The following is a 54,884-nucleotide window of genomic DNA, read 5'->3' on the forward strand; positions in this document are numbered from 1 at the left end:
CCGAGGATCACCGTGGTCGGCGGGATCGAGACGACCGGCCCGTCGGTCGACAGCGCGCTCGCGTCCTGCAGGCCGGTGCCCTGGAAGCCGGTCTCCGAGGAGCCGATCGAGTCGGTGAAGACGGCGTTCGGGAAGTGCTTCATCCACCGCTCCTTGACCGACTTGGAGAAGATCGCGGCGCTGGAGGCGATGGCGAAGAGCGTCTGGCCGTCGAAGCCGCCGGCCTCGTAGGCATCGATGAGCGGGACCGCCATGGCGTCGCCGGTCATGAAGAGCATCTGCACGCCGTACTTGTCGACGAGCTCCCAGGTGCGGACCGGGTCGAACTTCGGCTCGAGGATGGTCACCTGGCCGGCGAAGAGGTGCATCAGCAGCGACGCCTGGGCGCCACCGTGCATGAGCGGGCTCAGCGGGAGGGTGACGAGGCTCTCCTCCTTGGCCTTCTTCGACTGGTCGTACTCCTCCAGCGGCTCGCCGGTCATGAAGTCGATGCCGCCGCCGAGCACGCGCCAGAAGTCCTCGTGGCGCCACATGACGCCCTTCGGGAACCCGGTGGTGCCGCCGGTGTAGATGATGTGGATGTCGTCGGGGCTGCGCTCGCCGAAGTCGCGGGCGTCGGACTGGCCGGCCACGGCCTCCTCGAGCGTGACGCCGTTGAACGCCGACAGGTCGCTCCGGTCGTCCGGCTCGAGCGGGTTGGGCACCGCGACGACCGCCTTCATCGCACCGACCTTCGGCAGCACCTCGGCGACCAGCGGCGCGTAGACGCGGTCGTGCACGAGGCCGACCAGGTCGGCGTTGTCGAAGAGGTACTCGAGCTCGCCGGCGACGTACCGGTAGTTCACGTTGATGGCGACCGCGCGCACCTTGAGGATCGCGATCAGCGCGATGACGTGCTCGATGCTGTTCTTGGCGTAGAGACCGACGTGGTCGCCGACACCGATGCCCTGCGCCTGCAGGTGGTGGGCGAGCTTGTTGGACTCCGCCTCGAGCTCGGCGAAGGAGATGACGCGCTCCCCCACCTGGACGGCGGGTTTCTCCGGGACGGCGTCGACGGCGTGTTCGAAGAGATCGGCGATGTTGAGGGCCACGAGCCAGAGACTAGAACACGTTTCACTTTTTCGCTAGCGTGGTTCGCATGTCTGCGACCGACGCCCCCGTGCGCACCACCCCCGACTGCCTCGTCGAGCAGGACGGCCACAAGCTGGTCGTCACCATGAACCGCCCCGAGCGCCGCAACGCGCTGTCCAGCGAGATGCTGCGGATCATGGAGGACGCCTGGGACCGGGTGAACGAGGACCCGGAGATCCGGGTCTGCATCCTCACCGGTGCCGGCGGCTACTTCTGTGCCGGCATGGACCTCAAGAAGGCCGACGAAAAGCCGCCGTCGGAGAGCTTCGAGGACGGCAGCTACGACCCCACCGTGATCAAGGGCCTGCTCAAGGGCTTCCGCCTCACCAAGCCACTCATCGCCGCGGTCGAGGGCCCGGCGATCGCCGGCGGCACGGAGATCCTGCAGGGCACCGACATCCGGGTCGCCGGCGAGTCGGCGAAGTTCGGTGTCGCCGAGGCCCGCTGGTCCCTCTACCCGATGGGCGGCTCCGCCGTGCGGCTCCCCCGCCAGATCCCCTACACCGTCGCCGCCGAGCTGCTGCTCACCGGTCGCACGCTCCTCGCCCCGGAGGCGAAGGAGCTCGGCCTGATCGGCCACGTCGTGCCCGACGGGCAGGCGCTGGCCAAGGCGCACGAGATCGCCGACATGATCGCCGCCAACGGCCCGCTCGCCGTCCAGGCCATCCTCAAGACGATGCGCGACTCGGAGGGCAAGCACGAGGACGAGTGCTGGGCCGACGACGCCCACATCGGCGCCGCCGTGTTCTCCTCCGAGGACGCCAAGGAGGGCCCCCGTGCGTTCCTGGAGAAGCGGAAGCCGGAGTTCAAGGGTCGCTGAGGTCCCCCGGCGGCAGCGCCGCCGACCAAGCGACGACCAAGCGACGACCAAGCGACGAAGGGCCGCCCCGCTCATCGAGCGGGGCGGCCCTCGTGCGTCCCTCCCTGGTCGGCCGGCGCCGGGGTCAGCCGACCGAGCGCTCCCCGGTCCAGAAGCGGGCCCGCAGCGCCTTCTTGTCCGGCTTGCCGAGCGCGGTCAGCGGCAGCGCGTCGACCGCGATGACCTCCTTGGGGGCCTGGACCGATCCCTTGCGCTCCTTGACCGCAGCCTGGATCTCGGCGACGACCTCCTCGGTGAGCTCGTGACCCTCCCGGAGCACGACGACGGCGGTGACCGCCTCGCCGAACTTCTCGTGCGGGGTGCCGATCACGCCCACCTGGGCGATCGCCGGGTGCTCGGCGATGACGTCCTCGACCTCGCGCGGGAACACGTTGAAGCCGCCGGTGACGATCATGTCCTTGGTGCGGTCGACGATGTACCAGAACCCGTCCTCGTCCTCGCGCGCCACGTCGCCGGTGTGCATCCAGCCGTCGCGGAAGGTCTCGGCCGTGGCCTCCGGCAGCTGCCAGTAGCCCGCCGACAGCAGCGGTCCCGCCACGCAGATCTCGCCCGGCTCGCCCTGCGGCACCGGGTTGCCGTCCTCGCCGAGCAGCGCGGTGCGCAGGTACGCCGACGGTCGGCCGCAGGACGTGAGCCGCTCCTCGATCGGGCGACCCTCGGCGTCGACGTGCTCGCCCTTCGGGAAGTAGCTGATCACCATCGGGGCCTCGGACTGGCCGTAGTACTGCGCGAAGATCGGCCCGAACCGCTCGATCGCCTCCTTGAGGCGGACCGGGTTGATCGCGGACGCGCCGTAGTAGACGGTCTCGAGCGACGACAAGTCGCGCGTGTGCGAGTCGGGGTGGTCCATCAGGGCGTAGAGCATCGTCGGCACGAGCATGAGCGAGTTGATCCGCTTCTCCTCGATGGTGCGCAGCACCTCGGCCGGGTCGAAGCGTGCCGAGACGAAGAGGGTGCCGCCCTGGAGCACGACGGGAACGAAGAACGCCGCACCGGCGTGCGAGAGCGGCGTGCACATGAGGAAGCGCGGCTCGGTCGGCCACTCCCACTCGGCCATCTGGATCTGCGCCATCGTCGAGAACGAGCGCACGTTGCCGATCACGCCCTTGGGCTTGCCGGTCGTGCCGCCGGTGTAGGTGATCGAGGTGATGTGGTCGGGCTCGAGCACGGCCGCCTCGAGCGGACGCGGCTCGAAGGACGCAGCGACCTCGGTCAGGTCGGTCGCGACGTCGGCCAGCTCCTCGGGGACGGGGCCGATGGTCAGGACCCGCTTGAGGCCCGGGCACTTTCCGAGCAGCTCGACGGCGCGACCCGCGAAGTAGGGGTCGATGACGAGCGTGGTGATCCCCGCGTCGTTGATGACGTAGGCGTGGTCGTCGGCAGAGCCCAGCGGGTGCAGCGAGGTCCGCTGGAAGCCCTGGGTCTGGCCGGCGCCGAGGATGAAGAGCACCTCCGGCCGGTTCAGCGCGAGCAGCGCCCCCGGCGTACCCCGGCCGGCGCCGAGGGACTCGAAGGCCTGGATGTACTGCGAGATCCGCTCCGCGGTCTCGCGCCCCGTGAGGGTGACGTCACCGAGGTGGACGATCGGGCGGTCGGCGTGGCGCTTGAGGGCCGCGACCATCAGGTGGCCGTTGTGGGCAGGGGTCCGGAGCGTGTCGGTCACGGGACCCACAGTAGAACGTGTTCTATTTCGCGGGCAAGGACCTGCTCAGCCCGCGGCACGTTCGACGGGTGCGGCCAGCGGGCGCACGCCGCCCAGGCGCCGGTGGAACCGGACCTGGTCGGCGTGCGCGTCGAGCGCGTCCCACAGGGCGCGGTGGGCGGCCCACGGCAGCGGGTCGTCGCCGGAGGACCAGCGCTCCCCGAAGCTGATCCACACCGGCACCCAGTGCGCGGCGCAGTCCCACGCCCCGCGCTGGGCCTCCACCAGCCGCCGCCGGACCTGGAAGGCGGTGCGCGGGCCGTCGACGCAGATGGGCGCCGTCCGCACCGGCCAGACCCACAGGTCGAGCTCCATGAGCTCGATCTCGAGGTCGCGCAGCAGGGCTGGGTCGACCAGCACGGTGGCGACGTTCTGGTGCGGTTCGCGCCTCATCCCCGGAACGCTAACCGCCACCGCCGACAGGGACCAGACCCTCGGCAGGCCAGACCTCAGCAGGCCCGGGCCAGCAGGCCCGGGTCAGCAGGCCGGGGTCAGAGCAGGACCTCCGCGACCTGGCGCACCTCGGCGGCACTGCGGCACGAGAGCAGCAGCGTGGTCACGCCCGTCTCCTCCCACTGCGCGACCCGCTCCTTGACCTCGGAGGCGGTGCCGATGATGTGCATGTCGTCGACCAGCTCGTCGGGGATCAGCGCGGTCGCCTTGTCCTTCTCACCCGACAGGTAGAGCTCCTGCACCTCGGAGGCCAGCTCCTCGTAGCCCATCCGGGCGAAGACCTGGGTGTGGAAGTTCTGCTCCTTGGCGCCCATGCCGCCCATGTAGAGCGAGACGAACGGCTTCATCGCGTCGATGACGGCCTGCTTCTGGGTCGCGTCCTCGACGATCTGCAGGTGACAGGTCGCGGCGATCTCGAAGTCCGCGCGGGTACGACGTGCGCCCGGTCGCGCGAAGCCCTCGTCGAGCCACGGCTGGTACATGCCGGCGCTCTTCGGGGTGTAGAAGATCGGGATCCAGCCGTCGGCGATCTCCGCGGTCTGCGCGACGTTCTTCGGCCCCTCCGCACCCAGCCAGATCGGCAGGTCCGCGCGCAATGGGTGGACGATCGGCTTGAGCGGCTTGCCGAGCCCGACCGCTCCGGGTCCGCGGTAGGGCAGCGGGTGGTGCGGGCCGTCGTTGGTCACCGGCGCCTCGCGGGCCAGCACCTTGCGGATGATCGAGACGACCTCGCGGGTGCGGGCCAGCGGCTTCTCGAACGGCTGGCCGTACCAGCCCTCGACGACCTGCGGGCCGCTGACGCCCATGCCCAGCACGACCCGTCCGCCGGTGAGGTGGTCGAGGGTCAGTGCGTGCATCGCGATGGAGGTCGGCGTGCGGCCCGACATCTGCACGATCGAGGTGCCCAGCCGGACCCGCGACGTCTCGCGCCCCCACCAGGCCAGCGGGGTGAACGCGTCACTCCCCCACGCCTCGGCGGTGAAGATCGCGTCGAACCCGGCGTCCTCGGCGGCCGCGACGAGCTCGCCCACGCCCTGGGGCGGCTGCGCGCCCCAGTAACCCAGCTGAAGTCCCAGTTTCATGAGACGAATCATGCCCCTCGTTGCGAACCATTTCTAGAACGTGTTTCACTTTCGCCATGAGTCGCACCCTCTCGGCACCGGTCACGGTCGCCTTCGACTACACCCGATCCGTCGGTCCGGTGCTGGGCCGCTTCCTCACCGGCCTCCGGGACGGCCGGCTCGTGGGCGCCCGCCTCGCCGACGGGCGCGTCGCCTGCCCTCCGCCGGAGTTCGACCCGGTCAGCCACCAGGCCCCGACGGAGTTCGTCGACCTGGCCGGCACCGGCACGGTCACCTCGTGGACCTGGGTGAGCGAGCCTGTAGCCGGGCAGCCCTTCGACCGCCCGTTCGCGTTCGCGCTGATCACCCTCGACGGCGCGGACACGCCGTTGCTGCACGCGGTGGACGTCAGCAGCGCCGACGAGATCAGCACCGGCATGCGGGTGCGGCCGCGCTGGGGCGCCGAGCGCGCCGGCGTCATCACCGACCTCGTCTTCGAGCCCGACTCCGGCACCGCCGCCCCGGCGAGCGCCCCGACCGGCACGGACGACGTCACCGGCATCATCACGCCGATCAGCCTCGACTACACCTACGCCGCCAGCCCCGAGGAGTCCGCGTTCTACCGCGGCCTCGCCGAGGGCCGGATCCTGGGCCAGCGCTGCCCGAAGTGCCAGAAGGTCTACGTCCCGCCGCGGCCGGCCTGCCCGACCGACGGGGTGCCGACCTCGGAGGAGGTCGAGCTGTCCGACACCGGCACGGTCACGACCTTCTGCATCGTCAACGTGCCCTTCCTGGGCCAGCGGATCGCGCCGCCGTACGTCTCGGCCTACATCCTGCTCGACGGTGCGGACATCGCGCTGCAGCACCTGATCCTCGACATCCCCGTCGAGGAGATCCGGATGGGCCTGCGGGTCAAGGCGGTCTGGAAGCCCCGCGAGGAGTGGGGCACCACGATCGAGAACATCAGCCACTTCGCGCCGACCGGTGAGCCGGACGCGGACTACGACACCTACAAGCACCACCTCTGAGCGGGCGGAAGGACAGACATGCGTGACGTTGCCGTCGTCGGGTTCGCCCAGCGACAGTTGCAGGACTACGACGGGTCGCCGACCTGTGCCGAGCTGCTCGTGCCGATCTTCGGCGAGTGCTACGAGCAGACCGGCTGGACGAAGAAGGACATCGGCTTCTGGTGCTCCGGCTCCTCGGACTACCTCGCGGGCCGCTCGTTCTCGTTCGTGAGCGCGATCGACGCCATCGGCGTCCTCCCGCCGGTGAACGAGTCGCACGTGGAGATGGACGCCGCCTGGGCGCTCTACGAGGCCTGGCTGAAGATCCAGACCGGCGAGGTCGACACCGCCCTGGTGTTCGGCTTCGGCAAGGCGTCGGCCGGCGTCCTGCGCCGCACCCTCGCCCTCCAGCTCGACCCCTACACGCTGACCCCGCTCTGGCCGGACACCGTGTCGATCGCGGCACTCCAGGCGCGGCTCGGCATCGACGCCGGCGAGTGGGACGAGGCCGCGATGGCCGACGTCGTCAACCGCTCGCTGACCGACGCCGAGAAGAACGAGTACGCCGTCCGGGCCGGTGGCTCCTCCGTCGAGGACCTGCTGGCGCGGCCGATGTTCGCCGACCCGCTGCGCAAGCACGACGCCGCACCGGTGACCGACGGCGCCGCGGCGATCGTGCTCGCCGCCGGGGACCGGGCCCGCGAGGTGCGCGAGCGCCCCGCCTGGATCACCGGCCTCGCGCACTACACCGACGCGCTGCACCTGGGCACCCGCGACCTCACCCGTTCGGAGTCCGCGGCCCGCGCCGCCGCCGCTGCGGGTGGCACGGACGGCGTCCAGGTCGCCGAGCTGCACGCGCCGTTCAGCCACCAGGAGCTGATCCTGCGCCGCGAGCTCGGCCTGGCCGACGACGTACGGGTCAACCCGTCGGGCGGTGCGCTCGCGGGCAACCCGATGTTCACCGGCGGCGCGATCCGCATCGGCGAGGCCGCCCGCCGGATCTGGGACGGCACCGCCGACAAGGTGCTCGGCCACGCGACCAGCGGACCCGCGCTGCAGCAGAACCTCGTCTGCGTCATGGAGGGACAGAACTGATGGCCAAGAAGCCTGCCGCCGTCATCGGCGTCGGCCAGACCCACCACCGGGCCAAGCGCGAGGACGTCTCGATGGCCGGCCTGTGCCGCGAGGCGATGGACCGCGCCCTCGCCGACGCCGGGATGACCCTCGACGAGATCGACGCCATCGTCGTCGGGAAGGCGCCGGACCTGTTCGAGGGCGTGATGATGCCGGAGCTCTACCTCGCCGAGGCCCTCGGTGCGGCCGGCAAGCCGCTGCTGCGCGTCCACACCGCCGGTTCCGTCGGTGGCTCGACCGCCATCGTCGCCTCGTCGCTGGTGCAGTCCGGCGTGCACAAGAAGGTGCTCACCGTCGCCTTCGAGAAGCAGTCGGAGTCCAACGCGATGTGGGCACTCTCAGTGCCGGTTCCGTTCGTGATGCCGGTGCACGCCGGCGCCGGTGGCTACTTCGCCCCGCACGTGCGCTCCTACATCCGCCGCTCGGGCGCGCCGACCCACATCGGCGCGATCGTGGCCGCCAAGGACCGCACCAACGCGCTGAAGAACCCCTACGCGCACCTGCGCGAGGAGCGGACGGTCGACATGGTCCTGGCCTCGCAGATGCTGTGGGACCCGATCCGCTACGAGGAGACCTGCCCGTCCTCCGACGGCGCCTGCGCGCTGGTCATCGTGGACGAGGACGTCGCGAAGTCGTCGCCGAACCCCGCGTGGATCCACGGCACCGTGATGCGCTCGGAGCCCACCACGGCCGCCGAGCGCGACCAGGTCAACCCGCAGGCCGGCCGCGACGCCGCGGCCGCGCTGTGGAAGCAGGCCGGCATCACCTCGCCGATCGACGAGATCGACGCAGCCGAGGTCTACGTGCCGTTCAGCTGGTTCGAGCCGATGTGGCTGGAGAACCTCGGCTTCGCCGCCGAGGGCGAGGGCTGGAAGCTCACCGAGGCCGGCGAGACCGCCATGACCGGTCGCATCCCGTTCAACGCCTCCGGCGGCGTGCTCTCGTCGAACCCGATCGGCGCCTCCGGGATGCTCCGCTTCGCCGAGGCCGCCCTACAGGTCCGCGGGGCCGCGGGCGAGCACCAGGTCGACGGCGCCCGCAAGGCCCTCGGGCACGCCTACGGCGGCGGATCGCAGTTCTTCGCGATGTGGGTCGTCGGTGCCGAGAAGCCGACCAACTGAAGCACCACTCCCCCACGCCTGCTGCGCCCGGTGCCGTTTCGGCACCGGGCGCAGTGGTCATGATCGGGGCGTGACGCAGCAGCACCCGCCGTACCCGCCGCCGTACCCGCCGCCGTACCCGCCGCCGGGCCGGCCCGGGCCGCCGACCAACGGGTTCGCCGTCGCGGCGCTCGTGCTCGGCATGGTCGGCCTCATCCTCACGCCGGTCCCGCTGCTGAACCTCCTCGGTGTCCTCGCCGGCGCGGTCGGCCTCGGCCTGGGCCTCGCCGCGCTGCGACGCGCTCGCCGCTCCGGCACCGGCACGGGCATGGCCCGCGTCGGGGTGGGGATGGCGGTGGTCGCGATCGTGCTGTCGCTCCTCTGGTCCTGGTACGTCTGGCTCTGGCTCGGCGACGCCCTCGACTGGGTGGACCCGCCCGAGGCGAGCGTGCTGGTGGGCGAGGAGTTCGAGACCGACGAGGGCCACCTGCGGATCCGGGTGACCCGGGCCGAGTGCACGAGCACCAACGGCAGGGACGTCGCCTGCACCTACCGCTTCGTCGCGCGGAACCTGACCGACAACCCCATCACCCTGGGCGACATCGAGGTGAAGTCGGTCATCAACCGCGAGTTCCACCACACCCGCCTCGACGGCGAGACCCGCATCGGCCCCGGTCAGCAGGAGGCGATCCGTGGATCGGTCAGCACCTACGGACCCGGCCCGCTCGAGGGCATCGCGTTCGACGGCACCGACGCGTCCAGCCGCAAGGCCGTCGTGGTCGACCTCAGCGCCGCGTGGGAGGAAGCCCGCTCGGGGAAGTAGGCTCGGACCGTGATCGAGCTCCGTACCCCGACCCAGATCGACCAGATGCGTCCCGCCGGGCGATTCGTCGCCTCGGTGATCTCGGCCCTCGCCGAGAAGGCGGACGTCGGGGTCAACCTGCTCGAGCTGGACGAGCTGGCACACCGGATGATCAAGGACGCCGGCGCCGAGTCCTGCTACATCGACTACCACCCGTCGTTCGGCGCGAGCCCGTTCGGCAAGGTGCTGTGCACCTCCGTCAACGACGCCGTGCTGCACGGCCTCCCGTTCGACTACGTGCTCCAGGACGGCGACCTGCTCTCGGTCGACTTCGCCGCGGCCGTCGACGGCTGGGTCTCCGACTCGGCCCTGTCGGTCATCGTCGGCACCCCGCGCGAGGAGGACCAGCAGCTCATCGCCACGACCGAGAAGGCCCTCGCGGCCGGCATCGCCGCTGCCCGCGCCGGCAACAGGCTCGGTGACATCTCCTTCGGCATCGGCAGCGTCGCCCACGAAGCCGGGCTGAAGGTCAACCTGCAGTTCGGCGGCCACGGCGTGGGCCGGACGATGCACGGTGAGCCGCACGTCCCCAACGACGGGCGTCCGGGCCGCGGCCTCAAGCTGCGCCCCGGCCTGGTCATCGCCATCGAGCCGTGGTTCCTGCACTCCACCGACGAGATCGTCTTCGACCCCGACGGCTGGACGATCCGCAGCGCCGACGGCTCCCGCGGTGCGCACGCCGAGCACACCGTCGCGATCACCGACGGCGACCCCATCGTGCTCACCGCACGCGACTGACCCGGCCGACCACCGCATGGGCCTGTTCGGTCGTCGGCGCCGGCGTGACGCCGACCGATCCCCGGTCGAGCCTGCCGACCCCGACGACGCCCTGCCGTTCCTCGGCTCCGAGGACGCGCAGCAGGTGCGGTCCCTCGTCCGTCGCGCCTTCGCCGAGCGCGGCATCGAGGTGACGGTGCACCCCGACCACGTCGTCGACGACACCGGTCGGCAGTTCGGGTTGTGGAACGTCGCCGCGTCCTGCCACCAGGACGACCGCGGGCGCGGCGCCTGGCCGGAGGTCGTCGACCGCCACGTCGGCACCGTGCTCGCCAGCATGGACGCCCCCGACCCGTTCGCGACCCTGGCCCCCGACGACGCCCGCTCCCGGACCTACACGCGCCTCTACCCGCAGGACGCGGTCCCCGACCTCGGCACGTTCCCCCACCGCGAGTTCGCGCCCGGCCTCGTCGAGCTGCTCGCACTCGACCTGCCGGAGTCCGTCGCCGTCTACGACGACGCCCGGGCCGCCGCACAGGGCGGTCCCGCGCAGCTGCGCGAGTGGGGGGTGGCGAACCTCCGCCGCGAACCGGTCGAGCACCACGAGCGCCTCGACCTCCGCGACGGCGGACACTTCCACGTCCTCTCCGGGGCGTCGGTCCACACCGGCAGCCGGGCCCTGCTCATGCCCTCGCTCGCCACCGAGCTCACCGGCGAGGAGCCCGGCCGCCACGGCTGGCTGCTCAGCGTGCCGCACCGCCAGCAGGTGGTCTGGCACCTCGTCCGGGACATGACCGTGCTGCCGAGCCTCCAGGCGATGGCAGGCTTCGCCGCCGCCGGCCACGGCGACTCCCCCGGACCACTCAGCCCGCACGTGTACTGGTGGGACGGCTCCGGCTACCAGCAGCTGACCAGCATCGACGACGAGGGCACGCTCACGGCCGTGCTCGGCGCCGACTTCCAGGCGGTGCTGGAGGACCTCGCCGGCGACGCCTGACCCGTCAGGGCCGTCTTCGCGCGGCTGCCCGGCGGTGCGGCGGGTAGCGCGGTGGCATGGAGCCGCGCACGCTGGGGTCGAGGAAGAGCTGCTGCTGGTCGACCCCGCGACGCGGGAGGCAGCGCCGCGGTCGCAGCAGGTGCTCAAGTACGCCGCCGAGCACGGGCTGCCGTCCGAGGACCTCGACCACGAGCTGTTCCGTCACCAGCTCGAGACCCGCACGCCACCGGTGACCTCGCTCGCCGAGCTGCGGGAGCACGTCGTACGCGCGCGGAGGGCGGCCGCCGAGGCTGCCGAGGGGGCCGGGTTGCGCACCGTGGCGGCCGGCGCGGCCCCGCTGGGCAGCGGCGAGCCGCGGGCCACGCGGGACGATCGCTACCAGGCGATGGTCGACACCTTCGGCGAGGTCGCCCGTCCGGCCGGGACCTGCGCGATGCACGTGCACGTGCAGGTCGCCTCGGACGAGGAGGGCGTGCGGGTGGTCGATGCGCTGCGCCCGTGGCTCCCTGCGCTGCTCGCGGTGAGCGCCAACTCCCCCTTCTACCGGGGCCGGGACACGCGGCACGCCTCCTGGCGCTCCCAGGCCTGGGCGGGCTGGCCCAGCGCCGGGCCGACCGAGCGCTTCGGCGACGTCGAGACCTACCGACGGGTGTGCCGCGAGCTGATCGCGTCCGGGGCGGCGCGGGACGAGGGGATACTCTACTTCGACGCCCGCCTCTCCCAGCGCTACCCGACCGTGGAGGTGCGGGTCACCGATGTGTGCACCGACCCGGACGACGCGGTGCTCGTGGCCGCCCTCGCCCGCGGCCTGGTCACGCAGGCGGCAGGCCCCGACGCCGCTGCCGCTCGGGGGCCTGCCGCCGGGCAGTGGCGGGCAGAGCTGCTCCGGGCCGCGCAGTGGCGCGCCGCCCGCTACGGCCTGGCGGGCCAGCTGCTCGACCCCGGCACCGGCGAGCCGGTGCCGGCGCGCGACGTGCTCGAGGCGCTGGTCGACACGGTCGCCGGGCACCTCGGCGACGACCTCGCCCTGGTGCGGGAAGGTGTCGACCGGGTGCTGGCCGAGGGTGGGTCCGTGCGGCAGCGGGCGGCGTACGAGCGCAGCGGCGGCAGCATCGAGGCCGTGGTCGACGACCTCGTGGAGCGGACGAACCGCGCTGCTACTGGCTGAGGCCCCAGAAGAACCCGAAGAGCCCGGCGCCCACGCCGAGGATGATGATCGTCCAGAGCGAGATCCACGCGAGGGTGTGCATCCCGTGCTGGTAGTGGTTGTCGGAGTAACCCCGGAAGTTCTCCAGGTCCACGTTGCTCATCGAACCCTCCTGTCAGCCGTCGTCGGAGGACAGCACGCTACTGCACGCCGGGGCTGCCGGGCGTGAGGCTCAGCGGTCCTGGTGCTTCGTGACGACGGAGAAGTCGGCGCCGAGGTCGACGTCCCACTCGACGCCCTTGCCGTCCCGCACCTCGACCTCGTAGGCGACGCCCCGGTCGTCGCTCGCCTCGACGTCGAGCACCGTGCCACCGCCGACGGCGGCGAGGGCGGCCTGCTCGGCGGAGGTGCGCTCGCTGGCGTCGAGGACCCGGTCGTCGGCGTCGCGGTCGTCGCGGTCGTCGTCGTACCGGTCGTCGTCGTACCGGTCGTCGTCGCGGTCGTCGTCGCGGTCGTCGTCGCGCTCGGTGGCGATCACGCCGAGGTCGTCGTCGAGGGTGACGTCGACCTCGGTGCCGTCAGCGAAGCGGACCTCGACCTCGTAGGCCTCGCCGCGGTCGTCGGAGCGCTCCACCTCGACGGCCTCGCCGCCACCGGCGGCGCCCGTGGCGGCAGCCGCGACCCGGTCCCGCTCGTCGCCCGAGACGTCGTCGGCGGAGGCCGCCCAGACCGTCCCGCCGACGGCCAGGACGGCGACGGTGGCCAGGGCGGGCAGGACGACGCGCTTGCGGCGCAGGACGCTGGTGTTCATGGGGGTCTCCCTCTCTCGGTGGGGCCGGCCCGGGGTCCCCGGGGCGGCTGGTGGGACCAGCCTGCCGGGAGGTCGCTGAACCCTCCCTGAACGCACCTGAACAGGTCTTCAGGAAGGCAGGTCGACGACGACCCGGGCGCCGCCGAACGGGCTCTCGCCGACCTCGACCGTGCCGCCGTGGCCGGTGACCACGGCACGGACGATCGCCAGGCCGAGGCCGCTGCCCCCGGCGTCGCGGGTGCGGGCCTCGTCGAGGCGGACGAAGCGTTCGAAGACCCGCTCCCGGTCGGCGGTCGGGATGCCCGGACCGTCGTCGTCGACCACGAGGTGCACCCGGCCGCCGTGCTCGGAGACCGCCACCGCCACCCGGCCGGCTGCGTGACGGACGGCGTTGTCGACGAGGTTGCGCACGACCTGGCAGAGCGCGACGGGGTCACCGTGGACCCGGCCCGGACCGACGCCGCTGGTGTCGACCACCAGGCCGGACCTGGCCGCTCGCCGGGCCTCCGCGAGGGCGAGGTCGTCGACGTCGACGTCCTCGCGCGGCGCCTGGGCACGTCCCTCACCGGCGCGGGTGAGGGCGAGCAGCTGCTCGACGAGGGCCTGCATCCGCACCGTCTCCTCGAGCACCGCCTCGGCGAGCTCGCCCTCGGGTACGGCGCCGGGGTGGGTGTGGGCGACCTCGGCGGTCTGGCGCAGGCTCGCCAGCGGCGAGCGCAGCTCGTGGGAGGCGTCGGAGACGAACTGCTCCTGCCGGTCGCGGGAGTCCTGGAGCCTGGCGAGCATCGCGTTCATCGTGCGGGCCAGCCGGCCGACCTCGTCGCGCGCGGCGGGCTCGGAGACGCGGCGGTCGAGCCGAGTGCCGGTGATCTCCTCGACCTCCTGGCGGATGCGCTCCACGGGGCGCAGGGTGCGCCCGACCACCAGCCAGGTCGTCCCCCCGACGACGAGGAGCAGCAGCGGGAGGCCCAGCAGCAGCGGGGCGGCGAGCGCCGCGGTCGTCTCGTCGACGTCCTCGAGCGACACCGCGACCGTCACCACGTGACCGTCGTCGGTGTCCTCGCTCACCACGACGTAGGGGTGGTCGCCCCCGGGCAGCTCGACGGCATCCCCGTCACGGTCCGGGAGGCGGCCAGCGAGCGGCTGGGACGCGGCGACGAGCCGGCCGGCTGCGTCGTGGACCTGCCAGACGAGGTCGTCGGCCTCCTCGTCGTCCTCGTCGGGGTCGTCGGGGTCGTCGGGGTCGTCCGGGTCGTCCGGGTCGTTGTCGGGGTCGGTGCCGGGCGAGGCGGGGAGGCTGCCGGCGTCGACCTGGGCGACCAGGGCCGAGGCCTGGTTCTCCGCCGTCGACTCCGCCCCGTCGCGCAGCGACCCGCGCACCGCGAGCACGAGCGCGACCGCGCCGACGACCAGGGCCACCGCGACCACGAGTACCGCGGCGAGCGTCGTACGCACCCGCATGCTCATCCCCCGTCGCTCGCGAGCCGGTAGCCCGCACCCCGGACGGTCTGGATCGCCTCGCGACCGAACGGCCGGTCCACCTTGTTGCGCAGGTGGCGGACGTAGACCTCCACGATGTTCGGGTCGCCCTCGAAGTCGCCGTCCCAGACCGAGTCCAGGACCTGCCGCTTCGACACCACGTCGCCCCTGTGCCGGGCGAGGAAGGCCAGGACCGCGAACTCCCGCGAGGTCAGGCTGATCTCGACCTCGCCGCGGCGGACCCGGCGCGCGGCGGTGTCGACGACGAGGTCGCCGAGCTCGATCGCCGTCGGCCGCTCCCGCGCCCCGCGCCGGGCGACTGCGCGCAGGCGGGCGACGAGCACGGGGAACGAGAACGGCTTGGTCAGGTAGTCGTCGGCGCCGGTGTCGAGGCCCTCGACCTGGTCCCACTCGCCGTCCTTGGCGGTCAGCATGAGGATGGGCGTCCAGTTCTCCTCGCGGCGCAGCGTCTCGCACACCTTGTAGCCGTTGATGCCGGGCAGCATGAGGTCGAGGACGATGGCGTCGTAGGTGTTCTCCCGCGCCATCCAGAGACCGTCGGAGCCGTCGTGCGCGACGTCCACGGCGAAGCCCTCGGCCTCCAGGCCGAGCTCGATGGCGCGCGCGAGCCGGCGCTCGTCGTCGACGACCAGGATCCGCACGGCGTCCTCCAGGAAAAGCGGTCAGGGCGGCTCCATTGTGGTGGAGCCGCCCTGAACCTGCGCTGAAGGAGGTCAGCTGTACTTGACCTGCATCTCCTTGATCGCGTTGAGCCAGCCGGAGCGCAGGCGGCGCGGCTCGCCGTCGAGCTGGATGTCGGGCGCGAGGTCGGCGAGGGCGTCGAAGATCAGCTTGATCTCCATGCGGGCCAGGTTGGCGCCGATGCAGTAGTGCGCGCCGTGGCCGCCGAAGGCGACGTGCGGGTTGTTCTCACGCTTGATGTTGAAGGTGAAGGGGTCGTCGAAGACCTCCTCGTCGAAGTTCGCCGAGGCGTAGAAGAGACCGACGCGGTCGCCCTTCTTGATGGCCTGGCCGGCGAGCTCGGTGTCCTGGAGCGCGGTGCGCTGGAAGACGGTGACGGGGGTGGCCCAGCGGATGACCTCGTCGACCATCGTGTCGGGGCGCTCGTCGATCCAGGTCTGCCACTGGTCGGGGTTCTGGAGGAACGCGTGCATGCCGTGGCTGATCGCGTTGCGGGTCGTCTCGTTGCCGGCGACGGCGAGCAGGATGACGAAGAAGCCGAACTCGTCGTTGGTCAGCGAGCCGTGGTCGTCGTCCTTGCCGACGCTGATCAGCTTGGTGACGATGTCGTCCTGCGGGTTCTCGCGACGGTCGTTGGCGAGCGCGTCGAAGTACGCGATGAGCTCCATCGAGGCGATGGCCGGGTCGATGTCGAACTCCGGGTCGTCGTACGCCATCATCTGGTTCGACCACTCGAAGATCTTCTTGCGGTCCTCCTGCGGCACGCCGAGGAAGTCGGCGATGGCCTGCAGCGGGAGCTCGGCGGCGAGGTCCTCGACGAAGTCGCCGCTGCCCTTGGCGACGCACTCCTCGACGATCTTGTACGCGCGCTCGCGCAGGCCGTCCTTGAGCGCCGCGATCGCACGCGGCGTGAAGCCGCGCGAGACGATGCCGCGCATCTTGGTGTGCTCCGGCGGGTCGTGGTGGATCAGCATCGCGCGCTGGACCTCGACCTGGTCGCGGGTCATGTCCTCGGCGAAGCGGATGATCACGCCGTTCTCGGCCGTCGACCAGTTCTCGTTGTCCTTGGAGACCTGGCGGACCTCGGCGTGGCGGGTGCAGGCCCAGTAGCCGGTGTCGAGGAAGCCCGCGCGGGCCTCCGGCGGCTGCTCGATCCACCGGATCGGCTCGGTCGCACGCAGCGCGCGGAACTGCTCGTGCGGCAGGGCGACTTCGTTGATGGAGGGATCGGTCGGGTCCCACCCGACGGGGATGAGCTGCTCGGTCACGACGAACCTTTCACTGGAAACACAGGGGGCGACGGCGTCGGCACCCCGGGGGCGACCCGGGTCACTGGAACGCGTTCTACGCACACACTACAAAGCATCGCACGCTTACGAAAGGGTTTCGTTGAGCGAGTTCGCAAAGTTGCTCGCGCAAACGGAAACGAGAACGTGTTCTAGTTCGGTGGTATGGTCCTCGCCATGGGCAACCCCGTCATCGTCGAAGCCGTCCGCACTCCCCTCGGCAAGCGCAAGGGCCAGCTCGCGGGCCTGCACCCGGCCAACCTGCTGGGCTTCGTCCAGGCCGAGGTCCTGCGCCGCGCCGGCGTGGAGTCCGACCTCGTCGAGCAGGTCGTCGGCGGCATCGTGACGCAGGCCGGTGAGCAGTCGAACGACACGGTGCGACGCGCGTGGATCCACGCCGGCCTCGCCCAGCACACGGGCGGCACCACCCTCGACGCGCAGTGCGGCTCGGGCCAGCAGGCCTCCCACCTGGTGAACGACATGGTCGCCGCCGGCACCATCGAGGTCGGCATCTCCTGCGGCGTCGAGTCGATGTCGCGCATCCCGCTCGGTGCGAACGTGCCGCCCGGCCTGGGCAGCCCCCGCCCCGACGACTGGACGATCGACATGCCCGACCAGTTCTCCGCCGCGGACCGGATCGCCCGCCACCGCGGCATCACCCGCGCCGACCTCGACGCCTTCGGCGCCACCTCGCAGGCCAAGGCGAAGGTCGCGGTCGAGGAGGGCCGCTTCAAGCGCGAGATCGCCCCGATCGAGGCACCCGTCCTCGACGACGAGGGCAAGCCCACCGGCGCCCTGCAGACGGTCGAGGCCGACGGCGGCCTCCGCGAGACCACCCTCGACGGCCTCGCCGGCCTCCGCACCGTCCTCGAGGACGGCCTGCACACCGCCGGCACCTCCTCGCAGATCTCCGACGGCGCCGCCGCCCTGCTGATCATGAGCGAGGACAAGGCCCGCGCCCTCGGCCTGACCCCCCGCGCCCGGATCCGCAGCCACTGCCTCGTCGGCTCCGACCCGTACTTCCACCTCGACGGCCCGATCGACGCCACCCAGCGCATCCTCGACCGCACCGGCATGGCCATCAGCGACTTCGACATCTTCGAGGTCAACGAGGCCTTCGCCTCCGTCGTACTCTCCTGGGCCGGCGTGCACGGCGTCGACATGGACAAGGTCAACGTCAACGGCGGCGCCATCGCGCTGGGCCACCCCGTCGGCGCCACCGGCGTCCGCCTGATCACCACCGCCCTCCACGAGCTCGAGCGCCGCGACGCCTCGACCGCGCTGATCTCCATGTGCGCCGGCGGCGCCATGGCAACCGGGACGGTGATCGAGCGGATCTGAGGCGGAAGGCTCCGGGAACAGTTTCGCCGGTCGACCGGCGAAACTGTCGCTTGACCGACGAAACTTCGTCGGTCAAGTGTGAGTTTCATCGGTCAAGTCTCCGACCAGGACCGCCTCCAGGCGGTTGTCCACAGGTGAGGGCACCCCCGATGGCGCATCACAGGCAGTTGTCGCACGCTGTGCTGGTGATCGAGCTGGTGGCAGACGAGCGGGGCATCCTCTTGCGGCGCGACGCCCTCGCGATGGGCATCGACGACAACGCGCTGCAGCGAGCCCTCCGCGGCGGCTTTATCGTCCGCATCCGGCAAGGCGCCTACGCCTTGCGTGACATCTGGGAGCACGCCATGCCCCAGGATCGACACTCGCTCCTGCTGTCGGCGGTCCGCAAGCAGTACGACGACACCGTGGCCGCTTCGCACGTCAGCGCGTGCATCGAGCAGGGCGGGCCGACATGGGGACTCGACCTTTCGTCGGTACACGTCACCAGCCTGGACGGCTCGAGCGAGCGGAATCAGGGGAAGGTCGTCCACCACCGAGGCGCGTGCCGGGCCGACGACCTCACCCGCGATGACTTCGGCTGGATCACGGCGCCCACCAGGACGGCGCTCGACACCGCCAGCATCGCGCCGCAGGAGCCTGCCGTCGCCGTACTCGATTGGTTCATCCAGTCAGGCCTCACGACCCGCACCCAGCTGGAGCAGGGTTTCGCCGGGATGAAGCACTGGCCCGACACGCTGGCCCTGCACCGCGTGCTGCAGCTGACAGACGGGTACGCCGAGTCGGTCGGCGAGACACGCACCCGGCTCCTGCTCCGGCGCCAGCGGATCCCGGCGCCGATCCCACAGCTGGAGATCCGGCACCCCAGCGGCAGGGTGGCCGGCCGCGTCGACTTCGCGTGGCCCGAGCGCAGGGTCATGCTGGAGTTCGACGGCATGCAGAAGTACCACCGCTTCCGCCGTCCCGGCGAGTCCATCGAGGAGATGGTGATCCGGGAGAAGCAGCGCGAGGACCTCCTCCGCGAGCTCACTGGATGGCTCATGATCCGGCTCGTCTGGGTCGACCTCGACTACCCGCAACGTACGGCAGACAGGATCCTCCGCGGCTTCGCCCGGGCAGCGTGAGCGCCGAACCCACGACTTGACCGACGAATCTCACGCTTGACCGACGAAACTTCATCGGTCAAGAGACAGTTTCGCCGGTCGACCGGCGAAACTGTCGCCGCCTCACGCCCCGTACACCGGCTCCGGCACCGGCGCCTCGGCCAGCATCTCCCTCAGCGCCGGCCCGACCTTCTCGGCGTCCCAGCGGGCGCCGGCGTCGCGGGAGGGGCCGTGGCGCCAGCCGTTCTCGACGGTGATGACGGAGCCGTCGATCTCGATGACGCGGCCGGTGACGTCGCCGGCCTCCTCGCTGGCGAGCCACGCGACGACCGGGGAGTTGTCCTCGGGCAGGGCCATGGCGGAGGTGTCGAAGGCGCCCTCAGTCATCCGGGTCCTGGCGACGGGGGCGATGGCGTTGACGGTGACGCCGTAGCGGCCCATCTCCTGGGCGGCGACGAGGGTGAGGCCGGCGATGCCGGCCTTGGCGGCGGAGTACGTCGCCTGGCCGACCGAGCCCTGGAGGCCGGCGCCCGAGGAGGTGTTGATGACGCGGGCGGCGCGCTGGCGGCCGGCCTTGGCCTCGGCGCGCCACCAGGCTCCGGCGTGGCGCAGCGGGGCGAAGTGGCCCTTGAGGTGGACGCGGATGACGGCGTCCCACTCCTCCTCGGAGGTGTTGACCAGCATCCGGTCGCGGACGAAGCCGGCGTTGTTGATCAGGATGTCGAGCCCGCCGAAGGTGTCGATGGCCTGCTGGACCATCGCCTCGGCGGCCGCGAAGTCGGCGACGTCGGCGCCGTTGACGACGGCCTCGCCGCCCATGGCCTCGATCTCGGCGACGACGGCGTGCGCGGGCGAGTCCTCCTTCTCCCCCGCCAGCGAGACGCCGTAGTCGTTGACGACCACCTTGGCGCCGTGGCGCGCGAGCTCCAGCGCGTGGGCACGGCCGATGCCGCGGCCGGCGCCGGTGACGATGGCGGTGCGGCCTTCGAGAAGCTTGGTCACTGGGACTCTCCTTGACTGTCCTGGCCCTGCTGGGCGATGTGGAGGAAGACGGGCTGCTCGCCGCCGCCGTGGCAGGCGACCCGCGCCCCCGAGACGTACGACGACAGGTCGCTCGCGAGGAACGCGACGACCTGTCCGATCTCGGCGACGTCGGCCATGCGGCCGGCCGGGATGGTGGACTCGATCGCGGCGACGGTCTCGTCGCCGCCGTAGTGGTCGGCGGTGTCGGCGGTCCGCACGAGGCCGACGTCGACGGCGTTGACCCGGACCCTCGGACCCCACTCCTGGGCGAGCGAGGTGGTCAGCGAGTCGACTCCCGCCTTGGCGGCGCCGTAGGCGGCGGTGCCCGGCGAGGGCCGGGTGGCCGAGATCGAGGAGATGTTGACGATCGAGCCGCCGCCGGGCTGGTCCTGCATGACCCGGTTGGCGGCCTGGCTGACGAGCAGCGAGGACATCAGGTTGAGGGACACGATCTTGTCGTGGAAGCGCGGTGACGCGGTCGCGGCGGGCGCGAAGGGCGCTCCCCCGGCGTTGTTGACCACGACGTCGAGGTGGCCGTGGTCGGCCACGATTCCCGCGACGAGGGCGTCGACCGACTCGGGGTCGCGCACGTCGCAGAGCCGGTGGGTGGCGCCGGCGGGCGGGTCCGCCTCGGAGCGGCCGCAGGTGACGACCTCGGCACCAGCGGCGAGCAGCACCTCGGTGATGCCACGGCCGATGCCGCGGGCGCCGCCGGTGACCAGCGCGACGCGCCCGGCCAGGTCCAGGGAGAGAGCCATGCCGAGCACCATACCAAGCAAATGCTTGGTAGGGTGCGCTCATGCCCATCACCAGCGAGCTCCGCGACGACGGCATCCGCGTCGTCACGATGAGCGCTCCCCCGGTCAACGCCCTCACCGTGCAGGGCTGGTTCGACGTGGCCGCCGCCCTCGACGAGGCCGGCGCCGACATGGCGACGAAGGTCGTCGTGCTGCGGGCCGAGGGCAAGGGCTTCAACGCCGGCGTCGACATCAAGGAGATGCAGAACACCACCGGCTTCGACGCCCTGATCGGCGCCAACAAGGGCTGCTTTGCGGCGTTCCGCGCGGTCTACGAGTGCGCCGTCCCGGTCATCGCGGCCGTCAACGGCTTCTGCGTCGGCGGCGGGGTGGGCCTGGTCGGCAACGCCGACTGCGTGGTCGCCAGCGACGACGCCTACTTCGGCGTCCCGGAGGTCAACCAGGGCGCGCTCGGCGCGGCCACCCACATGGCCCGGCTCGTGCCGCAGCACATGATGCGCACCCTCTACTTCACCGCCCGCACCATCCCGGCGTCCGCGCTGGTGCAGTTCGGGTCGGTCCTCGAAGTCGTCCCGCGCGAGGAGCTCGACGAGGCCGCGCTGCGCGTCGCCCGCGACATCGCCGCCAAGGACACCCGGGTCATCCGTGCCGCCAAGGAGGCGCTCAACGGCATCGACCCGATCGACGTCAACAAGTCCTACCGCTGGGAGCAGGGGTTCACCTTCGAGCTGAACCTCATGGGCGTCAGCGACGAGCTGCGCGACGAGTTCGCCGGCACCGACAAGGCCAGCACTACCAAGGGAGGCACGAGGTGAGTCGCAAGCCCCGCGACAAGCAGATGTCCGTCGACGAGGTCGTGGCCTCGCTCGAGGACGGGATGACCATCGGCATCGGCGGGTGGGGACCGCGGCGCAAGCCGATGGCCCTGGTCCGCGCGATCCTGCGCTCCGACCTCAAGGACCTGACCATCGTCAGCTGGGGCGGTGCCGACGTCGGCCTGCTCGCCCGGGCCGGCAAGATCCGCAAGCTGGTCTACGCCTTCGTCAGCCTGGACTCGATCCCGCTGGAGCCGAACTTCCAGCGCGCCCGTCAGGGCAAGGAGATCCCCGAGGTCGTCGAGCTCGACGAGGGCATGTTCCAGACCGGCCTCAAGGCCGCCGCCGAGCGTCTGCCGTTCCTCCCGATGCGCGCGGGCCTCGGCTCCGACGTGATGGTCAACAACCCGTGGATCAGGACCGTCACCAGCCCGTACGACGAGGGGCACGGTCACGAGGAGCTCGTCGCCGTGCCGGCGCTGAGGCTCGACGTGGCGCTCGTCCACCTCAACCGCGCCGACGTGCACGGCAACGCGACCTACCTCGGCCCGGACCCCTACTTCGACGACCTGTTCGCGATGGCGGCCGACCGCACCTACGTCTCGGTCGAGAAGGTCGTGGACACCGCCGGCCTCACCGTCGACACCCCGGTCCAGCGGCTGCTGCTCAACCGGATGATGGTCACCGGCGTCGTGGAGACCCCCAACGGTGCGCACTTCACGAGCTGCGTGCCCGACTACGAGCGCGACGAGCGCTTCCAGAAGGCCTATGCCGCCGCGGCCGGCGGGTCCGACGAGGACTGGGCGGCGTTCGAGGAGCGCTTCCTGTCCGGGGACGAGGAGGCCTACCAGGCCGCCGTCCGTGCGTTCGCCGAGGAGAGCAGGAGCAGCAAGTGAGCGACAACGACTTCACCCGCGCGGACGTCTGCGCCGCCGCGATCGCCGACGCGTTCAAGGACGACGGCGAGATCTTCGCCAGCCCGATGGGCCTGTTGCCGATGCTCGGCGTGCGCCTGGCGAAGCTGACCACCAACCCCGACCTCGTCATCTCCGACGGCGAGTCGCTCTTCCTGGCCGGCGTGCCGCCGCTGTTCGCCAAGGCCGACGTGGTCGAGGGCTGGATCCCGTTCCGCCGCGTCTTCGACGTCGTCGCCTACGGCAAGCGCCACGTGATGATGGGCGCCACCCAGGTGGACCGCCACGGCAACCAGAACATCTCGGCGATCGGCGACTTCGCCCAGCCGAAGCGACAGCTCCTCGGCTCGCGCGGCGCGCCCGGCAACACGGTCAACAACCGCACGTCGTACTGGGTGCCCAAGCACTCCGACCGCGTCTTCGTCGAGCAGGTCGACATCGTCTCCGGCGTCGGCCCGAGGCGCGCGAAGGAGGCCGGCGTCGCCGCGTCGCGGTTCAACGACATCCACCGCATCGTCACCAACCTCGCCGTCCTCGACGTCAACGGCCCCGACGACACCGTGCGCCTGCTCTCGGTGCACCCCGGGGTCACGGTCGAGGAGGTCGTCGAGGCCACTGGCTTCACCCTCGACGTGCCCGCGGACGTGCCGACGACCCGGGAGCCGACCTACGAGGAGCTCGTGATCATCCGCGAGATGCTCGACCCCAAGGGCATGCGGTTCCGGGAAGTGCCCCAGCCGGAGGCGGCGAGGTGATCGAGCAGCAGCTCCGTACGCCGTTCACCGACCTCGTCGGCGTGCCGCACCCGGTCGTGCAGACCGGGATGGGCTGGGTCTCCGGGCCGCGACTGGTCTCCGGCACCGCCAACGCCGGCGGGCTCGGGATCCTGGCGTCGGCCACGATGACCTTCGACGAGCTCGAGAAGGCGATCGTCGAGGTCAAGTCGCGCACCGACAAGCCGTTCGGCGTCAACCTGCGCGCCGACGCCGGCGACGCGGCCGACCGCTGCCAGCTGCTGATCGACCACGACGTCAAGGTCGCCTCCTTCGCGCTCGCCCCCAAACCGGAGCTGATCGCGAAGCTCAAGGAGCACGACATCGTCGTGATGCCGTCGATCGGCGCGGCCAAGCACGCGAAGAAGGTCGCCTCCTGGGGCGCCGACGCGGTGATGGTCCAGGGCGGCGAGGGCGGTGGCCACACCGGCGCGATCCCGACCACGCTGCTGCTGCCGACGGTGCTCGACGCAGTCGACATCCCGGTGATCGCCGCCGGTGGCTTCTTCGACGGTCGCGGCCTCGCCGCCGCCCTGTCGTACGGCGCCGCCGGCGTCGGCATGGGCACCCGCTTCCTGCTCACCCGCGACTCCGCGGTGCCGGACGCGGTCAAGCAGCTCTACCTGGAGCGAGGCCTCAACGACACCGTCGTCACCGCCAAGGTCGACGGCATGCCGCACCGGATGCTGCGCACCCCCCTGGTCGAGTCGCTGGAGGAGACCTCGGCCGTGCGCCGCCTGGGCCCGACGGCGCGCCGCACCCTGGAGTTCAAGAAGACCTCCGGGATGTCGTGGACGCAGCTGCTCAGGGACGGCCGGGCGATGAAGAAGACGCAGGGCCGCACGCTCGGGCAGATGGCGCTCGCCGCCAACACGCCGACCATGCTGCGGGCCGGCCTCGTCGAGGGCGACACGTCGGCGGGCGTGCTCGCCAGCGGCCAGGTCGTCGGCGTGATCGACGACCTGCCCAGTTGCGAGGAGCTCATCGACCGGATCGTCGAGCAGGCGGCGCAGGAGCTGCGCCGCGCGTCGTCGTACGTCGTCTGACCCCGGCCGCCCGGCCGCGCCTCAGTCGGCCGCGAGCGAGCGCTGGTAGGCCCACTCGCGGCCGAGCACGCGGTAGCCGAGCACCTCGTTGACGCCGATCATGTGGTCGTTGGACTCCGCGTTCCAGGTGTCGACCGTCTCGAGCCGCGGCTCCGCCTCGGCCAGCCAGCGGAGCATGTCGGTCTTCAGCAGCAGGCCGAGCCGGTGGCCGCGGTGCGCCCGCACGACCGAGGTGTCGTGCTGGTGCCCGCGGGTCGGGTGGTCGGCCTCGACCGCGACGACGGTCTGGCCGGCCAGCTCGCCGCTCGGCGCGTGCCGGGCGACCACGCGGTAGAGCCGCTCGTGCCGGCCCACGCGGTTCTCCTCGTAGGCGCGCATCCGGGCGCCGGTGAACACCTCGTCCTCGTAGTCGAGGTCGTCGAGCGGGGCGTCGTTGATGGCGGAGGCCATCCGGGCGAGGTCGGCGAGCCGCTCCGCGGGTGTCGGCACCGGCCAACGCTCCAGGACGTACCCGGCGGCGTGCGGCAGGGCCTCGTCGTACCTGCGGTCGAGCTCGGACCAGTCCACCTCGGCGAGGTGCTGGCGCCGGTTGATCGAGGCCAGCTTGCGCTCGAAACCGTGGTGGACCGCAAAGGCGTCCGCGGCGGGCGACTCCCAGGCGTCGGTGATCAGGTTGGTCCGGTTGCGCGCCCGGGCCTCGTCGACGAGGTGGGCGAGCATCGCGGAGCCGTGGCCCTGGCGACGATGGTCGGGGTGCACGTCGAACCGGAAGTAGGCCATGTCGAAGTTGTCGTAGTCGCTGGTGGCGATGGACCCCCACGCCACGGCCCGGCCGTCGACCATGCCGAGGAAGGGGACGGCGGGCTCGCCGTCCCAGCCCCAGGTGAACTGGCGTGCCCCGTCCTCGGCGGTGGTGGGGTGCTCCCAGGGTGCGTCGGCGTCAGCGACCGCGTTGACGAGCGCGGCCCACTCCTCGAGAAAGGCCGCGTCGTCGGGCTTGATCGGGTCGATGTCCATGGCGCCAGCATGCGCCGGTCGGAGCGTCCGGTGCCACTGGATATCCTAGGGTCGTGAACCAGCAGCAGTCCCTTCCGCGTCGGCGCCACCTCATGGACCCGAATGCGCCGCGGAAGGCCCCGGACCCGCAGGACCTCGAGCGCCTGCAGCGGGTGCAGCGCCGCGTCATGACCGTCCTGGTCCTGACGACGATCCTGCACCTCGCCGTCGGGTTCGTGATCGCTGCTGACCACGTCGCAGCCGACCGCACCGACGCCCGGATCGGGCTCAACGTGATCGCCACCGCGTTCATGGTCGGCGGCATCGCCGCGGCCCTGCTGATCAACCACCGCTCGTGGAAGTCGCCGTGGCTGCTGCTCGGGCTGCTGCCCGGCATCGTCGGCATCTGGTGGACCGTGCTCTGAGGCCCGCCCCCTGAGCTCGGGGACGGGGCCGGTCCCGGCCCGGTGCCGGCCCGCTCAGCCCAGGCGCTCGATGATGGTGACGTTGGCCTGGCCGCCGCCCTCGCACATGGTCTGGAGGCCGTAGCGGCCGCCGGTGCGCTCGAGCTCGTTGAGCATCGTGGTCATCAGGCGGGTGCCGGTGGCGCCGATCGGGTGGCCCAGGGCGATGCCGCCGCCGTTGACGTTGACCTTCTCGTGCGGGGCGCCGGTCTCCTTCATCCACGCCAGCGCCACCGAGGCGAAGGCCTCGTTGCACTCGAAGAGGTCGATGTCGTCGATGGCGATGCCGGACTTCTCCACGGCGTGCTTCGTCGCGCCGATCGGCCCGGTGAGCATCCAGACCGGGTCGTCGCCGCGCACGGAGAGGTGGACGATGCGGGCGCGCGGGGTGAGGCCGTGGTCCTTCACGGCCTGCTCGGAGGCGATCAGCATGGCCGAGGACGCGTCGCAGATCTGCGAGGCGACGGCCGCGGTGATCCGGCCGCCGGGCGCAAGCGGCTCGAGGCCGGCCATCTTCTCCAGCGAGGTCTCCCGCGGGCACTGGTCGGTGTCGACGACGGTGCCGTCCTCGAGGGTGAACGGGACGATCTCGTTGGCGAAGCGGCCCTCGGCGATCGCGGCGCGGGCGCGCTCGTGCGAGGCGAGGGCGAACTGCTCCATCTCCTCGCGGGTGATGTCCCACTTCTCCGCGATCATCTCGGCGGAGCGGAACTGGCTGACCTCCTGGTCGCCGTACCGCTTGAGCCACCCGGGCGACTCGGCGAACGGGGTCGTGAAGCCGTACTGCTGGCCGACCAGCATGGCCGCCGAGATCGGGATCGCGCTCATGTTCTGCACGCCACCGGCGACGACGAGGTCCTGGGTGCCCGACAGCACGCCCTGCGCGGCGAAGTGGACCGCCTGCTGCGACGAGCCGCACTGGCGGTCGATGGTCACGCCGGGCACGTGGTCCGGCAGGCCCGCGACCAGCCACGCGGTCCGCGCGACATCGCCGGCCTGCGAGCCGATGGTGTCGCAGCAGCCGAGGATGACGTCGTCGACGGCGCCGGCGTCGACGCCGGTGCGCTCGACGAGGGCCGACAGCGTGTGCGCGGCGAGGTCGGCGGAGTGGACGCCGGAGAGCGCGCCGCCCCGCTTGCCGACCGCGGTGCGGACGGCGTCGACGATGTAGGCCTCAGCCATGGGAGTTCCCTTCTTCGATGGCGATCCCGTCGAGCAGGATGCGCACGTACTGGTCGGCGACGTCGGTGTGGCTCAGCCCGCCGCCGGGTCGGTACCACCGCACGGCGACCCACACGGTGTCGCGGATGAAGCGGTAGGTCAGGGTGACGTCGAGGTCGGCACGCAGCGCGCCGGTCCGCACGCCCTCCTCGAGCAGGCTCAGCCACACCTGGCGCGACTGGGCGTTGCGGTCGGCGAGGTAGGAGAACCGCTCGAAGGCGAGCAGGTGGTCGGAGTCGTTCTGGAAGATCGCGACCTCGTGCGGGTGCTGGTCGATCGCCTCGAAGGAGACCCGCACCGCCCGCTCGAGCTTGGTGCGGGCGTCGTCGGAGCTGGCCAGGATCTCGTCGTACTTGCCGAAGAGCTCCTCCTGGAAGGGCACCAGCAGCTCGTCGACGATCGACTCCTTGGAGTCGAAGTGGTGGTAGAGGCTGCCGGAGAGGATGCCGGCGGCGTCGGCGATGTCGCGCACCGTCGTGTTGCGGAAGCCCTTCTCGGCGAAGAGCTCGGCCGCGATCGCGAGCAGCTGCTCGCGACGGCTCCGCTTGCCTCCGTTGCCGTCAGGCGTGCTGGCTGCTGACACTGATCACCTCACCGGTCAGGTACGACGAGTAGTCGCTCGCGAGGAACACCATCACGTTGGCAACCTCCCACGGCGCGGCGGCGCGCCCGAACGCCTCTCGCTGCTTGAGCTCGACGAGGAGCTCGGGCGAGGTGACCTTCTCGAGGAAGGGGTGCATCGCCAGGCTCGGCGAGACCGCGTTGACGCGGATGCCGTGCGGGGCGAGGTCGAGCGCCGAGCAGCGGGTCAGCGCCATCACCCCGGCCTTCGCCGCGGCGTAGTGGGCCTGGCCCTCCTGGGCGCGCCAGCCGATGACGGAGGCGTTGTTGACGATGACGCCCTTCTTTCCGGCAGCGACGAACCGCTGGCCCACCGCGCGGGTCGCGCGCATCGTGCCGGTGAGGGTGATGTCGATGACCCGGTTCCAGGTCTCGTCGGTGACCTCGAGGATCGAGTCGGTGCCACCAAGGCCGGCGTTGTTGATCATCACGTCGACGCCGCCGAGCTCGTCCGCGGCGTCGAGCAGGGCCTGGATGTCCTCCTCCACGGTGACGTTGCAGACGCGCTGGCGCACCCGCTCGGCGCCGAACTCGGCCGCCAGCGCCTCCTCGGCCTCCTTGAGCCGGCGCTCGTGGGTGTCGCTGAAGACCACCGCCTTCGCGCCCTCCTCGAGGGCCCGGCGCACGACGGCTGCCCCGATGCCGGCACCGGCCGCAGCCGTGACCACGACCACCTTGCCGGCGAGCAGGTCGTGCCCCGGGACATAGTCGGGCAGGGGCTGCTCGGGTCGCATGGCGGTCATCAGGATCCCTTCGGTTCACGCGGAAGGCCGAGCACGCGCTCGGCGAGGATGTTCTTCTGGACCTCGTCGCTGCCGCCGTAGATCGTGTCGGCGCGCGAGAAGAGGAAGAGGCGCTGGTGGTCGTCGAGGTCGTAGCCGCCGGTCGGGCGGGCGAGCAGGCCCTCGGCGCCCGCGACGTCCATCGCCACCTCGCCGAGGGTGCGGTGCCAGTTGGCCCACGCCAGCTTGAAGATCGAGCCCGCGCCGTTGCCGGCCGCGGAGTCCTGCCCGCCCTCGACCAGGGCGAGCGAGCGCAGGGCGAAGCTGCGGATCACCGACAGCTCGGTCTTCAGCCGGGCGAGCCGGTCGCGGATGACGGGCTCGTCGATCGAGCCGTTCTGCCTCGCGCGGGCGACGACGGTCTCGAGCTCGCGGGCGAAGCCCACGGTCTGGCCGAGCGTGGACACCCCGCGCTCGAAGCCGAGCAGGCCCATCGCGACGCCCCAGCCGTTGCCGGGCTCCCCCACGACCAGGTCGCCGGCCGTGCGGGCGCCGGTGAAGAAGACCTCGTTGAACTCCGAGCCGCTGGTGAGCTGCTCGATCGGGCGCACCTCGACGCCGTCCTGGCGCAGCGGAACGAGCAGGAAGGACAGGCCCTGGTGGCGGGTCGAGCCCGGCTCGGTGCGGGCGACCACGAAGCACCAGTCGGACAGGTGGGCCAGCGAGGTCCACACCTTCTGCCCGTCGACGACCCACTCGCCAGTGGCCTCGTCGAGGCGGGCCCGGGTCTGCACGTTGGCCAGGTCGGAGCCGGCGTTCGGCTCGGAGTAGCCCTGCGCCCACAGCTCACGGACGGCGACGATCTCGGGCAGGAAGCGCTGGCGCTGCTCCTCGGTGCCGAACGCGATCAGCGTCGGGCCGAGCAGCTGCTCGCCGAGGTGGTTGACGCCCGCCGGCGCGTCGGCGCGGGCGTACTCCTCGTGGAAGATGACCTGCTGCCACAGCGAGAGCCCGCGGCCGCCGTACTCCTCGGGCCAGCCGACAGCGGTCCAGCCGTGCTCGGCGAGGTGCCGGTTCCAGGCCAGGCGCTCCTCGTGGGCCTCGTGCTCGCGGCCGGGACCACCCAGGCCGCGCAGCTTGGCCCACTCGCCGGTGAGGTGCTCGGCCAGCCAGGTGCGCACCTCCTCGCGGAAGGCGCGGTCCTCGGCGCTCTCGGTCAGGTTCACGGGAGCACCATACCAAGCAAATGCTTGGTAGGGTGATCCTCATGCAGACGATTCCCGCCGTCCTGCGCGCCGCCGCGCAGGAGCACGGCGACCGGCCGGCCTACGTCGACGGCGACCGCGTGGTCTCGTTCGCCGCGCTCCTCGACCTCGTCCGCCGCACCGCTGCGGGCTACCGCGCACGGGGCTTCTCCCCCGGTGAGCGCGCCGCGGTCTGGGCGCCGAACAGCGTGGACTGGGTCGTCGCCGCGCTCGCCGTCTCCTACGCCGGCGGCACGCTGGTGCCCCTCAACTCGCGCTACACCGGCCACGAGGCCGCCGACATCGTCGACCGCTCCGGCGCCACGCTCGTCGTGGTGGCCGACGGCTTCCTCGGCCGGCACCAGGTCGAGGAGCTGCGCAGCGCGTCCGACCTGCCGAAGGTCCGTGAGGTCGTCGACATCGCCGCCCTCGCCGAGGTGATGACCGAGCCCGGCGACATCGACGCCGTGGCCGACGCGGTCGGTCCCGACGACGTCGCCGACATCCTGTTCACCTCCGGCACCACCGGCCGCCCCAAGGGCGCGATGAGCGCCCACCGGCAGACCGTCGGGGTCGCCCGCGCGTGGGGCGAGCTCGGCGGTGTGAGCGCCGAGGACCGCTACCTCGTGGTGAACCCGTTCTTCCACTCCTTCGGCTACAAGGTCGGCATCGTGACCGGGCTGACGACCGGCGCCACGCTCTACCCGCTGGCGACCTTCGACCTCGACCGCACGATGGAGCTGATCGAGACCGAGCGGATCAGCGTGCTGCCGGGCGCGCCCGCGATCTACCAGTCCCTGCTGACGGCTCCCGGCCGCGAGCAGCGCGACCTGTCGAGCCTCCGGCTCGCGGTGACCGGCGCCGCCGTCGTACCCGTCGTGCTCATCGAGCGGATGCGGCAGGCCGCCCCCGAGGGCCTGGGCATCGACCAGGTCGTCACCGCATTCGGCATGACCGAGGCCGTCGTGGTCACGATGGCGCGGGACGGCGACGACGCCGAGCTCGTGGCGACCACCTGCGGCCGTGCGATCCCGGGCATGGAGACCCGCATCGACGCCACGACGCCCGGCGAGCCCGGCGAGCTGCTGGTCCGGGGGGAGTTCGTGATGCTCGGCTACCTCGACGACCCCGCGGCCACGGCCGAGGCGATCGACGCCGACGGCTGGCTGCACACCGGCGACGTCGGTGTCATGGACGAGGCCGGCAACCTGCGGATCACCGACCGGCTCAAGGACATGTACATCTCGGGCGGCTTCAACGTCTACCCCGCCGAGGTCGAGCAGGCGCTGATGCGCCTCGACGGCGTCGACGACGTCGCCGTGGTCGGCGTCCCCGACGAGCGGATGGGCGAGGTCGGCAAGGCGTACGTCGTCGGCAGCGTCTCCGCCGAGGAGGTCGTCGCGTTCGCGCGCGAGCGCCTCGCCAACTTCAAGGTGCCCCGCTTCGTGGAGCACGTGGACGCACTCCCCCGGAACCTGTCCGGCAAGGTGCTCAAGACCGCCCTTCGAGGCTCGCAGGCTCGCACCTCAGGAACCGAGGAGAACTGATGGATCTGGAGCTGTCCGACTCCGAGCTGGCCTTCCAGGCCGAGGCCCGGGCCTGGCTGGCGGAGAACGTGCCGGCCGAGCCGCTGCCCTCCCTCGACACGCCCGAGGGCTTCGAGCTGCACCGCGAGTGGGAGGCGAGGCTGTCGGCCGCCCGCTGGTCGGTCGTGTCCTGGCCCGAGGAGTACCACGGCCGCGGCGCGTCGCTCGTCGAGTGGGTGGTCTTCGAGGAGGAGTACTACCGCGCCGGTGCCCCGCTGCGCGTGGGCCAGAACGGCATCTTCCTGCTGGCACCGATCATCTTCGAGCACGGCACGAAGGAGCAGCAGGACCGCTTCCTGCCGTCGATGGCGACCGGCGAGCGGGTCTGGGCCCAGTGCTGGAGCGAGCCCGAGGCCGGCTCCGACCTCGCGTCCCTGAAGTCCACGGCTCGACGCGACGAGGCGCGCGGCGGCTGGGTGCTCAACGGGCAGAAGATCTGGTGCTCCCGCGCCGCCCTGGCGCACTGGGGCTTCGGACTGTTCCGCAGCGACCCCGAGGCGCAGAAGCACGCCGGGCTCACCTACTTCCTGTTCCCGCTCGACGCGGAGGGAGTCACCGTGCGCCCGATCGCGCAGCTCGACGGCGAGGCCGGCTTCGCGGAGGTCTTCTTCGACGACGTCTTCGTCCCCGACGCCGACGTGCTGGGAGCGCCCGGCGACGGCTGGCGCGTCGCGATGAGCACCGCCGGCAACGAGCGCGGCCTCTCGCTGCGCTCCCCCGGTCGCTTCACCGCGGCTGCCGACCGCCTCCTCGCGCTGTACGACGAGCGCCCCGACCCGCGCCTCGCCGACCGGGTCGTTGACGCCTGGCTGCGCGCCGAGGCCTACCGCCTCTACACGTGGGGCACGGTCACGAAGCTCAAGGACGGCGGCGACGTCGGTGCCTCGGGCTCGGTCAACAAGGTCTGGTGGAGCGAGCTCGACGTCGCCCTGCACGAGACGGCGCTCGACCTGCTCGGTCCCGACGCCGAGCTGGAGTCGCGCTGGCTCGACGGCTACACCTTCTCGCTGTCCGGCCCGATCTACGCCGGCACGAACGAGATCCAGCGCAACATCGTCGCGGAGCGGATCCTCGGACTCCCGCGCGAGCCGAAGGGAACGCAGAAGTGATGTTCGAGCTCACCACCGACCAGCGGGACTTCGCCGCGTCCCTCGACGCGCTGCTCTCCGCTGCCGACACCGTTGCTGCCGCCCGCGCCTGGGCCGAGGGCGACCACGACCCCGGCCTGAAGCTGTGGCAGCGGCTGGCCGAGCAGGGCCTGACCATGCTGGCGACCGACGCCACCCCCGTCGAGCTGTGCGTCGCCTTCGAGGCGCTCGGGCGCCACGCGGTGCCCGGTCCGTGGGTGGAGGCCGCGGCCTACCTGCCCGTGGCGCTCGGCCGCGAGGTCGAGGGCGTCGCCACCGTCGCGGTCCCGCCGCGGGTGCCGCTCGCCCTGGACGCCGACGTCGCCGACGAGGTCTACGTCGCCGCCGACGGGGCGCTCCGCACCGCCACGGCCGGCGACCGGCAGGTCTCGGTCGACCGGACCCGCCGGCTGTTCACGGCCGCCCCCGGCGAGGCCGTCGAGCACGGCGACCTCGACGCGGCGTACGACCTCGCGGTGCTCGCCACCGCCGCGCAGCTGCTGGGCGCGGGCGAGCGCGTGCTCGCCGACTCGGTCGCCTACGCCAAGCAGCGCCGGCAGTTCGGCCGCGAGATCGGCTCCTACCAGGCGATCAAGCACAAGCTCGCCGACGTGCGGATCGCGCTGGACTTCGCGCGCCCACTGGTCCTCGGCGCGGCCCTCGAGCCGACCCCGCGCGCGGTGTCGGCGGCGAAGGTGGCGTGCAGCGACGCGGCCTACCTCGCCACGCGCACGGGCCTGCAGGTGCACGGCGCCATCGGCTACACGCAGGAGTTCGATTTGAGCGTGTGGATCACCAAGGTCCGCGCCCTGGTCTCCGCGTGGGGCACGACGGCCGACCACCGCGCCCGCATCCTCGAGTCGCTCACCGGGAGGCCGTGATGGAGTTCGCGCTCAGCGACGAGCAGTCCGAGCTCGCCGCCACCGTCCGCAGCCTGCTCGAGAAGCGGGCCGACTCCGCGGCCGTCCGGGCGGCGTCGACGTCGCCCAGCGGCCACGACGAGGCCCTGTGGGCCACGCTGTGCGAGCAGATCGGCGTCGCGGCCCTCGCCGTGCCCGAGGAGTACGACGGTGTGGGGGCGACCTTCTTCGAGACCGCGGTCGTGCTCGAGGAGCTCGGCCGCAGCCTTGCGCCGTCACCGCTGCTCGCGACCACCGTGGCGACCGAGGCGCTGCTGGCCGGCGGCACCGAGGACGCGAAGCAGCGCCTGCTCCCCCGCATCGCGGCCGGCGAGGTGGCCACGCTCGCGCTCGGCGCCGCGCCCGTTCTCGACGGGGACCGGGCCGACATCGTGCTGGCTGTCTTCGGCGACGAGCTCGTCGAGGTCGAGGGCGCCACGGCGACCTGGACCGAGACCATGGACCAGAGCCTGCGCCTGGCCCGCCTCGACATGACCGCGGCCAGCACCCAGCCGCTCGGCGACGGCACCTCCGCAGCGCGGCGCGCCGAGCTCGTCGGCGCGGCCTCTGTCGCGGCACTCGCCGTGGGCCTGACCGACCGGGCCCTGCGGATGACGGTCGACTACAGCAAGGAGCGCGTCCAGTTCGGCCGCCCGATCGGCTCGTTCCAGGCGCTCAAGCACCGGATGGCCGACGTGTTCGCCCGCACCGAGCTCGCCCGGTCGGCGAGCTGGGCGGCGTCGTACGCGCTCGCGGACGAGGCCGTCGACGCCGACGAGGCCGCCTTCCAGGTGCACGCCGCGGCGTCGTACGCGATCGAGACGGCACGGCTCGCGGCGAGCGAGTGCGTGCAGCTGCACGGCGGCATCGCGATCACCTGGGAGCACGACGCCCACCTGGTCTTCAAGCGCGCCCACGCCCTGGGGCACCTCTTCGGCTCCCCCGAGCGGCACCGGGCGGCCGTCACCCTCTGAGGTCGCCGACGTCAGGCCGACGGCTTCGTGCAGGAGGTGGCCCGCAGGACAGCACTGGCGCGCTGGTGCGGCAGCGGGCAGCTGGCGACCCGGACCCGCGCCGGCAGGCTCGCCCGCTGCCTGATCCGCACCCGGTACCACCGGTCGCCCGTGCGGACGGCGCGGCGGTCCCACCGCGCCACCCCCGAGGCGTCGGTGCGCAGCGTGGCGACCTTGACCCACCGCTTCTTCGGCGAGTGGCGCACCTCGAGGACCAGGGCGGTGCGCGCCTGGCCACGGGCACGCAGCCGGATCGGCTGACCACGGCCCACCAGGGTGCGCTGCTTGCGCAGCGCAGGGCGGCGCACGGCGCCCGCGCGCGGCGTCAGGACCGGCCCGGACATGCCGGCGTTCGCCCGCACGGCGACCGGCCGGGCGGCGCGCGCGGTGCTGAGGAGGTCGCGGACCGAGGCGTCCAGCGGCGTCGCGACGAGGTAGGCCGGCGTGCGGTTCACCGTCCGCCGCGAGGTCACCGCCCAGATGTAGCCGACGTTCTTGTTGACCATGCCGACGAACCACGGTCCCCCGCTCGCGCCCTCGTTCATCGGGCACTGGAGGAAGGCGTCGCCGGTGGGGTCGAGCGCGGTCGTGCGCCCCGCGCACCGGCGGGCCGTCTCGCCGTCGTACGGCGACCGCGCGGGCCACCCCCACACGACCAGGTCCCGCTGCTGGACCGGGAAGCCCATCGCCAGGCCGTTCCCGCCGACCACGTCGACGAGGCGGCGGCCGTTGCGCGGGGCGACGACGAGCAGTGCCTGGTCGTGGGCGTAGTCGTCGCAGCGGTTGACCCACTCGGGGTGGGTGACGACGTGGGTGCCGACCCACGACCCGAAGGGCGCCCGGCCGCGGTCGTAGCGCGGGACGAAGAGGAAGTTCGAGAAGTACCTGCCGGCCGTGCAGCCGCCGAGGAGGACGCGCTGGCCGCCGGTGTTGACGCAGTGGCCGGCGGTGATGACGACGTTCTTCTCGGGGGTGTTCACCGAGGCGGCCGAGCACACCGCGTCGCCGGAGGCGGTGGTGAAGAACAGCTTGCCGGCGGTGCGCGGGGTGGCCAGCGTGGTGGAGCGCGGTGCTGCCACGCGGCCGCCGGAGCGGTCGTCCGCCGGGATCGGGTCGCCGTCCTGGTCGAGGTCGAGCGGGACGGCAGCCTCCATGCGACGGGGTGTCCAGTAGGAGCGGACGGCACCGGCGTCAGCAGCGGTGGCGACCTCCGCGGTGCCGGGCCCCGGGGTGGGTTCGCCGGGATCGGTCGCGGCAGCGCGCGGCCCGACCAGCCCGACGGGGAGCACCAGCAGGGCCCCGGACAGTGCCGCCAGCCAGCGCGTGCGTGTCCTCGTCATGACGACCCCCCATGTAGCCCGACGGACAACCGACTGACGGCACGCTACCGCGGCCGGGCGGTCAGGAGTCAGTGGTCCGGTAACGGCCCTTGAAGTAGAGCAGCGGCTCGGTGACTGCGGCGTCCGGCTCGTGCTGCTCGAGGTGCTCCACCTTGCCGACCACGATGAAGTGGTCGCCGCCCTCGTAGACGGCGTGGACCGTGCAGTCGAGGTGGGCCAGCGTGCCGGCGATCACCGGCGAGCCCGTCACCGCGGCCGGGGTCCAGTCGATGCCGGCGAACTTGTCGGCACCCTTGGTCGCCATCTGCCCCGAGACGTGCTCCTGGTCCGCGGCGAGGATGTTGACGCAGAACCGTCCCGAGCGCTGGATCAGCGGCCAGGCCCGCGAGCTGCGGGCGGGGATGAACGTGATCAGCGGCGGGTCCAGCGAGACGCTGGAGAACGACTGGCAGGTCATCCCCACGGGCTCGTCGCCACTCATGGTGGTGACGACGGTGATCCCGCTGGCGAAGCAGCCGAGGACGTCGCGGAAGCGGCGGGCCGCAGCCTGCGCCTCCGGGTCGTCGTGGACGGCGACCTCCTCGCCGGGACGCAGCTCGAAGTCGATGTCCGCGTCGCCGAGCCAGGACTGGATCAGCTCGGGGTGGGGCCAGGTCTCGCGGGCGTCGGGGCTGATGCCCTCGGGGATCGCGTCCTGGTTCTCTGCCACGGTGCCCACGGTAGTCCTGACCTCACTGACCGCCGAAGACGTGGCCCCAGTACGAGACCGCGGTGGACTCGCGCGCCACCCACTTGCTGTCGTCGACCGTCATGCCGTCGGTGCCGAACTCCACGTCGAAGCCACCCGGGGACTTCACGTAGAACGAGATCATCTCGTCGTTCATGTGGCGGCCCAGGGTCGCCGACAGCGGCGCGCCGTGCTTGCGCACGCGCTCCAGCGCACGACCCACGTCGTCGAGCTTGTCGACCTCGAACATCACGTGCACGCACTTGCTGGGGTTCGGCATCGGCAGGAACGCCAGCGAGTGGTGGCGCGGGTTGACCCCGAGGAAGCGCAGCCAGACCTTCGACCCCGGCTCCTTGCCGACGAACTCCCCGGGCATGCTCATCGAGTCGCGCAGGCGGAAGCCGAGCACCTCGGTGTAGAACCGCAGCGCCTCGACGTCGTCGAGGACAGGGACCACGATGTGGCCGAGGCCCTGGTCGCCGGTGACGAACTTCGCGGCGTACGGCGTCACGACGGGTCGGGACTCGTAGGTGATGCCGTGGTAGAGCTCGAAGACGTTGTCCCACGGGTCGCAGAAGCGGACCAGTTCCTGGACCCGGCGCTCGGCGAGCTCCTCGGGGGTGCCCTCCTCGAACTCCACACCTGCCTTCTGCAGGTGCTCGCGCGCGGCCTGCAGCGCCTGGTGGTCGGCGACCTCCCAGCCGGTGCAGTCGAGCTGGTCGACGTCGGAGGGGAAGACCACCACGCGGGCGGAGACCTCGTCGACGCGCCAGTACTGGTGGTCGGGGTTGGGCCCGCGGCCCTCGGCGAGGCCGAGGACCTTGCCGGCGAACTTCTGCCAGGCGTCCAGGTCGGTGCTCGCCACCCGGATGTAGCCCATGGACTTGATGTCGATGGTCATCAGCGGCTCCTCTCCACGTGTCGGGCCAGGAAGGCCGTGCAGATCTCGGCGAACTCGTCCGCGGCCTCGATCTGGGCCCAGTGGCCGCAGTTCGGGAAGACGTGCAGCTGGGCCTTCGGGATCTGCTTGAGGGCGACGAGCGCGCCGTCGAGCGGGTTGACTCGGTCCTCGCGCCCCCAGGTGAGCAGGGTGTGCTTGCGCAGCCGGTGCGCCTCGCGCCAGAGCATGCCGTCCTCGGCCCACTCCGGGTTCCAGAACGACGCGCCCATGGACCGCATCGCCTCCAGCGAGCCCGGGGCGGTGGCGTCGGCGAAGCGCTCCTCTACGAGCTCGTCGGTGACGAGTGCCTGGTTGACGACCATCGTCGAGATGAACGCCCGCAGCGCCTCGCGGCTGGGGTTCATGCTGAAGTCCATCAGCCGCTGCACGCCCTCGGTCGGGTCGGCGTGGAACAGGTTGACCGACAGCCCGCCCGGGCCCATGAGCACCAGCCGGCCGACGCGGTCGGGATGCTCGAGGGCCAGCCGCATCGCCGTACCGCCGCCGAGGGAGTTGCCGAGCAGGTGGACCCGCTCGACCTGCAGCTCGTCCAGCAGCTTGACGACGTACTCCGCCGAGTGGCGGAAGTAGTTGGCCTTCACCTCGGGCTTGTCGGACTGCCCGAAGCCGGGCTGGTCGACGAGCAGGGTGCGGAAGCTCTGCGCGAACTTCGGCAGCGCGGAGCCGAAGTTGCTCCACGCCGACGCGCCGGGGCCGCCGCCGTGCAGCATCACGAACGGCAGGCCACCGCCGACCTGCGAGCCGCCCTCAGGACCGGCCTCGTAGTAGTTCAGCGTGATGTCGCCCGCCTTCGCGGAGCGACGGGTCGCTTCCTTGGAGTAGTCCGTGCTGGATCCGCTCACCTCAGTACATCCCCGGGTCGACCTTGTGCCCGAACTGCTGGGCGCCGTACATCTGCAGCGCACGCTCGGGGTCGTTGGCGGCGTGGACGCGACCGGCGTGCGAGTCGCGCCAGGCGCGCTGGAGGTAGGTGCCCTCGGCGAGCGCGCGACCACCAGACGCCTCGAAGAGCGCGTCGATCGCCTCGATCGCCCGGGCGGTGCCGAGCACCTGGTCGCGACGCACGCGCAGGCGCAGCTCGAGCGGGATCTGCTCGCCGCGGGCGACGTGGGCCTGCTCCTCGCGGATGTTGCTCATCAGCAGCGCCCAGGCCGCGTCGACCTCCGACGAGGCACGCGCGATGCGGACGGCGGCGAACGGGTCGAGCGACGCCTTCTCGCCGAGGTACGCCGCGCGGACGCGCTTCTGCTGCATCTCGACGTGCTCGGCGTACGCGCCCTTGGCCATGCCGATGATCGGCGTGGCGATCGTCGAGGTGAAGATCGAGTGGAACGGCAGCTTGTAGAGGTCGCTGGTGTTGACCGCCTGGCCGGGGCCCTTGCACTGGCCGGTCTCCCCCATCGAGAGCGTGAACTCCTCGGGGATGAAGGTCTCCTCCACGACGATGTCGTTGGAGCCGGTGCCGCGCAGGCCGACCACGTTCCACACGTCGACGACCTGGTACTTCTCCCGCGGGACCATGAAGGTGCGGAAGTCGACGACCTGGCCCTCCTCGTTGAACACGAGGCCGCCGAGCAGCACCCACGAGCAGTGGTCGCTGCCGGAGGAGAAGCTCCACTTGCCGGAGAGCTTGAAACCACCCTCGGTCACGACCGCCTTGCCGGTCGGCGCGTACGACGACGACAGGCGCACGCTCTGGTCGGCGCCCCACACGGCCTGCTGGGCCTTGTCGTCGAAGAGCGCCACCTGCCAGGGGTGGACGCCGACCACGCTGGCGACCCAGCCGGTCGAGCCGTCGGCCGACGCGATGTCGCGGACGGCGGTGTAGAAGGCGACCGGGTCGGCCTCGAGGCCGCCGTACCGCTGGGGCTGCAGCAGCCGGAAGAACCCGGTCTCCTCGAGCTCCTTGATCGAAGCGTCCGGGATGACCCGGAGGCGGTCGCCCTCCTCTGCCCGGTCACGGAACGTCGGGAGCAGGTCGCGGACGCCGTCGAGGACGGCGGTGACCTCGGGAGAGAAGTCGTGGTGCATGTGCGCTCCTAGTGGAGGGATCCGAATAGAACAGATACTAGAACACGTTCTCGTTTTGGTCCACGTGGCACTCCCATCGGGCGCGTTGCCGGGTCGGCCGGCGAGCCTCACCGTGTGCGCGAACCACCGGCACCGGCGTGGACCCCGCGCCGGACCAGGAGCGAGCGGCTGTGCCCGCCGGTGGTTGAGGTGCGAGACGCCCCAGCGCCGAGCCTCCAAACCACCGGCCCCGGTGCACCGCACTGTGCCTGGCACCGTCCGCCAGGCAGGCCCGGAGGTTTCGAGGCTCCTCGCTGGCGCTCGTCGCACCTCAACCACCGGGGGCAGGCTCCTCGCTGGCGCTCGTCACACCTCAACCACCGGGAGCTACGACGAGGACGGACGCGACGGCGACGGTGGGTCCCATCCTCGACAGCCGCCAGCCGCCGGTGGTTGAGGTGCGAGGCGCCCCAGCGCCGAGCCTCGAAACCACCGGCCCCGTCCACCGGACTGTGCCCACCACAGCCCGCCATCAAGGCCCGGAGGTTTCGAGGCTCCTCGCTGGCGCTCGTCGCACCTCAACCACCGGGGGCAGGCTCCTCGCTGGCGCTCGTCGCACCTCAACCACCGGGGGAGGCTCCTCGCTGGCGCCCGTCGGACCTCAACCACCGGGAGTACGACGAAGCGAACCCCGAGGCCTGCCGCCGGACTGCCGGCGGTTGAGGTGCGAGGCGCCCCAGCGCCGAGCCTCGAAACCACCGGCCCCGATTCACCCGCCTGCGCCCGCCACAGCCCGCCAGGAGGCCCGGAGGTTTCGAGGCTCCTCGCTAGCGCTCGTCACACCTCAACCACCGGGAGACCGCCCTCGACAGCCGACGCGCTCGCGCCATCAGCACCGCGAGGATCGCGCGGATCAGCGCAGGTCGGGGTGCACTTGGACCTCGCAGAGCACGACGCCGTCGACCTCGACCTCGGCGACCGTGGGGTACTTCGGCCACGGGTCGCGGCGCCAGTTCATCAGGGTGTAGATCCCGAAGTCCGGCTGGCCCTCCTCGAGGATCGTCAGCTCCTTCGGCAGGTGCTCGCGGACCTGGCCGTCGACGCCCCAGCGGTTCTGGACGGTCGCGGTCTCCTGGGAGGTGTAGTCGCGCCAGTTCTCGGCGAGCCAGAGGGCGGCGTCACGGCTGCAGGCGGCCCAGTAGTCGGTCTCGAACTCGGTGTGCTGCTTCGCGAAGCCCCCGGTGGCGTCGTTGAAGTACATGTACTCGTAGGGGTAGATCCGCGCGACACCCACGAGGACCTGGGCCTGCGCGGCAACCGCGACGAGGACGGCGCCACCGGCGGCGCACGCCCGCCACGGCACGACGCGACCCGTCGCCGCCCGGCGCAGCAGCGCGCCGACACCCACGACGAGGGCGTAGGCGGCCAGCAGCAGCATCGGCGGCACCACGAAGATGAAGTGGCGCAGCGCGTTGTAGAGCGTGGGGTCGAGGACGACCAGCACGAGCACCGGGAAGACGAAGGCACCGAGCAGCGCGACGTCGGCGGCCGTCCCCCGGCGGCGCGCCAGGTCGGCCACGACCAGCACCGTGCCGGCGACGGCCAGCACGACGGAGAGCCACGGCGAGCCCTGCCACAGCCACGTGGGGACGTAGTCCCACGGCAGCTCCATGGCCTCGACCATCTCGCCCTTGTAGAGGATCGGGTCGTCCCACGGGTACTTCGACATCGACGAGATCGCGTCGGGCAGGCCGGTGACCGGGTTGAGGAAGATGAACGGCCAGACCGCCAGGATCGTCAGGTACGACGCCACGCCGACCACCAGCGTGCCCAGCCCGACGCGCCGCAGGCCTGCGACGTCGCGGGCCCGCAGCAGGAGCCAGAGCAGCGCCATCACACCGACCACGGGCACCCACAGCAGCGCGATCACACGGATCGAGACGGCGATGCCGAAGACCACGCCGAGGGCGACGAGCGGGCCGGCCGGGAACCGGTCCGGGTGCTCCTCCCAGCGCCTCGCCAGCAGGAGGGTCAGCCACAGCACCGCCAGCATCGCGACCGCGAGGGTGTGGTCCTTCGAGTTGGTCATCATCCCGCCGGTCCAGCGGGGGTAGAGCGCCAGCGCGAGGGCCGCCGCGAGCGCGAACCACCACGCACCGTGGTCCCCGATCCGTCGCGAACGGCGGGCGACCTCGAGGGCGCACAGCGCCATGAGGGCCACGCCGAGGATCCCGGTGAACCCGCAGACGAGCGAGCGCACCAGCCACGGATCTGCGTCGAACAGGCGTCCGGCGCTGGACTGCACGAATGCCACGACCGTCTCGAAGACCGGCCCGTGCTGGGGCAGCTGCATCTTCTCCGGGTAGTCGAGGAAGCTCGTGTCGCTGCCCAGGCTCAGGTACCAGTCGAGGACGCGGTGGCCGTAGTCGTCCTGCAACGGCTCGTCGTAGGTACGCCCGTGGACGTCGGCCTGGGTGAGCACGAAACCGACGAGCAGGAGCAGCAGCAGGCCCAGGAGCGTCTGGGGGGAACGACGCAGCACCACGCGAGGATAGGGGTCCCGGACCGCGCGGTCGGGCAACTTCGACGAGTTGCCGAGTACGTCACACCGTGACAGGTGGGGCATGCATGCGGCGCAGCTCCACCGTGCGCACCCCCACGCACCAGCCGACGACCGGCGCGGCCAGCGGCAGGACCGTCAGCAGGGCGACGTGCCCTGCGTGATAGCCGACCGGGCGCAGCACGGGTAGGAGCAGCGCCCACGGCAACGCGAGGCACACCACGAGCATTGGCAGCGCCACGCCCCACGGCAGGTTCCACCCGAGCACGACCGGGTCGAGCGCACGCAGCACGGTGACCACCGCCCACACGATGCCGGCTCCGGCCGCAGCGCCGAGGACGCCGCCCGCGAGGCGCTCGCCGAGCCCGTGTCCCATCTCCTGAGTCGCCCGCACGTCCCCACCCTCCCACGACAGGACGGTGGGGCCACGTGCAGTGCTCCCTACGGTGCTCCTCAGACCGCGGCCGGCGACTCCTGTGCCGCCCGCAGCTGCAGGGCGATGTCGATGAGCTGGTCCTCCTGGCCACCGATGAGCTTGCGCTTGCCGGCCTCCAGCAGGATCTGGGCGCCGGAGACGCCGTACCGCTCGGCGGCGTTGCCGGCGTGCTTGAGGAAGCTGGAGTAGACGCCTGCGTAGCCCATCATCAGGGTCATCCGGTCGAGGCGGCACTCCTCGGGCATGGCCGGGCGGATGACGTCCTCGGAGGCGTCGACGATCTTGAGGAAGTCCACGCCGGTGGTCCAGCCGAGCTTGTCGCAGACGCCGATGAAGGCCTCGAGCGGCGTGTTGCCGGCGCCGGCGCCGAAGCGGCGGACCGAACCGTCGATCTGGGTGGCGCCGGCACGTGCGGCGATGACGGTGTTGGCGACGCCGAGGCCGAGGTTCTCGTGGCCGTGGAAGCCGACGTCGGCCTGGCCGCCGATCTCGGCGACCACGGCGGAGACGCGGTCGGCGGTCTGCTCCATGATCAGCGCGCCGGCGGAGTCGACGACGTAGACGCACTGGCAGCCGGCGTCGACCATGATCCGGGCCTGCTTGGCGAGGACCTCGGGCGACTGGGTGTGGCTCATCATCAGGAAGCCGACGGTCTCGAGGCCGAGCTCGCGGGCCAGGCCGAAGTGCTGGATCGAGACGTCGGCCTCGGTGCAGTGAGTTGCGATCCGGCAGATCTGGCCGCCGTTGTCCTGCGCGGCACGGATGTCGTCCTTGGTGCCGACGCCGGGGAGCATCAGGAACGCGATCTTCGCGCGCTTCGCGGTCTCCGCGGCGATCTTGATGAGCTCCTGCTCCGGTGTGCGGGAGAAGCCGTAGTTGAAGCTGCTGCCGCCGAGCCCGTCGCCGTGGGTCACCTCGATGACGGGGATGCCGGACTCGTCGAGGGAGCGGACGATGTCCTCGACCTCCCGGGCCGTGAACTGGTGGCGCTTGTGGTGCGAGCCGTCGCGCAGGCAGGTGTCGGTGAGGCGCAGGTCGATCGTGCCGAACGGCTCGTCGCCGTGGGTGCCGGACCAGGTGCGCTGCAGGGTGTTGACGTCGGTCATCTCGGGCTCCGTATCAGTTCTGGGCGAGGATCGAGCGGGCGATGTTCTCGCCGACCTGCGCTGCGGCGGCGGTCATGATGTCGAGGTTGCCGGAGTACGGCGGCAGGTAGTCACCAGCGCCCTCGACCTCGACGAAGATCGAGACCCGGCGCATGCCGCGGGTGAAGTCGGAGGGCCCGTCGAACTGGGGCTCCTGCAGCAGCCGGTAGCCGGGGACGTACTCCTGCACGGCCTTCTCCATCGCGTGCACCGACTCGGCGATCGCGTCGGTGTCGGCGTCCGGGTCGACGGCGCAGAAGATCGTGTCGCGCATGATCATCGGCGGCTCGGCCGGGTTGAGGATGATGATCGCCTTGCCCTGGGCGGCGCCGCCGATCGACTCGACACCCGCGGCGGTGGTGCGGGTGAACTCGTCGATGTTGGCTCGGGTGCCGGGGCCGGCGCTGACGGAGGAGACGGAGGCGACGATCTCGGCGTAGGAGACTCCCCCGCTCTCCTGCGTGGCGCGGGAGACGGCGTTGACCATCGGGATGGTGGCCTGACCGCCGCAGGTGATCATGTTGACGTTGAGCGCACCCACGTGCTCGAGGCCGTTGACCGGCGGGATGACCGCGGGGCCCACGGCGGCCGGGGTCAGGTCGATCGCGCGAATCCCGGCCTCGGCGTAGCGGGGCGCGTACTCGCGGTGCACGTAGGCCGACGTGGCCTCGAAGAGCAGGTCGGGCAGCTCGTCCTGCTTGAGCAGCCAGTCGACGCCCTCGTGGCTGACGTCGAGGCCCTTGTCGGAGGCGATCCGCAGGCCCTCGCTGGACGGGTCGACGCCGATCATCCAGCGCGGCTCGACGACGTCCGAGCGCAGCAGCTTGAACAGCAGGTCGGTGCCGATGTTGCCGGGGCCGACGATGGCGGCCGTCAGCTTCCTGGTCGTGGTCATGCGGGTCACTCCTCGAACTGGACGGTCAGCGGAGCGAAGCCGCTGATGGACGCCGTCACCCGGTCCCCCGGGGCGAACGGCACGAAGGGGCCCAGGGCCCCGGACAGGATCAGGTGGCCCGCGCGCAGCGGGTCGCCGAAGCGGGTGGCCTGCACGGCCAGCCAGCGCAGCGCCTCGAGCGGGTCGCCGAGGCAGGCGGCGCCGGTGCCGGTGGAGCGCTCCTCGCTGTTGATGGTCAGCGACATGGTGACGTCGCGCGGCTCGAGCTCGCTGAGCGGGCGGCCGTCGCGACCGACGACGAACAGCCCGCTGGAGGCGTTGTCGGCGACCGTGTCGGTGAACCCGATGTCCCAGCCCTCGATTCGCGAGTCCACGATCTCGAGGGCCGGCAGGGCGACCTCGACGGCGTCGCGGACCAGGTCGATCGTGATCTCGTCCTCGGGCACGTCGATGTCACGGGCGAGCACGAACGCCACCTCGGCCTCGACCCGCGGCTGCACCAGCGTGCGCATGGAGATCGGCGTGCCGTCGACCCCGCTGCTGACGTCCATGTCGGAGAGCAGGTAGCCGAAGTCGGGCTGGTCGACTCCCAGCTGCTGCTGCACCGCCTCGGAGGTCGCGCCGATCTTGCGGCCGACGACGGTGACGCCCCCGTCGAGGCGGGCCTGCACCAGTCCCTGCTGGACGGCGTACGCCGCCGGGAGGTCGTCGGTGCCGATGAGGTCGCGCACGGCGGAGCACGGCACGCGGGTCGCCTGGGCGGTCGCGAGGCGCTCGACGGCGGCGGCGATCGCGGCTGGTTCGATCGTCGGGGAGGAGGTCACGCGGCCATACTAGAACCTGTTACAGTTTTTCGCATGAAGGAGTCGTACGACGTCGTCGTGGTCGGTGCCGGCGGCGCCGGCATGGCCGCCGCCCTCGCCGCTGCCCACCGGGGCCTCGACACCGTGGTCGTGGAGAAGAGTGCCTACTTCGGCGGCTCCACCGCCCGCTCCGGCGGCGGCGTCTGGATCCCCGGCAACTACGCACTGAAGTCCGCCGGGCAGACCGACCCGGACGACCTGGACCGGGCCAGGACCTACCTCGACGCCATCGTCGGCGACGTCGTGCCCAAGGTCCGCCGCGACACCTACCTCGAGCGCGGGCCCGAGGTGCTCGACTTCATCCGCGAGAAGACCCCGCTCGAGTTCACCTGGGTCCCGGAGTACGCCGACTACCTGCCCGAGCAGCCCGGCGGGCGCCCGCGCGGCCGCAGCGTCGAGCCCGAGCCGATGGACGCCCGCTTCCTCGGCGACGAGCTCGACCGGCTGCACCCGGCCTACACCAAGGCGCCGGCGAACCTGATCGTGATGCAGCGCGACTACCGCAAGATCAGCCTCGGCATGCGGACCATCAAGGGCCCGCTGACGATGCTCAAGGTCATGCTCAAGCGCGTGCTGGCGCTGGTGCTCGGCCGGAAGATGTACGCGATGGGCAACGCCATCGCGATCGGCCTGCGCAAGGGCCTCGTCGACGCCGGCGTGCCGGTCGAGTACGAGACGCCGCTGCAGGACCTCCTTGTCGAGGACGGCCGCGTGGTCGGGGTCGTGGTGGAGCACGACGGGCAGCGCCGGGAGGTCCGTGCCCACCGCGGCGTGATCCTCGGCTCCGGCGGCTTCGAGCACAACCAGGAGCTGCGCGAGAAGTTCCTGCCCCAGCCCACCTCGACCGAGTGGTCGACCGGCTCGTCGGCCAACACCGGCGGCGGACTGCTCGCCGGCACCGCGGCCGGCGCGGCCACCGACCTGCTCGACGACGCCTGGTGGGGACCGACCATCCCGCTCCCGGGCCGCGCCTGGTTCTGCCTCGCCGAGCGCAACCTGCCCGGCTCGATCATGGTCAACGCCGCCGGCAAGCGCTACATGAACGAGGCGCTGCCCTACGTCGAGGCGACCCACGAGATGTACAAGGGCGAGGCGACCGGCGTGAGCCACGTGCCGTCGTACCTCGTCTTCGACCAGACCTACCGCAACCGCTACCTCTTCGCCGGCCTCGCCGGCCGCCAGCCCTTCCCGGGCCGCTGGTACAAGGAGGGCGTCGTCACCCGCGCCGACTCGCTGGGCGAGCTGGCCGACAAGCTCGGGCTGCCCGAGGGCTCGCTGGAGGCGACCGTCGAGCGGTTCAACGGCTTCGCCCGCAGCGGCGTCGACGAGGACTTCCACCGCGGCGAGAGCGCCTACGACAAGTACTACTCCGACCCGACCGTGAAGCCGAACTGCTCGCTCGCCCCGATCGAGAAGGGCCCGTTCTACGCGGTGAAGATCGTCGCCGGCGACCTCGGCACCAAGGGCGGGCTCGTCACCGACGAGCGTGCGCGGGTGCTGCGCGAGGACGGCAGCGTGATCGAGGGCCTGTACGCCGCGGGCAACGTCTCGTCGGCCGTCATGGGCCACACCTACCCCGGCCCCGGCGGGACGATCGGTCCCGCGCTCGTGTTCGGCTACCTGGCCGCCGAGGACATCGCGAAGGAGAACGCCTGATGCCCATCGACCCGTCCGTCGCGATCGGCGCCGACCTCGGCGCCCGGACCTTCAGCTGGACCGAGTCCGACGTGCTGCTCTACCACCTCGGCATCGGCGCCGGCTCCCGTCCGGGCGACAACCTCTCGCCTTCTGCGCTGCGCTACACCCTCGACGACGCCGCCCTGCAGGTGCTGCCGTCCTTCGGCGTGGTGGCGCCGACCTTCCACGAGACGGACCCGCCGCCGCTCGACCTGCCGGGCTGCGACATCAACCTCGCCCAGGTCGTGCACGGCTCGCAGGCGATCTCGGTGTCCGGTCCGCTGCCGACGTCCGGCACGGCGACCATCCGCACCACGCTCACCGACGTGTGGGACAAGGGCAAGGCCGCCGTGATCTGGCAGGAGGGTGTCGCGACCTCCGACGCCACCGGCGAGGAGCTGTGGCGGGTGTGCTCGTCGATCTTCGTCAAGGGCGAGGGCGGCTGGGGCGGCGACCGCGGCTCGGCCACGCCGGTCGAGGTCCCCGACCGCGAGCCGGACCACGTGTCGTCGTACACGGTGACGCCGCAGCAGGCCCTGCTCTACCGCCTGTGCGGCGACCGCAACCCGCTGCACGCCGACCCCGACTTCGCCAAGGCCGCCGGCTTCCCGGCGCCGATCCTGCACGGGCTGTGCTCCTACGGCATCGTCCTGCGCGAGCTCACCGACGGTCTGCTCGGCGGCGACGCCTCCCGGGTCGGCGGCTTCACCGGCCGCTTCGCCGGGGTGGTCTTCCCGGGCGAGACGATCCGGGTCGCCGGCTGGCGCACCGACGCCGGCATCATCGGCTCCGCGACCATCGAGGGCGGCGACCGCGACGGCTCCCCCGTCCTCGCGGACTGCGTGCTCTCTCTGGCCTGATCCTCTGGCCTGATCCTCTGGCCTGATCCGCCGGCCGGTCAGTCCAGGCTGGCCGTGAGCCGGCGCAGCAGCGTGCGCAGCTGCTCCGCCTCCTCCGCGGAGATGCCGAGCAGCTCGCCGACGCGGCAGTGCACGTCGCCGAAGCGGGCGTGCACCTCGCGACCGGCGTCGGTCAGCGCGACGACGACGGCGCGCTCGTCGTCCGCGCTGCGACGACGGGTGACGAGCCCGTCGCGCTCCAGGCGCCGCAACAGCGGCGACAACGTGGCGTGGTCGAGGCGCAGCTCGCGCCCGACGTCCTTGATCAGCACGTCCTCGCGCGCCCCGAGCACCACCAGGACGAGGTACTGCGGGTAGGTCAGGCCGAGCTCGGCGAGGACCGGGCGGTAGGCCGCCGTCACCTGGCGCGAGGCGGCGTACAGGTCGAAGCAGAGCAGGTCATCCAGGACGGGCGCGGCGAGGGACGAATTCCTCATGCTTGGAATATACCTCGTGGGCGATTAACTTGTGCACTAGGCACTCGCCCGTCTCCCCCAACGAGAGGATCCACCCATGCCCACTCGCACCGGACGTACCGCCTGGAACGGCGGCCTGCAGGACGGCACCGGCCAGGTCGAGCTGACCTCCTCCGGCGCCGGCACCTTCGACGTGTCCTTCCCCAAGCGCGCCGCCGACGACGCCGACGGCACGACCAGCCCGGAGGAGCTCATCGCGGCCGCGCACTCCTCGTGCTACGCGATGGCCCTGTCCAACGAGATCGCCCAGGCCGGCGGCACCCCCGTCGCGCTCGACGTCTCCGCCGACGTGAGCCTCGGCCCGGACCCCGCCGGCGGCTTCCAGCTGACCGGCATCAAGCTCACCGTGCGCGCCGAGGTCGAGGGCCTCGACGACGAAGGTTTCCAGGCCGCCGCCGGCGCCGCGAAGGCCGGCTGCCCGGTCAGCAAGGCGCTCGCCGCCGTGCCGATCACGCTGGACGCGGCGCTGGAGGGCTGAGCCAGCTGCAGGAATCCCCGCCTGGCCGGGGATTCCTGCGGTTGTCGGCCGTTGCAACGGCCACTAACCGCAAGTTTCCGTCGACAAGTCCACGGTGTCGCCCACCCGGATCGACCCGCCTTCGAGCACGCGGAACACGGTCCCGGCACGGCGCCGCAGCGCCTCCTGTGCCCCGGCGCCGATCGTGTCGTCGAGGAGCTTGCAGGGTGCGGCCACCCGCACCGCCTCGAGCAGCACGTCGCCGACGCGGATCCGCGCCCCCGGCTCCCGGGGTACGACGCCGTGGCTGATCGTCAGGTTGCGGCGAGTCAGACCCGAGGGCACCGGGCGCCCGTAGGCCGTCGCCGCCTCGTCGAGCGACTCCCGGCTCTGCACGGTGACGTGGCGGTGCCGGGTGCCGTGGTAACGGTCTCCGACGATGCCGCGACCGGCCTCGACCTCGACCGCCTCCTTCGCCTGCATCGGCAGGCGGGTCGCCTTGGCGACGTGGATCGACTCCACCACCGGCGCCCCTGCCTCAACCTGCACGCGACAACACTAGGGTGGCGGGCATGCTCGAGGTCCGCCTGCCCTCGCCCGTCGGCGCGCTGCGGTCCCCGTGGCCCTATGCCGCCGTGCTGGTCGGCACCCTGCTCGTGGTCGGCCCGCTCGCCGCGCTGGCCAGCCAGGGCCTCGACTCCCTCGACCGGCTCGACGCGCTGATGATCGTGCTGGCCGGTGTGGTCATGGCCGGATGGGGCCTGCGCGAGCTCGGCCGGCCGACGTCGCTGCTGCGCCACGACGCCGTCCTGCGCCTCGACGAGTCGGGCGTGGCGGTGCACACCGGTGGGGCGCGCGACGGCGGCTGGGCGCACGTCGCGTGGCCGGACCTGATGATGGTCGAGGTGGCCTGGTGGGAGATCGTCCCGCCCTACGTCGAGGAGCCCGAGCACCTGCCGGTGCTGCGCTTCGTCACCAGCTTCGATGCGGTGATCCGGGCGCAGCCGACCGAGCTGTCGCAGCGCCTGGGCCACTCCTTCTCGATCACGCCGGAGGAGGCGTCGCTCGTCGCGATCCTCGACGGGCGGATCGGCGAGAAGCCGCTGGCGCAGGTGCGGCAGTGGCTCGCCGAGCACCAGCCGGAGCTGCCGATCGACGTCGGCCGGCGCCCCGAGCTCTAGCCCGGCCGCGGGACCTACGCCCGCGCCGCCTCGGCCTTCCCGCGCAGCGCCGCGACCATCGCGTCGGGGTCCTCGGCCGAGTAGACGGCCGAGCCGGCCACGAAGACGTCGGCGCCGGCCTCGGCGCACCGCTCGATGGTCTCCAGCGAGACGCCGCCGTCGACCTGCAGCCAGGTCTCGACGCCGTGCTTGTCCATCAGCGCCCGGGCGCGGCGGATCTTCGGCAGGCACAGGTCCAGGAACTTCTGGCCGCCGAAGCCGGGCTCGACGGTCATGATCAGCACCATGTCGAGCTCGGGCAGCAGGTCCTCGTAGGGCTCGATCGGCGTGGCCGGCTTGAGCGCCATCGACGCCCGCGCCCCCGCGGCGCGGATCTCGCGGGCCAGGCGCACCGGCGCCTTCGCGGCCTCGACGTGGAAGGTGACCGACCCGCACCCCGCCTCGACGTACGCCGGTGCGTTGCGGTCGGCGTCCTCGATCATCAGGTGCGCGTCCAGCGGGACCGGGCTGACCCGGGCGAGCGCCTCGACCATCGTCGGGCCGAAGGTCAGGTTCGGCACGAAGTGGTTGTCCATGACGTCCACGTGCACCCAGTCGGCGCCCGGGATCCGGGCCACCTCCTCGCCCAGCCGGGCGAAGTCGGAGTTGAGGATCGACGGCGTGATCTGGATGTGGCCCACGGGCGACCAGTCTAGGAGCGGTGGCCCGCGTTGCCCGATCCGGTTCCGCTGATCAGGAATTTCCCCTCCGGACCGGCTCGGGCTGGTCGATCATGGGGACAGGGAACCAAGGGCGTGTCCCCGACGGGAGGTCATCCGATGGCCATGATGAACAGCGAGGCCCGCAAGCGGTGCCTCGAGATCCGTGACGCGGCGGAGGACCCGCGCGAGGTGGCCGGCAGGCTCGCCGACGCGTGGGACCTCGAGGCAGCCCGCGAGGAGGCTGCCGGCAACGGCTTCGCGGCCGTGATCCTGCACAAGCAGGCGCGTGAGCTGCGCGAGGCGTTGCGCCTCCGGCTCAGCGCCTGAGCGCCTCCCCGATCGCAGCGACACCCTGCGCCACCTCGGCGAAGGACGTCGACAGCGGTGACAGGCCGATCCGCAGCCCGTCGGGGTTGCGGAAGTCCGGCAGCACGTCGCGCTCCCACAGCGCCGCGGTGACCTCGCGCATGCGCGGGTGGGCCAGCGTGACGTGGCCGCCCCGCAGCGCCGGGTCGCGCGGCGAGACGACCTCGACCTCCGGCAGGTCGCGGTCCACCAGGTCCAGCGCGTACGACGTGAGGGAGACCGACTTCGCCCGCACGGCCGCGATGCCGACCTCCTCGAGCAGGCCGACCATGTCCTCGAGGGCGAGCATCCCGAGCACCGGCGGGGTCCCGCTGATCAGCTGCCGGATGCCCGGGGCGGGCTCGTAGGCGGGGCCCATCGCGAACGGGTCCGCCGCGCCCATCCAGCCCTGCACCGGCTGGCGGAACGCCCCGGCCTCGAGGTGTCGGCGGGCGACGAAGCCGAACGCCGGGGAGCCGGGGCCACCGTTGAGGTACTTGTAGGTGCAGCCGACGGCGAGGTCGACCTGCCACGCGTCGAGCTCGACCTCCACCGCCCCGCTGGAGTGGCACAGGTCGACGAGGATCCAGGCGCCCGCGTCGTGCGTGATCCGGGTGAGCGCCTCCACGTCGGCCATCCAGCCGGACTTGTAGGCGACGTGGCTGACCACGACCAGCGCGGTGGCGGAACCGACCTCGGCCGCGAGCGCCTCGGGCGTCACTCCCCCGACCGGGTCGACGTCGAGCCAGCGGATGGTGAGCCCGCACTCGTGCGCGACGCCCTCGACGACGTACCGGTCCGTGGGGAAGTTGTCGCGGTCGATGACCACCTCGGTCCGGCCGGGGTGGGCGGCGACGGCGGCGCGGACCAGCTTGTAGAGCAGCACGGTCGTGGAGTCGGCGACGGCGGTCTGGCCGGGGCCCGCGCCCAGCGCGACCGCGGCGAGCCGGTCCCCCAGGGCCAGCGGCAGCTCGAACCACCGCTCGTCCCACCCGCGGATCAGCCGGCCGCCCCACTCGCCGGTGACGAAGCCGGAGATCCGCTCCGCCGTCGAGCGCAACGGTCGGCCCAGGGAGTTCCCGTCGAGGTAGACCAGCGGCGTCTCCGCCCCGACGAAGCGGTCGCGGTGGGCGGCGAGCGGGTCGGCGGCGTCGAGGGGCGCGGGGTCGAGGTTCACCGGGCGAACCTATCGGGAGGCGATGTCCTCACATCCGCTGGTTCACGGGTTTTTGCCGAACCTCCTCGTAACCACGCAGGTCCCACCCCTGTTCGGGGGTCAACGCCTTCTCGGGAAGCACGGGTCGCCGAGCCCTCCATCGGCAGCTCACAGGGAAAGGCATCACCATGCGCCGCATGAACAAGAAGAAGGCCGCCGTCGTCGGCGGCACCGTCGCCGTCCTCGTCACCGGGGGCGTGGCCTTCGCGTACTGGACCAGCACCGGCACCGGCACCGGGTCGGCCGAGGTCGGCACGTCCCTCGACTGGAAGGTCGAGATCGACGCCGTCCCCGGCACGCTCGCGCCGGGCAGCGGGACGGTCGAGGTGGACTTCCACGTGACCAACGAGAGCGACGGCGTCCAGAACCTGCAGGGTGCGGTCGCCACCGTCGTGGACACCTCGGACCCCGGGTGCACCGCTGCGGACTTCGCCATCAGCAACACCTCGGTCACCACCGGTGACGTCGCCTCCAGCGGCACGGTCGACGGCACGTTCGAGCTCGAGATGCTCAACCGCGCGGTGAACCAGGACGCCTGCAAGGGCGCCACGGTCAACCTCCAGGTCTCGGTCAACTGACGCTGTCGAGCACGAGGAGCTGAGTCGACGTGGCCGGGACCACCGGGATCCGCAAGCACACCGGGCGCCTGCGCCTGCTGGTGCTGCTGCTCGCTGCGCTCCTGGCCACGTCGCTCGGCGCCAGTGCCCTCAAGCCGACCGCGACCACGGTCGGTGCGAACCTCGGGATCAGCGTCGACCGCTCCTCGATCGGCATCACCCTCGGCTCCCAGGCGCTGGTCGCGGTCACGGTGAGCCAGCCGGGCTCGCTGCTCGGGCCGGTCCACCTCTCGGTGTCCGGCGTCCCGGCGGGCGCGAACGTGACGATCCTGCCGAACCCCGTCGTCAACGGGATCCCGGCGGTCGTCGCGGTGCAGACCAGCGGCGCGACGCCGGTCGGCAACCACCTCCTGCGGATCACCGCCACCAGCGGTGAGCAGTCGGTCTCGGTCTCGGTGCAGCTCACCATCTCCCTGGCGACCGGCTTCACCATGGCCATGTCGCCACCAGCCGCGACGGTGGTCGACGGCCAGTCGACCACCTTCAACCTCGACGTCAACCGCGGCCTCCTCGCCGGCCCGATCGGACTCTCCGTGACCGGCGTCCCGCAGCACGCGACCGCGACCGTCTCCCCGTCGCTGTCCCTGCTCGGCAGCACGGCGACGGTGAAGATCAGCACCGCCACCAACGTCGTGCCGGGCACCTACCTGATCACCGTGAAGGGCCAGGCCCTCCTGTCGTCGGCCACCGCGTCGGCGTACCTCACCGTCGTGCCGCGGACCTTCGACGACTTCCCGATCTCCGGCACGCCGGACCGCGCCCTCGCCCCGGGCAGCGCGCCCGCGGCCATCGACCTCGCGCTGACGAACCCGTTCGGCTCCCCGATGACCGTCACCGGGCTCGGTGTCGACGTGACCGGCACGGACAAGGCCGGCTGCACCGTCGACAGCTACGCGGTCGACGCGTACGACGGACCGCTGCCCCTCGTCGTGCCGGCGGGCTCGACGCGGACGCTGTCCTCTCTGGGGGTCCCGCGAGCCCAGTGGCCGGCGGTGCGGATGCTGAACCTGCCCACCAACCAGGACGCCTGCAAGGGAGCCGTCGTCCAGCTCGCCTACAGCGGCGCCGGGAACGGGGCGTGAGCTGATGTTGCACTACTCCACCACCTCACGCCGTCGGGCTCCCCGCCCGCCCCGCCACCGCGGCCGCGGCCGTGTGGCCCGCCTGCTGCGCCGTGCCGGCGCCCCGGGCGCTGCCGCCCTCGCCCTCGGCACCGCCCTGAGCGTCGGCGGCGTCGCGGCGGCGTACTTCACCGGCACCGGCACGGGCACCGGCACCGCCACCGTCGGCACCCTCGAGGCGCCGACCGCGATCGCGGCCGGTTCGACCGCGGGCACCGGCGAGGTCGAGGTCTCCTGGACCGCACCCGCCAGCGGCGCCACCCCCGACGGCTACCGCGTGCAGCGCGTCCCCGGCGACGGCCCGGCCGTCGACGCGTGCGGGACGTCGGCCAGCACCACCGTCCCGACGACCTCCTGCACCGACGACGCCGTGCCCGTGGGCACGTGGACCTACGTCGTCGTCGCGGTGCACGCGTCGTGGACGGCCACCTCCGCGCGCAGCGAGCCGGTCACGGTCGGCCAGGCGTCGCAGGCGATCACCTTCACCTCATCCCCCGGCTCCCCCGCCTACGGCAGCGCGGACTACACCGTCACCGCCACCGGCGGCGCGTCCGGCAACCCGGTCACCTTCGCCACGACCACCCCCGCGGTCTGCACCAGCGCGGGCACGAACGGCGCGACCATCAGCTTCGTCGGTGCCGGCACCTGCACGATCACCGCCGACCAGGCCGGCGACACCTACCACTCGGCCGCGGCGCAGGCGACCCAGACGTTCACCGTCGCCAAGGACACCCAGGTCGTCACCTTCTCCCCGGCCGCCACGGCCGACGCCGGCACGACCGCCACGCTCAGCGCGACGGCCAGCAGCGGCCTCACCACCATCACGTTCTCCACCTCCAGCCCGGCCACGGTCTGCACCGTCACCGGCACCCAGGTCTCCTACGTCGGCGTCGGCACCTGCGTGCTCACCGCGACCCAGCCCGGCGACGCCAACCACGCCCCGGCCAGCACCAGCGTCGGCGTGACCGTCCAGGCGGTCCAGACCGACACCGAGCCCCCGGTCATCGTGAGCGTCCAGCCCGCAAGCGGCGCCAGCGGCAGCTGGACCGGCATGGGGTGCAGCGTCAGCGGCAGTGCAGCCCGCATCTGCGTCGTCGCCACCGACGACGTCGAGGTCGCATCGGT

At 71.9% G+C, this 54,884-nt stretch carries 57 protein-coding genes and 1 pseudogene (2 of these 58 running past the window's edge); 27 read left to right on the plus strand and 31 right to left on the minus strand.

Annotated features, from left to right (window positions below; genetic code table 11):
- On the minus strand, positions 1 to 1,091 hold the 5' portion of the coding sequence (locus NOCJ54_RS0101855) for an acyl-CoA synthetase (RefSeq protein ID WP_028654100.1). The gene continues 553 nt to the left of window position 1, outside the view; 1,091 of the gene's 1,644 nt are visible here — the first part of the coding sequence; the start codon lies at positions 1,089 to 1,091; its stop codon lies off the left edge, out of view.
- Between the two features lie 47 nt (positions 1,092 to 1,138).
- On the opposite strand from NOCJ54_RS0101855, the gene NOCJ54_RS0101860 reads away from it, so the two are divergent.
- Positions 1,139 to 1,951 carry a crotonase/enoyl-CoA hydratase family protein gene (locus NOCJ54_RS0101860; protein WP_028654101.1) on the plus strand — a complete coding sequence of 271 codons (813 nt, stop codon included), beginning with the start codon at positions 1,139 to 1,141 and terminating at the stop codon, positions 1,949 to 1,951.
- 124 nt (positions 1,952 to 2,075) lie between these two features.
- Here NOCJ54_RS0101860 and fadD8 read toward each other — a convergent pair whose 3' ends face one another.
- The 3 genes from fadD8 to NOCJ54_RS0101875 all read right to left on the minus strand — a co-directional run bounded on the left by fadD8 (position 2,076) and on the right by NOCJ54_RS0101875 (position 5,248).
- Entirely contained in the window at positions 2,076 to 3,674 is a 1,599-nt protein-coding gene (gene fadD8, locus NOCJ54_RS0101865; RefSeq protein WP_028654102.1) for a fatty-acid--CoA ligase FadD8, read from the minus strand.
- A 45-nt stretch (positions 3,675 to 3,719) separates the two neighbouring features.
- Positions 3,720 to 4,106: a hypothetical protein gene (locus tag NOCJ54_RS0101870; protein ID WP_028654103.1), complete on the minus strand. Its 387-nt coding sequence runs from the start codon at positions 4,104 to 4,106 to the stop codon at positions 3,720 to 3,722.
- Positions 4,107 to 4,204: 98 nt separating this feature from the next.
- On the minus strand, positions 4,205 to 5,248 hold the full coding sequence (locus NOCJ54_RS0101875; protein ID WP_028654104.1) for an LLM class F420-dependent oxidoreductase: 1,044 nt from the start codon (positions 5,246 to 5,248) through the stop codon (positions 4,205 to 4,207).
- 56 nt (positions 5,249 to 5,304) lie between these two features.
- Between NOCJ54_RS0101875 and NOCJ54_RS0101880 the strand changes: the two genes are divergently transcribed.
- The 7 genes from NOCJ54_RS0101880 (at position 5,305) to NOCJ54_RS0101910 (ending at position 12,212) form a co-directional block, all read left to right on the plus strand.
- A complete protein-coding gene (locus tag NOCJ54_RS0101880; protein ID WP_028654105.1) occupies positions 5,305 to 6,255 on the plus strand; it encodes a Zn-ribbon domain-containing OB-fold protein in 951 nt (316 codons plus the stop codon).
- A gap of 18 nt (positions 6,256 to 6,273) precedes the next feature.
- Entirely contained in the window at positions 6,274 to 7,329 is a 1,056-nt protein-coding gene (locus NOCJ54_RS0101885) for a thiolase domain-containing protein (protein WP_028654106.1), read from the plus strand.
- Entirely contained in the window at positions 7,329 to 8,489 is a 1,161-nt protein-coding gene (locus tag NOCJ54_RS0101890) for a thiolase domain-containing protein (RefSeq protein ID WP_028654107.1), read from the plus strand. Before NOCJ54_RS0101885 ends, NOCJ54_RS0101890 begins: the two co-directional genes overlap by 1 nt.
- A gap of 70 nt (positions 8,490 to 8,559) precedes the next feature.
- Entirely contained in the window at positions 8,560 to 9,291 is a 732-nt protein-coding gene (locus NOCJ54_RS27930; RefSeq protein WP_051485375.1) for a DUF4190 domain-containing protein, read from the plus strand.
- Between the two features lie 9 nt (positions 9,292 to 9,300).
- On the plus strand, positions 9,301 to 10,068 hold the full coding sequence (gene map / locus NOCJ54_RS0101900) for a type I methionyl aminopeptidase (protein WP_028654108.1): 768 nt from the start codon (positions 9,301 to 9,303) through the stop codon (positions 10,066 to 10,068).
- Positions 10,069 to 10,084: 16 nt separating this feature from the next.
- Positions 10,085 to 11,044: a hypothetical protein gene (locus tag NOCJ54_RS0101905; RefSeq protein ID WP_028654109.1), complete on the plus strand. Its 960-nt coding sequence runs from the start codon at positions 10,085 to 10,087 to the stop codon at positions 11,042 to 11,044.
- 34 nt (positions 11,045 to 11,078) lie between these two features.
- Complete coding sequence (locus NOCJ54_RS0101910) at positions 11,079 to 12,212, plus strand: carboxylate-amine ligase (RefSeq protein WP_051485376.1); 1,134 nt, start codon at positions 11,079 to 11,081, stop codon at positions 12,210 to 12,212.
- Here the strand turns inward: NOCJ54_RS0101910 and NOCJ54_RS29295 are convergent.
- From NOCJ54_RS29295 to NOCJ54_RS0101935, 5 genes are all read right to left on the minus strand, one after another.
- Positions 12,202 to 12,354, minus strand: a complete 153-nt coding sequence (locus tag NOCJ54_RS29295) for a hypothetical protein (protein WP_157514761.1) — start codon at positions 12,352 to 12,354, stop codon at positions 12,202 to 12,204. The genes NOCJ54_RS0101910 and NOCJ54_RS29295 overlap by 11 nt on opposite strands.
- 69 nt (positions 12,355 to 12,423) lie before the next feature.
- Positions 12,424 to 13,002 (minus strand): PepSY domain-containing protein, encoded by a 579-nt coding sequence (locus tag NOCJ54_RS27935; RefSeq protein WP_051485377.1) that lies wholly within the window; start codon positions 13,000 to 13,002, stop codon positions 12,424 to 12,426.
- A gap of 108 nt (positions 13,003 to 13,110) precedes the next feature.
- On the minus strand, positions 13,111 to 14,469 hold the full coding sequence (locus tag NOCJ54_RS0101925; RefSeq protein WP_028654111.1) for a sensor histidine kinase: 1,359 nt from the start codon (positions 14,467 to 14,469) through the stop codon (positions 13,111 to 13,113).
- Positions 14,466 to 15,143, minus strand: a complete 678-nt coding sequence (locus tag NOCJ54_RS0101930) for a response regulator transcription factor (protein WP_028654112.1) — start codon at positions 15,141 to 15,143, stop codon at positions 14,466 to 14,468. The genes NOCJ54_RS0101925 and NOCJ54_RS0101930 overlap by 4 nt, the downstream gene beginning before the upstream one ends.
- A gap of 72 nt (positions 15,144 to 15,215) precedes the next feature.
- Positions 15,216 to 16,451, minus strand: a complete 1,236-nt coding sequence (locus tag NOCJ54_RS0101935) for a cytochrome P450 (protein WP_028654113.1) — start codon at positions 16,449 to 16,451, stop codon at positions 15,216 to 15,218.
- A gap of 195 nt (positions 16,452 to 16,646) precedes the next feature.
- On the opposite strand from NOCJ54_RS0101935, the gene NOCJ54_RS0101940 reads away from it, so the two are divergent.
- Complete coding sequence (locus tag NOCJ54_RS0101940) at positions 16,647 to 17,810, plus strand: steroid 3-ketoacyl-CoA thiolase (protein WP_028654114.1); 1,164 nt, start codon at positions 16,647 to 16,649, stop codon at positions 17,808 to 17,810.
- Positions 17,811 to 17,989: 179 nt separating this feature from the next.
- A complete protein-coding gene (locus NOCJ54_RS0101945) occupies positions 17,990 to 18,931 on the plus strand; it encodes a type IV toxin-antitoxin system AbiEi family antitoxin domain-containing protein (protein WP_157514762.1) in 942 nt (313 codons plus the stop codon).
- A 102-nt stretch (positions 18,932 to 19,033) separates the two neighbouring features.
- On the opposite strand, the gene NOCJ54_RS0101950 is transcribed toward NOCJ54_RS0101945, so the two are convergent.
- Entirely contained in the window at positions 19,034 to 19,912 is an 879-nt protein-coding gene (locus NOCJ54_RS0101950; RefSeq protein WP_028654116.1) for an SDR family oxidoreductase, read from the minus strand.
- A complete protein-coding gene (locus NOCJ54_RS0101955) occupies positions 19,909 to 20,691 on the minus strand; it encodes an SDR family oxidoreductase (RefSeq protein ID WP_028654117.1) in 783 nt (260 codons plus the stop codon). Before NOCJ54_RS0101955 ends, NOCJ54_RS0101950 begins: the two co-directional genes overlap by 4 nt.
- 41 nt (positions 20,692 to 20,732) lie before the next feature.
- On the opposite strand from NOCJ54_RS0101955, the gene NOCJ54_RS0101960 reads away from it, so the two are divergent.
- From NOCJ54_RS0101960 to NOCJ54_RS0101975, 4 genes are read left to right on the plus strand one after another with little or no spacing between them, the layout of a single operon-like run.
- Positions 20,733 to 21,506: an enoyl-CoA hydratase family protein gene (locus NOCJ54_RS0101960; protein ID WP_028654118.1), complete on the plus strand. Its 774-nt coding sequence runs from the start codon at positions 20,733 to 20,735 to the stop codon at positions 21,504 to 21,506.
- Entirely contained in the window at positions 21,503 to 22,402 is a 900-nt protein-coding gene (locus tag NOCJ54_RS0101965; protein ID WP_028654119.1) for a CoA transferase subunit A, read from the plus strand. The genes NOCJ54_RS0101960 and NOCJ54_RS0101965 overlap by 4 nt, the downstream gene beginning before the upstream one ends.
- The gene (locus NOCJ54_RS0101970; RefSeq protein WP_028654120.1) at positions 22,399 to 23,175 is read left to right on the plus strand and encodes a CoA-transferase subunit beta; all 777 of its coding nucleotides are present in this window, start codon (positions 22,399 to 22,401) and stop codon (positions 23,173 to 23,175) included. Before NOCJ54_RS0101965 ends, NOCJ54_RS0101970 begins: the two co-directional genes overlap by 4 nt.
- Positions 23,172 to 24,239, plus strand: a complete 1,068-nt coding sequence (locus tag NOCJ54_RS0101975; protein WP_028654121.1) for an NAD(P)H-dependent flavin oxidoreductase — start codon at positions 23,172 to 23,174, stop codon at positions 24,237 to 24,239. The genes NOCJ54_RS0101970 and NOCJ54_RS0101975 overlap by 4 nt, the downstream gene beginning before the upstream one ends.
- A 21-nt stretch (positions 24,240 to 24,260) precedes the next feature.
- On the opposite strand, the gene NOCJ54_RS0101980 is transcribed toward NOCJ54_RS0101975, so the two are convergent.
- Complete coding sequence (locus tag NOCJ54_RS0101980) at positions 24,261 to 25,256, minus strand: GNAT family N-acetyltransferase (RefSeq protein ID WP_051485378.1); 996 nt, start codon at positions 25,254 to 25,256, stop codon at positions 24,261 to 24,263.
- Positions 25,257 to 25,309: 53 nt separating this feature from the next.
- Between NOCJ54_RS0101980 and NOCJ54_RS0101985 the strand changes: the two genes are divergently transcribed.
- On the plus strand, positions 25,310 to 25,660 hold the full coding sequence (locus NOCJ54_RS0101985) for a hypothetical protein (RefSeq protein ID WP_028654123.1): 351 nt from the start codon (positions 25,310 to 25,312) through the stop codon (positions 25,658 to 25,660).
- 54 nt (positions 25,661 to 25,714) lie between these two features.
- Here the strand turns inward: NOCJ54_RS0101985 and NOCJ54_RS0101990 are convergent, their stop codons facing one another.
- The 5 genes and pseudogenes from NOCJ54_RS0101990 to NOCJ54_RS30650 all read right to left on the minus strand — a co-directional run.
- Complete coding sequence (locus NOCJ54_RS0101990; protein ID WP_028654124.1) at positions 25,715 to 26,881, minus strand: acetyl-CoA C-acetyltransferase; 1,167 nt, start codon at positions 26,879 to 26,881, stop codon at positions 25,715 to 25,717.
- Positions 26,874 to 27,503 (minus strand): TetR/AcrR family transcriptional regulator, encoded by a 630-nt coding sequence (locus NOCJ54_RS0101995; RefSeq protein WP_028654125.1) that lies wholly within the window; start codon positions 27,501 to 27,503, stop codon positions 26,874 to 26,876. The genes NOCJ54_RS0101990 and NOCJ54_RS0101995 overlap by 8 nt, the downstream gene beginning before the upstream one ends.
- The gene (locus NOCJ54_RS0102000; protein WP_028654126.1) at positions 27,481 to 28,284 is read right to left on the minus strand and encodes an SDR family oxidoreductase; all 804 of its coding nucleotides are present in this window, start codon (positions 28,282 to 28,284) and stop codon (positions 27,481 to 27,483) included. Before NOCJ54_RS0102000 ends, NOCJ54_RS0101995 begins: the two co-directional genes overlap by 23 nt.
- On the minus strand, positions 28,284 to 29,057 hold the full coding sequence (locus NOCJ54_RS30645; RefSeq protein ID WP_442937273.1) for an acyl-CoA dehydrogenase family protein: 774 nt from the start codon (positions 29,055 to 29,057) through the stop codon (positions 28,284 to 28,286). The genes NOCJ54_RS0102000 and NOCJ54_RS30645 overlap by 1 nt, the downstream gene beginning before the upstream one ends.
- Positions 29,058 to 29,177: 120 nt before the next feature.
- Positions 29,178 to 29,489, minus strand: a pseudogene (locus NOCJ54_RS30650) (acyl-CoA dehydrogenase family protein); the annotation flags it as partial.
- A gap of 41 nt (positions 29,490 to 29,530) precedes the next feature.
- Between NOCJ54_RS30650 and NOCJ54_RS0102010 the strand changes: the two are divergent.
- Genes NOCJ54_RS0102010 through NOCJ54_RS0102025 form a run of 4 tightly spaced genes read left to right on the plus strand, consistent with a single transcriptional unit; the run spans position 29,531 to position 34,093 of the window.
- Positions 29,531 to 31,054 carry a FadD3 family acyl-CoA ligase gene (locus NOCJ54_RS0102010; RefSeq protein ID WP_028654128.1) on the plus strand — a complete coding sequence of 508 codons (1,524 nt, stop codon included), beginning with the start codon at positions 29,531 to 29,533 and terminating at the stop codon, positions 31,052 to 31,054.
- Positions 31,054 to 32,202 carry an acyl-CoA dehydrogenase family protein gene (locus tag NOCJ54_RS0102015; RefSeq protein WP_028654129.1) on the plus strand — a complete coding sequence of 383 codons (1,149 nt, stop codon included), beginning with the start codon at positions 31,054 to 31,056 and terminating at the stop codon, positions 32,200 to 32,202. The genes NOCJ54_RS0102010 and NOCJ54_RS0102015 overlap by 1 nt, the downstream gene beginning before the upstream one ends.
- Positions 32,202 to 33,101: an acyl-CoA dehydrogenase family protein gene (locus NOCJ54_RS0102020; RefSeq protein WP_232221650.1), complete on the plus strand. Its 900-nt coding sequence runs from the start codon at positions 32,202 to 32,204 to the stop codon at positions 33,099 to 33,101. The genes NOCJ54_RS0102015 and NOCJ54_RS0102020 overlap by 1 nt, the downstream gene beginning before the upstream one ends.
- Positions 33,101 to 34,093, plus strand: coding sequence for an acyl-CoA dehydrogenase family protein (locus NOCJ54_RS0102025; RefSeq protein ID WP_028654131.1), 993 nt, complete (start codon positions 33,101 to 33,103; stop codon positions 34,091 to 34,093). The genes NOCJ54_RS0102020 and NOCJ54_RS0102025 overlap by 1 nt, the downstream gene beginning before the upstream one ends.
- 11 nt (positions 34,094 to 34,104) lie before the next feature.
- Here NOCJ54_RS0102025 and NOCJ54_RS27940 read toward each other — a convergent pair whose 3' ends face one another.
- The 10 genes from NOCJ54_RS27940 to NOCJ54_RS0102075 form a co-directional block, all read right to left on the minus strand.
- Positions 34,105 to 35,472 (minus strand): trypsin-like serine peptidase, encoded by a 1,368-nt coding sequence (locus NOCJ54_RS27940; RefSeq protein ID WP_051485379.1) that lies wholly within the window; start codon positions 35,470 to 35,472, stop codon positions 34,105 to 34,107.
- 61 nt (positions 35,473 to 35,533) lie between these two features.
- Positions 35,534 to 36,181: a flavin reductase family protein gene (locus NOCJ54_RS0102035; RefSeq protein ID WP_232221651.1), complete on the minus strand. Its 648-nt coding sequence runs from the start codon at positions 36,179 to 36,181 to the stop codon at positions 35,534 to 35,536.
- Positions 36,182 to 36,203: 22 nt separating this feature from the next.
- Positions 36,204 to 37,100: an iron-dependent extradiol dioxygenase HsaC gene (gene hsaC, locus NOCJ54_RS0102040; RefSeq protein ID WP_157514763.1), complete on the minus strand. Its 897-nt coding sequence runs from the start codon at positions 37,098 to 37,100 to the stop codon at positions 36,204 to 36,206.
- Positions 37,100 to 38,002, minus strand: coding sequence for a 4,5:9,10-diseco-3-hydroxy-5,9,17-trioxoandrosta-1(10),2-diene-4-oate hydrolase (gene hsaD, locus NOCJ54_RS0102045; protein ID WP_028654134.1), 903 nt, complete (start codon positions 38,000 to 38,002; stop codon positions 37,100 to 37,102). Before hsaD ends, hsaC begins: the two co-directional genes overlap by 1 nt.
- 1 nt (position 38,003) lies before the next feature.
- On the minus strand, positions 38,004 to 39,191 hold the full coding sequence (gene hsaA, locus NOCJ54_RS0102050) for a 3-hydroxy-9,10-secoandrosta-1,3,5(10)-triene-9,17-dione monooxygenase oxygenase subunit (RefSeq protein ID WP_028654135.1): 1,188 nt from the start codon (positions 39,189 to 39,191) through the stop codon (positions 38,004 to 38,006).
- 892 nt (positions 39,192 to 40,083) lie between these two features.
- Positions 40,084 to 41,712, minus strand: a complete 1,629-nt coding sequence (locus NOCJ54_RS0102055) for a hypothetical protein (protein WP_157514764.1) — start codon at positions 41,710 to 41,712, stop codon at positions 40,084 to 40,086.
- Positions 41,713 to 41,773: 61 nt separating this feature from the next.
- Complete coding sequence (locus NOCJ54_RS0102060) at positions 41,774 to 42,124, minus strand: hypothetical protein (protein ID WP_157514765.1); 351 nt, start codon at positions 42,122 to 42,124, stop codon at positions 41,774 to 41,776.
- A 59-nt stretch (positions 42,125 to 42,183) separates the two neighbouring features.
- On the minus strand, positions 42,184 to 43,272 hold the full coding sequence (gene dmpG / locus NOCJ54_RS0102065) for a 4-hydroxy-2-oxovalerate aldolase (protein ID WP_084254872.1): 1,089 nt from the start codon (positions 43,270 to 43,272) through the stop codon (positions 42,184 to 42,186).
- A 13-nt stretch (positions 43,273 to 43,285) separates the two neighbouring features.
- On the minus strand, positions 43,286 to 44,206 hold the full coding sequence (locus NOCJ54_RS0102070; protein ID WP_028654139.1) for an acetaldehyde dehydrogenase (acetylating): 921 nt from the start codon (positions 44,204 to 44,206) through the stop codon (positions 43,286 to 43,288).
- 5 nt (positions 44,207 to 44,211) lie between these two features.
- Entirely contained in the window at positions 44,212 to 45,030 is an 819-nt protein-coding gene (locus NOCJ54_RS0102075) for a 2-keto-4-pentenoate hydratase (RefSeq protein WP_028654220.1), read from the minus strand.
- A 33-nt stretch (positions 45,031 to 45,063) separates the two neighbouring features.
- On the opposite strand from NOCJ54_RS0102075, the gene kstD reads away from it, so the two are divergent.
- The gene (gene kstD, locus NOCJ54_RS0102080) at positions 45,064 to 46,725 is read left to right on the plus strand and encodes a 3-oxosteroid 1-dehydrogenase (protein ID WP_036516512.1); all 1,662 of its coding nucleotides are present in this window, start codon (positions 45,064 to 45,066) and stop codon (positions 46,723 to 46,725) included.
- Positions 46,725 to 47,606 (plus strand): MaoC/PaaZ C-terminal domain-containing protein, encoded by an 882-nt coding sequence (locus NOCJ54_RS0102085; protein WP_028654141.1) that lies wholly within the window; start codon positions 46,725 to 46,727, stop codon positions 47,604 to 47,606. Before kstD ends, NOCJ54_RS0102085 begins: the two co-directional genes overlap by 1 nt.
- Positions 47,607 to 47,644: 38 nt before the next feature.
- Here the strand turns inward: NOCJ54_RS0102085 and NOCJ54_RS0102090 are convergent, their stop codons facing one another.
- Entirely contained in the window at positions 47,645 to 48,082 is a 438-nt protein-coding gene (locus NOCJ54_RS0102090; RefSeq protein WP_028654142.1) for a MarR family winged helix-turn-helix transcriptional regulator, read from the minus strand.
- Positions 48,083 to 48,158: 76 nt separating this feature from the next.
- Between NOCJ54_RS0102090 and NOCJ54_RS0102095 the strand changes: the two genes are divergently transcribed.
- Complete coding sequence (locus NOCJ54_RS0102095) at positions 48,159 to 48,599, plus strand: OsmC family peroxiredoxin (protein ID WP_028654143.1); 441 nt, start codon at positions 48,159 to 48,161, stop codon at positions 48,597 to 48,599.
- Positions 48,600 to 48,662: 63 nt separating this feature from the next.
- Here the strand turns inward: NOCJ54_RS0102095 and NOCJ54_RS0102100 are convergent, their stop codons facing one another.
- Positions 48,663 to 49,127, minus strand: a complete 465-nt coding sequence (locus NOCJ54_RS0102100) for an MOSC domain-containing protein (RefSeq protein WP_028654144.1) — start codon at positions 49,125 to 49,127, stop codon at positions 48,663 to 48,665.
- Positions 49,128 to 49,150: 23 nt separating this feature from the next.
- Here NOCJ54_RS0102100 and NOCJ54_RS0102105 point away from each other — a divergent pair, with 23 nt between their 5' ends.
- On the plus strand, positions 49,151 to 49,759 hold the full coding sequence (locus NOCJ54_RS0102105) for a hypothetical protein (protein ID WP_028654145.1): 609 nt from the start codon (positions 49,151 to 49,153) through the stop codon (positions 49,757 to 49,759).
- Between the two features lie 14 nt (positions 49,760 to 49,773).
- On the opposite strand, the gene rpe is transcribed toward NOCJ54_RS0102105, so the two are convergent.
- Positions 49,774 to 50,439, minus strand: coding sequence for a ribulose-phosphate 3-epimerase (gene rpe, locus NOCJ54_RS0102110; RefSeq protein WP_028654146.1), 666 nt, complete (start codon positions 50,437 to 50,439; stop codon positions 49,774 to 49,776).
- 138 nt (positions 50,440 to 50,577) lie between these two features.
- Here rpe and NOCJ54_RS0102115 point away from each other — a divergent pair, with 138 nt between their 5' ends.
- Positions 50,578 to 50,787 carry a hypothetical protein gene (locus NOCJ54_RS0102115; protein ID WP_028654147.1) on the plus strand — a complete coding sequence of 70 codons (210 nt, stop codon included), beginning with the start codon at positions 50,578 to 50,580 and terminating at the stop codon, positions 50,785 to 50,787.
- On the opposite strand, the gene NOCJ54_RS0102120 is transcribed toward NOCJ54_RS0102115, so the two are convergent.
- Positions 50,777 to 51,982 carry a kynureninase gene (locus NOCJ54_RS0102120; RefSeq protein ID WP_028654148.1) on the minus strand — a complete coding sequence of 402 codons (1,206 nt, stop codon included), beginning with the start codon at positions 51,980 to 51,982 and terminating at the stop codon, positions 50,777 to 50,779. The two genes, NOCJ54_RS0102115 and NOCJ54_RS0102120, sit on opposite strands and share 11 nt — an antisense overlap.
- A gap of 176 nt (positions 51,983 to 52,158) precedes the next feature.
- Between NOCJ54_RS0102120 and NOCJ54_RS0102125 the strand changes: the two genes are divergently transcribed.
- The 3 genes in view from NOCJ54_RS0102125 to NOCJ54_RS0102135 are tightly spaced (at most 29 nt apart) and all read left to right on the plus strand, a layout consistent with a single transcriptional unit that may run on beyond the window.
- Positions 52,159 to 52,599 (plus strand): hypothetical protein, encoded by a 441-nt coding sequence (locus NOCJ54_RS0102125; protein WP_157514766.1) that lies wholly within the window; start codon positions 52,159 to 52,161, stop codon positions 52,597 to 52,599.
- 29 nt (positions 52,600 to 52,628) lie between these two features.
- Complete coding sequence (locus tag NOCJ54_RS27945; protein ID WP_051485380.1) at positions 52,629 to 53,720, plus strand: COG1470 family protein; 1,092 nt, start codon at positions 52,629 to 52,631, stop codon at positions 53,718 to 53,720.
- A gap of 4 nt (positions 53,721 to 53,724) precedes the next feature.
- A protein-coding gene (locus NOCJ54_RS0102135) for a hypothetical protein (RefSeq protein WP_036516516.1) crosses the window boundary here: on the plus strand, positions 53,725 to 54,884 show its 5' portion. 247 nt of this gene lie beyond the right edge of the window; only the first 1,160 of its 1,407 coding nucleotides appear in the window; the start codon lies at positions 53,725 to 53,727; its stop codon lies off the right edge, out of view.

It is taken from the genome of Nocardioides sp. J54, assembly GCF_000519005.1.
Taxonomy (GTDB): domain Bacteria; phylum Actinomycetota; class Actinomycetes; order Propionibacteriales; family Nocardioidaceae; genus Nocardioides.

What these genes read in the sequence shown, in the direction of transcription:
- NOCJ54_RS0101870 (WP_028654103.1), bottom strand. Translation starts at nt 4,106, where the DNA reads ATGAGGCGCGAACCGCACCAGAACGTCGCCACCGTGCTGGTCGACCCA.
- NOCJ54_RS0102000 (WP_028654126.1), bottom strand. Translation starts at nt 28,284, where the DNA reads ATGACCGCCATGCGACCCGAGCAGCCCCTGCCCGACTATGTCCCGGGG.
- NOCJ54_RS0101980 (WP_051485378.1), bottom strand. Translation starts at nt 25,256, where the DNA reads ATGGACATCGACCCGATCAAGCCCGACGACGCGGCCTTTCTCGAGGAG.
- NOCJ54_RS0102010 (WP_028654128.1), top strand. Translation starts at nt 29,531, where the DNA reads ATGCAGACGATTCCCGCCGTCCTGCGCGCCGCCGCGCAGGAGCACGGC.
- NOCJ54_RS0101880 (WP_028654105.1), top strand. Translation starts at nt 5,305, where the DNA reads ATGAGTCGCACCCTCTCGGCACCGGTCACGGTCGCCTTCGACTACACC.
- NOCJ54_RS0101955 (WP_028654117.1), bottom strand. Translation starts at nt 20,691, where the DNA reads ATGGCTCTCTCCCTGGACCTGGCCGGGCGCGTCGCGCTGGTCACCGGC.
- NOCJ54_RS0101890 (WP_028654107.1), top strand. Translation starts at nt 7,329, where the DNA reads ATGGCCAAGAAGCCTGCCGCCGTCATCGGCGTCGGCCAGACCCACCAC.
- NOCJ54_RS0101990 (WP_028654124.1), bottom strand. Translation starts at nt 26,881, where the DNA reads ATGGCTGAGGCCTACATCGTCGACGCCGTCCGCACCGCGGTCGGCAAG.
- NOCJ54_RS0102070 (WP_028654139.1), bottom strand. Translation starts at nt 44,206, where the DNA reads ATGACCACGACCAGGAAGCTGACGGCCGCCATCGTCGGCCCCGGCAAC.
- NOCJ54_RS27935 (WP_051485377.1), bottom strand. Translation starts at nt 13,002, where the DNA reads ATGAACACCAGCGTCCTGCGCCGCAAGCGCGTCGTCCTGCCCGCCCTG.
- NOCJ54_RS0101885 (WP_028654106.1), top strand. Translation starts at nt 6,274, where the DNA reads ATGCGTGACGTTGCCGTCGTCGGGTTCGCCCAGCGACAGTTGCAGGAC.
- NOCJ54_RS0102020 (WP_232221650.1), top strand. Translation starts at nt 32,202, where the DNA reads ATGTTCGAGCTCACCACCGACCAGCGGGACTTCGCCGCGTCCCTCGAC.
- NOCJ54_RS0101940 (WP_028654114.1), top strand. Translation starts at nt 16,647, where the DNA reads ATGGGCAACCCCGTCATCGTCGAAGCCGTCCGCACTCCCCTCGGCAAG.
- NOCJ54_RS0102105 (WP_028654145.1), top strand. Translation starts at nt 49,151, where the DNA reads ATGCTCGAGGTCCGCCTGCCCTCGCCCGTCGGCGCGCTGCGGTCCCCG.
- NOCJ54_RS0101925 (WP_028654111.1), bottom strand. Translation starts at nt 14,469, where the DNA reads ATGAGCATGCGGGTGCGTACGACGCTCGCCGCGGTACTCGTGGTCGCG.
- NOCJ54_RS0102095 (WP_028654143.1), top strand. Translation starts at nt 48,159, where the DNA reads ATGCCCACTCGCACCGGACGTACCGCCTGGAACGGCGGCCTGCAGGAC.
- NOCJ54_RS0102090 (WP_028654142.1), bottom strand. Translation starts at nt 48,082, where the DNA reads ATGAGGAATTCGTCCCTCGCCGCGCCCGTCCTGGATGACCTGCTCTGC.
- NOCJ54_RS0102125 (WP_157514766.1), top strand. Translation starts at nt 52,159, where the DNA reads ATGAACAAGAAGAAGGCCGCCGTCGTCGGCGGCACCGTCGCCGTCCTC.
- NOCJ54_RS0102085 (WP_028654141.1), top strand. Translation starts at nt 46,725, where the DNA reads ATGCCCATCGACCCGTCCGTCGCGATCGGCGCCGACCTCGGCGCCCGG.
- NOCJ54_RS0101860 (WP_028654101.1), top strand. Translation starts at nt 1,139, where the DNA reads ATGTCTGCGACCGACGCCCCCGTGCGCACCACCCCCGACTGCCTCGTC.
- NOCJ54_RS0102115 (WP_028654147.1), top strand. Translation starts at nt 50,578, where the DNA reads ATGGCCATGATGAACAGCGAGGCCCGCAAGCGGTGCCTCGAGATCCGT.
- NOCJ54_RS0101960 (WP_028654118.1), top strand. Translation starts at nt 20,733, where the DNA reads ATGCCCATCACCAGCGAGCTCCGCGACGACGGCATCCGCGTCGTCACG.
- NOCJ54_RS0101875 (WP_028654104.1), bottom strand. Translation starts at nt 5,248, where the DNA reads ATGAAACTGGGACTTCAGCTGGGTTACTGGGGCGCGCAGCCGCCCCAG.
- NOCJ54_RS27940 (WP_051485379.1), bottom strand. Translation starts at nt 35,472, where the DNA reads ATGACGAGGACACGCACGCGCTGGCTGGCGGCACTGTCCGGGGCCCTG.
- NOCJ54_RS0101905 (WP_028654109.1), top strand. Translation starts at nt 10,085, where the DNA reads ATGGGCCTGTTCGGTCGTCGGCGCCGGCGTGACGCCGACCGATCCCCG.
- NOCJ54_RS0102015 (WP_028654129.1), top strand. Translation starts at nt 31,054, where the DNA reads ATGGATCTGGAGCTGTCCGACTCCGAGCTGGCCTTCCAGGCCGAGGCC.
- hsaC (WP_157514763.1), bottom strand. Translation starts at nt 37,100, where the DNA reads ATGACCATCGACATCAAGTCCATGGGCTACATCCGGGTGGCGAGCACC.
- NOCJ54_RS0102025 (WP_028654131.1), top strand. Translation starts at nt 33,101, where the DNA reads ATGGAGTTCGCGCTCAGCGACGAGCAGTCCGAGCTCGCCGCCACCGTC.
- hsaA (WP_028654135.1), bottom strand. Translation starts at nt 39,191, where the DNA reads ATGCACCACGACTTCTCTCCCGAGGTCACCGCCGTCCTCGACGGCGTC.
- dmpG (WP_084254872.1), bottom strand. Translation starts at nt 43,272, where the DNA reads ATGACCGACGTCAACACCCTGCAGCGCACCTGGTCCGGCACCCACGGC.
- kstD (WP_036516512.1), top strand. Translation starts at nt 45,064, where the DNA reads ATGAAGGAGTCGTACGACGTCGTCGTGGTCGGTGCCGGCGGCGCCGGC.
- NOCJ54_RS29295 (WP_157514761.1), bottom strand. Translation starts at nt 12,354, where the DNA reads ATGAGCAACGTGGACCTGGAGAACTTCCGGGGTTACTCCGACAACCAC.